Origin of the sequence: Paenibacillus sp. KS1, from assembly GCF_001680695.1 — a bacterium.
Taxonomy (GTDB): Bacteria; Bacillota; Bacilli; order Paenibacillales; family Paenibacillaceae; genus Paenibacillus_B; species Paenibacillus_B suaedae.
In genome coordinates, this window is record NZ_MAIS01000041.1 from 1 (window position 1) to 50,579 (window position 50,579).

A 50,579-nucleotide genomic window follows, 5' to 3' on the forward strand; every position below is an offset into this window, starting at 1 on the left:
CCCGTAGCCCCCGTAGCGCCAGTAGCGCCAGCGGCACCTCCTGTAGGCCCTGTAGGCCCGGTGGGGCCTAATAAAGACGGAGCTGCCAATACACTTTCTAATTTGGATTGCAGCAAAAATTCTTTTTTCGTTAAATCATTGATTGTCCCTCGGACGCTCTCGTTGATAAGAAGCAGGTCACTTATACTAGCTGGTGGTGAGGTTACGCCCGGTAATGTGCCGAGAGCAAATTGGATTTTTTCCCCTTCCGCATTAATAATATGGCTTAAGCCTAATTCCTCCAATGCGATTGAGGATAGAAGCAAGTTTAGAGCGTCATCTCTTGTTACGGATATAAGCGGTGTAATATTAGGAATGTTGGATTGTGACATGATGTTCCTCCTTTATTTGTAATTTTGTGATACCACTATATGTATATGGAGTATGTCGGTAATTGCAACAGCTTGAACCTAGTAGGGTAACTCAAGATCTTCTACGACAAAGCTGAAGCTCTGCAAGTATGCTAGACGTCGCTCGATCTATGATCTGTTCTCGCTTTCCTCTAAAAATCTATTACTAGCGATCGTATCATCGCCGCGAGGCATACGTTTCTTGAAGGCAGCAATGATTCCCGATCCACCAGCCAACATAAATATAATAGCGCAGACTACTCTGTATTCAGAGCGGTCTGCGCATGTGTGCTGATAGAGATTCGATTGCGGAATACCTACTTCAATAGGCTTCAATATTTAGATGATTCATGGGTTAGGCTTCGCGATACAATGGAATGTCCGTGGTCAGTCTGCGAACACCAATTTCGACGAGCTTATAAGCATCTTCCAGTCTGCGAACGGTCCAGACACCAAGGCCTACACCGGCTGCTTGCGTCTCGGCGACGAGCTGCGGATGCTCCAAGACTGTTGACAACTGGATCAGAAGTGTAGCATTTCCCAGCTCAGCTACTGCCTTCAGATCAACAAGCTCGCTTGACAAGAGCGCAAGCTCAATGTCGCTGTTTAGGCTGCGTAATATACGTAAATTGTCTGGGTAGAAAGAAATAAACATCGTGCGTTCTGTCATATCATATTGATTCAATAGATGAAGGATGGCGCGAAGTTCCTCTTCTGTATTATGTTCTTTCAATTCCAGCTGAAGGCCAACTTTTCCCCCGCATAATTCAAGCACTTCTTCCAGCAGTGGAACACCGCATCCAGCTAACTCTGGGTTGAACTTCTTGCCTGCATCCACCTGCTGAAGCTCAGCTACCGTCTTCTCCCGGATGCGTCCTGTGCCCGTTGTTGTTCGATCGAGTGTATCGTCGTGGATGACGACGGGAATGCCGTCTTTCGAATGATGTACGTCGATTTCTAACGTATCGGCGCCCATTTGAATGGAACGGCGGAATGCCGCCATCGTATTCTCGGGATGCACCGCTGCATAGCCACGGTGAGCGACAATTTCAACATCATTGAACAGTGCGTTGGAACTCATGATAATCCTCCTCATTATAGCGAACATGATAGCGAATGTGATGATAACTGCGTTATCATGTATCATAGGATCCGTATGTAAGTATGTGTGCATGCGGAATTGACTCCGATTATACTTGATACATGATGGAAGAACAATGGAGATTTTATAACGGTTACGTGTTGTTCTTGTAAATATATACGCAGCTGAAGGAGAAAAATGGACATGAATTATGAGGAAAAGAGTTGGTCAATTTCTTTTTGGGGGACAGGAGACTCCATGGGGGTTCCACGAGTATATTGCGACTGTGAGGTGTGCAGAGAGGCGCGTGAGGAAGGACAGAACCGCCGTTATCGTTCCTCTGTTGTGATTGAACGAGCTGACGAACGGCTTCTCATCGACTGCGGGCCGGATTGGACAGGCCAGATGGAACGTGCAGGCTTGTTCTGGATAGATGATATCCTCATCACCCATGCGCATCAGGATCATATCGCAGGGCTCCCCGCATATGCGGATGCATGCCGCTGGCTGGATCGACAAGGGCATGTCATTGCTCCCGCAGAGGTGAATCAATTGATTCGAACGATGTATCCATGGCTTGAGCGGTTCATCCAATTCGAAGATATCGAGCAGACATGGCAGTGGCGGGACTGGTTCATTCAACCGATCCGGGTCAATCATGGCAAGAATGGCTATTCCTACGCCTATCGCTTTGATCGGCTTCAAGCCGTCTCGAAAATGGAGGAACCGCCGTATTCGGCAGCGGAGAGTCAGAAATTAGAAGGGAATGAAGACTCCGCGAATGCGGAATCAGCTGCGTTGAATAGTTGGTTATATGCTTCGGATGCAATTGGACTAGGCGCTCAGGAACGTCAATTTTTCCGCGATCTCGATCTTCTTATATTGGGAACGAATTTTTATCACGAACAGGCAGCCTATGAGACCCGTTCTGTATACGACATGGTCGAGGCTGTGGAATTGCTTCAGGATATCTGCCCGAAGCGGACCATATTTACGCATATGTCCCACGACATTGATTTCCGTACAAGCTATGAGCTGCCTGCGAATGTGGCGTTGGCTCGGACAGGAATGCGAGTGGAAGGGTAACCGAGGTTACCCTTTTTTGCTAGAGAGGTACGACGCTCATCTGCTGATCTTCAAATATCCGCTTGGCTGTAAATATGGCATTGAGGACGCGGGGGAATCCGGTATATGGAACACAATGAATCATCGCTTCAATGATTTCGTTAGGGGTTAGACCGACATGAAGTGCTGCTCGAATATGGACATGTAACTGCGGCTCGCATCCGCCTTGAGTAGTAAGGGATGCAAGTGTGATGAGCTGACGCTGCTTCAAATCTAGCCCCTCACGAGAATAAATGTCTCCAAATGCAAATTCAATAATATATTGACCAAGCTCAGGGGCAATCCCGCTCAAGGATTCAATCACATGCTCGCCTGCCTCGCCATCTACTTCCTTCAACCTGTCCCAGCCTCGTTGATAACGCTCAGTTGCCACTTTTTCTTCATTATCCACATTCATCATCGGGAAGTCCTCCTTTAAGATAGATAATCCAATCGTATTGGAATGCACTGCATGAATGACATGCTACACATTAGAGTGCGCTCTATAGCAAGCCTTTTTTTCGGTGTTGGGTGGCGTGATATAATGTTCCATTATGAAAACCTATTTTACGATCCAACAAATTGCGGATAAGATAGGACTGTCCGTACATACGTTGCGCTACTACGAAAAGATTGAGTTGCTGACAGAAGTGCAGCGCGATGCAAATGGCTACCGGCAGTATACGGAATCGGACATAGCGTGGATTCATTTCCTGCTCCGATTGCGTGCGACAGGCATGCCAATCAGGGAGATGCAGCAGTTTTCTCATTTGCGAAGCAGAGGGGATTCCACGATACGTGCACGACGTGCGTTATTGGAGGAACATCAAGAGCAGGTTATGGCACAAGTTAAGGAGTTGCATGAGCATCTACTGAAGATTGAATCCAAAATTGAGCACTATAAACGACTAGAGGAGAACCCAGTGGAGTAATACCTGTGCGGTTGATTAAAAAAGAACCGCTTTCCCAGACGGTTTTGTCTGGTCGAAAGCGGTGCTTCGTTTAGGTGTGATTAGTTCGCGCTGTCACGATTCAGGATGAACTTCTCTATGACATGACGTACTCCTTCATCATTGTTGCTCTCTGTTACATAATCGGCAATCGTCTTAAGTGAATCAACGGCATTGCCCATCGCAACACCGAGTCCAGCCGTCTCGATCAGATCATGGTCATTCCATGAATCTCCGATACCGATCGTCTCTTCCAAGCTGCAGCCGAAGTGTTCCGCCAAATGGCGCAATGCGCTTCCCTTCGTGCCCTCATAATGGGTAACCTCTAAGAAATGAGGCTTCGACTTTGTAATATGAACCTCTGATCCCAGCAATTCCTTCAGTTCTTCTGCGACACGATCCAGTCGATCCGGTTCGTCGATCATGAGCATCTTCGTGGAAGGGGAAGCGAGCAGACGATCAAAGTCAGGTTCTATGAAATAAGGAATGCGGCTCAAGTTCGCGTAGTCAATCAGCTTTTGATTTTCTTCGCGAGCGTACAGCTTGTCATCAATGTACAACTGCAGATGGATATTGTGCTCGTCACAGTAGCGAAGCAGCTTAAGCGCAGCATCGCGCGGCACTGCACGCTCGTAGAGTACTTCACCGTCCATTACGTTCTTCACCAGAGAGCCTTGATACGTAATGAGAGGCACATTTAGACCTGTCTGCAGGGCAATGTTATGAGCAGAAGCATACATGCGTCCTGTTGCAAGTGTAACGGTAACGCCTTGTTGAACGGCGAGCTCCAATGCACGCTTTGTGCCGGGAGTTACCTGCTTGTCATCATTAATCAACGTGTCGTCTACATCAATTGCGATAAGTTTATACATGGGTTATGAGTTTCTCTCCTATCTATGCAGCACATATTCATGTACTGGTAATAGGGGCTCGTCACATTTTTATCCACGAACACCCGTATTTCTCTCTACTTCTATTGTACAGCATGTCCGCTCCATTTCAATTCGGCAACGATCATTCCAATAAAAATAAGCCCACATCCCGCAAGCGCCCATCCTCCCAGCGCTTCTCCGGCAAAGGTTACGACCGTAATGGCGGCAAATACCGGTTCCATCGCAAATAAAATCGCAACGCGTGTCGCGGAGGTATATTTCTGACACCAAGTCTGCGCCCAGAAGGAAAACGCGGTCGAGAGCCCAATGGATATAGCAAGTGCGAACAGCACCTTCGGTTCCGATAAGGCTTGCCCGAGCAATCTCATTGTTAGCTGCGGTTCGAAGATGGCCGAACTAATACCAGATAGAATGCCGACAGTCATAAGCTGTACCGTAACAAGCGGCAGTGTATCATGCTGCGATGCGAAACGGCCTGTCAGGGCGATATGCATGGCGAAGCCGACAGCGCAGAGCAGCACGAGTCCGTCTCCCTTATTCCACTCAGCCGTTCCACCGTTGAAGGCGAGCAAATACAGCCCGCAAAGAGCAAGCAGTGCGGAGATCCAAGTTGGGAGCGTCAGCCGCTGCTTCGACAGCCATAAGGTAATGAAAGGAACCAGCACAACCGATAGACCCGTTAGAAATCCGGTGTTGGTTGTCGTTGTGTATAACAGTCCAATGGTCTGAAACGCATATGCGGAAAATAACCATAAGCCAAGTATCCCGCCGTGAAGAAGCAGTCGCTTGTTCAGGAAGATAGTCAAGGTGCGTCTTGTAAAAAGCAGAACGACTGCAAACAGCAGTCCAGCGCATGCAAAGCGAATTGCATTAAAGGCAAGAGGGGGCAACGTATGGACAGCATGCTGAACAACAAGAAACGTACTGCCCCAAATCAATGCAACAAGCAAGAGACATACATCGGCCAACCATGTGCGTTTCATGATGAGTAAAATAGACTCCCTTCCCACTTTCAAATATTTTACTCTTATCATGTAAGAAAGAGCGCATGCTGTAAAGCACAGTTTTCAATGATCTATCCTTTACATCCTTCATTTTCCATGCTAAATTGGAGTAAGAATCCGAAATGCGGTAGAAATATTGGATGATTATTTCTAACCTATGGGAGTTGGAAACGATGAAGGTAGAGGAAACGAACAAAAGAGTAGAGAAGCTTGCTGAACAACTGCAAGGAAATTTGATTGTATCGTGTCAGGCGTATCCAGGGGAAGCGTTGTATGGAAGCGATATGATGGTGCGCATGGCCTTAGCAGCCGTGAATGGCGGTGCTGCCGGAATTCGCAGCAATTCGCCGCAAGATGTTGCAGCGATTAAGGAAGCGATTCGCATTCCGGTTATCGGAATATGGAAGAAGGAATATCCGGGTTCTAACGTATATATAACTCCGACTCTTGCGGATGTTGAAGTGATGATTGCTGCCGGCGCTGACATGGTCGCGCTTGATGCCACGATGCAGCCGCGTCCATCGGGTGAAACGCTTGAATACATTGTAAACGTTATCAAAACAAAATATGACATCCCCTTGATGGCGGATATTTCAACTTATGAGGAAGGGATTCGCGCGGCGGAGTTGGGTTTTGATTTTATTTCTACGACATTATCAGGTTATACGCCCTATAGCGTGCAGCAGAAGGAGCCGGATATGGAGCTGATCAAGCGGCTGGCCGCAGCAGTGTCAACGCCGATCATCGCGGAAGGACGCATCCATACACCAGAGCAGGCGGAGGAAGCCTTGAGAAATGGCGCATTCTCCGTTGTAGTGGGCACGGCCATTACACGTCCGCATACGCTTACCAGTTCATTTGTTTCCAAGATAAAAGGGGGGCAAGTCCCCGTCCAAGCAGCGATGTCGGGCTCGGTCATCCCTGTGATTGCTCAGAATCAGGATGGGAATGAACCTGCCAGCAAGGGAGAGGCGTTATCATGACAGACGCAGTGAACAGTCATGAATCTGTCGTCATCGCTATTGATATTGGTGGAACGAATATAAAGAGCGGCATTGTAGATAAACAGGGAAATGTACTTCATTCCCGTACCATTCCTACAGAGGCTATGCTTGGACGAGACGAACTGCTGAACAAGCTGAAGCAGCTTATTCATTATTATCGGAGTGAGGCGGCACAGAATCAGTGGGCAGTAGAAGGCATTGGTATAGGTTCCGCAGGCTATATTCACCGCGATGGGCATGTGGCTCATGCGACGGATAATTTGCCGGGTTGGAGCGGGACTCCTGTTCAAGAATTGCTTCATGAAGCGACGGGTGTGCCGGTTCGCGTCATTAACGATGTGCATGCAATCGCCCTCGGGGAGAGCTGGAAGGGCGCAGGCAGAGGCATGGATCAATTCGTCTGCGTCGCGCTCGGTACAGGAATTGGAGGTGCGATTATTGAAGAGGGTGCACTCTATGGCGGGGCTGATGGCCATGCGGGTGGATTCGGGCACTTCATCGTGCAGATGGATGGCGAGCCTTGTACTTGTGGATTGATCGGTTGTTGGGAGCAGTATGCTTCTGTAAATGCCTTGAAGCGGATGATTAGAGAGAAGATTACTTCTCTTGAAGGCAGTTCTTCTGCGGCATCAATATTGCCTCAATGTGAGGAGAAGCCAGAGGCTTGGTTCGCAGCGGCACGTAGTGGCAATCTGGCAGCAAATGAGGTCATTACCCAATATATTCGAAACATCGCAGTTGGGCTTGTGACGCTGCAGCATGTGCTCAATAGTCGTCGATTTGTATTAGGTGGAGCTGTTATCGGACAAGGGGCATGGCTGCTTGAAGCAATTAAGGAAGAGATGCGCAAGATGTGCATGCCTGCATATTGGGGAGATGGTGTGGAACTCCATGCTGCTGAAATGGGTGAGCATGCTGGGGTAGTCGGAGCTGCCAACTGTATTTGGACGGAGCTTCATTCGACCCAACCTTCCGACCATTTTTCTGTAATCTAGTCTACTTCTAACTTGCATAATAAATCGATCGTAATAAGCGGCAATAGCAGGACGTGAACTGTCTGTTTGCCGCTATTTTATCGTGTTCTTACCAATGAATCGAAGCAGTTCACGTCGGGGACTGTATGGTATAGTGACCCTGTTTGAGCTATCACTAAGTAAGAGCGCTTTCATTATTTTGTTATCAACATGTTGATTTTTTAATCGTTCCATTAGATGATAAGGCTAGTTCGAATTTCCCTGTGAATGGGTTGTGCATGATGACTTTGGTGTAAGCACCGACCACTGACGTCGTGGATGGCTGTTAATCGGATGGTGAATGAGGCATGTGGAATCTTGCCTAGTACGATCAATACATCGATTGAACCGATGAACTATGAGTGAGGGAAGTCCGAACAATAGGATTGTGTCAGTAGTTGTGAGCTGGCATGGAAATAAACAAATCCGGCACAAGATACGCTATAGAGTGCCGCATCATACGGATTGAAATACATAAAGAAGTTAGGGGGAATCATGAGATGGTCGCAGGTGAACATACCAATACACTGCTGCTGATTAGAAGTCTCTATCCGTCACTGACGAAGACGGAGAAGAAAATAGCAGACTATGTATTGAAAAATGCCGAATCGGTGCTATATGCGACAGTTACGGATTTAGCGGAGCGAGCAAGTGCGGGCGAGACTTCTGTTCTGCGTTTTTGTCGTAATCTGGGTTTTAAGAGCTACCAAGATTTCAAGCTATCCTTGGCTAAAGATCTGGTATCGCCACTGAAACATGAAGATAGTGAGATTGTTGAGAGTGATGACTTGGCTGTTGTAGCGAAGAAAATGACACTGGAGAATGTTGCCTCGCTTGAACATACGCTATCCTTGCTGAATATGGAGGAACTGAATAAGGCGGTCGATGCCATCGTGAAGGCGAAGCGCCTGTTCTTCATGGGGGTAGGCTCGTCCGCTATGACAGCGATGGATGCACAGTATCGCTTTATGCGGCTTGGCTACACTGGGGAAGCGATAACAGATCCGCACGTGATGGCGATGAATGCGGTACTTATGACCGAAGAAGATGTCGTATTCGGCATATCAACATCAGGCAGTACGAAGGATTTGGTGGACACGATTCGATTGGCGAAGGAGAATGGCGTATTTTTCATTTGCTTGACGAGCCATGCGAAGTCCCCTATTACGAAATATGCAGACTCCATTCTGCTGATCAAATCCAAGGAGACACCTCTTGAGGGTGGGGCCTTTTCATCGAAAATTGCACAAATCCATGTCCTCGATATTCTGTCGACGGCTGTTGCCTTACAAGATAAGGAGAAGGCATACAAGGCAATTCAACAAACGGCCAAGTCCGTATTGGACAAGCTATACTAAGCTTATGAGCTTCAGTGCTTTATGACTTTGATAAGACATACCAGTAGTCTGAATGGGATCGGGCGACGCCCGGTATATTTCGCGTTACATAACGAAGAGGCGTTCTCATCAAGAGAGGACGCCTCTATCTGCTTCACGGACTATTCCTGCAGCATAAGCAGCCCGACAAAGTCATCTTTGCTAATGTTGCCGAGGTAATGATTAATGTCCATATCTCCAATTGCCTCGGAGACGGCTTGTTCCTCATAGCGAACTCCTTGGAGCCGTTCCTCAATATCACTTACCTCGCCGATTCCGAAGAAGTCCCCGTATATCTTCATTGATTGAATCACACCATCCGCTACATCCAATCGTACATCGACGATTCCGGCAGGGAATTTCTTCGTATGCTCCACATTGAACTTCGGAGAGTGGCCATAGTTCCAATCCCAGTTCTGGTAGCGTTCCTCGGAGATTCGATGAATAATCTCCCAATCCTGCTCAGTCAACACATACTGCGGAACTTGATCCGCTTCGATACCGAAGATGTGGTGCAGAATCGAAGCCTTGAATTCTTCAATGGTCATTGGCTCCTTCAAGTACTCCGCTATATTGGCAACACGGGAGCGCACAGACTTCGTGCCCTTGGATTCGATTTTGATTTGGCGCACCTTCAGTGCAGATGCGACATGTTCCATTTCCGAATTGAACAGCAGCGTTCCATGGCTGAACATGCGGCCACGGGTAGCGAACTGGGCGTTTCCTGAAATTTTGCGCTCCCCAACTTGGATATCATTGCGTCCAGTCAGATCGGCATTCACGCCGAGAGCGTGCAAGGTGTCGATAACAGGCTGGGTGAATTTGCGGAAGTTATGGAAGGACTCACCGTCATCCTTAGTAATGAAGCTGAAGTTCAGGTTGCCTGTATCATGATATACAGCTCCACCGCCAGAAAGGCGACGCACAACATGAATGTTGTTATCTTTCACGTACTCGGCATTGATTTCTTCGATTGTATTTTGGTTTCTACCTATAATGATCGATGGCTCATTGATATAGAATAGAAGATAGCTGTCTTCCTCAAGCGGCAAATGCTTCAATACGAATTCCTCGATTGCAAGATTGATCCGCGGGTCTGTTATGCCTTGATTATCAATAAACTTCATAGCTTGTCCGTCTCCTTCATGTAGAAGCTGTTGGTGCATATAGTTCTATTGTATACGATTTGCAAGAGAATACAAAATAGATTTGATATTGATAATCGTTATCATAGATGATATGATGTGAAGTAACAAAGACGGTTACAATGCAACCTATTGAGGGGGACTTCAGAATGTCAATTGCTTCAATTATTCGAGAACGTAGAAGTATACATGAATTCAACGACAAGCCTGTTGATCGCAGCCTGGTGCTGCAGCTGTTGAATGACGCAGTATGGGCACCGAACCACGGACTGCGTGAGCCTTGGCGCTTCATATATGCGGAAGGAGAAGGAAAGGCGCGTATTATGAACGGACTTCTTACCATTCTAGATAAGACTAAGCTAAGAGATGCAACGCCAGAGCAACGCCAGAAGTTCGAGGAGCATTTGATGCATGTCCCTGCTTATTTGCATGTGGTTATGCCTGAAGACCCTCGTCCGAATATTTGGCAAGAGGATTTGGAAGCGGTGAGCGCTCTGATTCAGAACTTCCAGCTGCTTGGATGGGAACATGGTCTTGGCATGCTGTGGCATACAGGCGACTATATCTACAACAAGCAATATCGTGAGATGGTTGGCGTACAACCAGGCGAGAAGCTTGTCGGGGTAATCCGCATCGGCTACTTTGACGATGCGCCGAAGGCTCGCCCGCGTACGAGTGCGGAGCAACTCTTCACTGTAATCGATCAATAAAGGAGGATGGCCAGTGCAACTGGCTCTGTCCTAACAATAAGGAGTGCCTCGCAGCGTATGCTGATCGGGCACTCCTTATCTTTTGTATCACGGATAGTAATATTCACGAAGTAAACGGTTACATGATCAAGGATGATCTAATGGATCCGCCTTGATAAAACGATGGTACAGCATTAATTCCAAGGAGTGCTTGATCACCCACGCAGCCAGCAGCACACAGACAAGCAAATGAGCGCATACGAGCGGAGACAGCAATAGGGTGCGTGTATCCGATACATATATTAAATAGGCCGCACAGCAAGCTACAGCAAGGACGAGAAAGAGTAGGCTGAACTGATTGGCCTGCATGGATACAGAACGAGCAAGCTCCTTGTCCTCGGCCTCATCCTTGGACATAAAATTGATAAAGTGCATAACGACTTGAACGACGACGGCAATTCCGAACACGTTCCGGGCAAGGGCCATCATTTCCGTGCTGTATAATCCAATGTCTCCCTTGAGTCGAAATAGAATTGCAGCGTAATAGATGGTGACAATGATGGCGGCGCCGAGAGTAGCCCATGATGTCTTGTGATGCACCGACATAATCATCCCTCCTCATCCATGACATATCACACCTGTTAAGATGTGTGGTGCAACAAGATTATACAGCAATTAACAGAAGTGTTACAGTGTGCGATTGACCAATGTTTTTTGGCATTTCGTAATAAAACCTTTGCAATTCCAATATAATTGCTTGCGAATCGCACCGCAACGCCCGTAGTGAACGGAAGAACTGCACATATTTACAGGAAAATTCGTTTGACGAACATTGCTCTGTTACGCATAATGGACGAGTAGAAACGATTCCATATTGGAAAGCTCCGGTTCGTGGAGCTAGCAGTACATAGATATTTTCAACCTTTGGACAAATCCAATTGACATCATTGGGAGGCAGACAGCAATGGGCACAATTGAACGATTCGGGCATGGTGGGGATGTGTGGACGGCTGCGGACGCGTTCGGCGTCGATCGTAAGGCACTGCTGGACTTCAGTGCGAATATTAATCCGCTTGGACCGCCTTCGGCTGTTATAGATCGTCTGGGGCGCGAGATGATGCCGTCAATCGTTCATTATCCGGATCCTGGACATCGACAGATGAAGAAGCTCTTAGCTGCGAGGTTAGGGGTCGACGAGGCACTGATTAGCATCGGCAACGGGGCTGCAGAGTGCATGGCGCTGCTGTTGCTGGCGATTCGGCCTAAACGGGTTGGCGTAATTGCCCCTTGTTTCTCTGAATATGAGACACTGTCGCGCAAGTTCGGAGCAGAAGTGATGCATAGGGTTGGCAGTGAGGATAACGACTTCCGTGCTACCGAGTCTCAACTGACAGAGCTTATCGAGCAGGCGGATGTCGTATTTATCGGCCACCCGAACAACCCGAATGGTGCATTATATGATCGCACGCTGCTGGGAAGACTTGCAGCCTTAGCAGAAGTTGCTTCTACGATTCTCGTAATCGATGAAGCATTTATTGACTTTGCGAATGAAGAGGAGCATTCCTTGATTCCATTCGTTCATCGATGCTCGAATCTTATTGTACTTCGTTCACTTACGAAGTTCTATGCGATTCCTGGATTACGTCTCGGGTACGCAATCGCCCAGCCGCAGCATATTGCGGCGATGTCGGCTATGCAGGTGGCATGGAGTGTCAATGGCTTGGCACTAGCGGCAGGGGAGGCCCTACTGACGGACGAGCAAGCGGATCAATACGCGGCTTCAACACGAGCTCTCATCGATGAAGAACGGGCTGTTCTGCGTCAGCAGCTGCACATGTTAGGCATTCGAACATGGCCAAGCGTAGCGAATTTCCTATTATGCAGATCTCCAGAAGGGTGGACGGCGAAGTCGCTTCAGGCCGAATTATGCCGCTCTGGCATTCTCATTCGCAATTGCGACATGTATGTTGGACTGACGGAGAGAGACTTCCGATTGGCAGTCAAGGATCGCGCTGCGAATGCAATTGTGGCATCAGCCCTTGCAGCTGTGTTACAGTAGACAAACACAGAATGAAGGAGAAGTGGGATGCAGCCATATCGAGAGAGCAACTGTACCTATACATCTAGACATATTGCAGGAGTACATATTCGCTGGGAGGATGCTCTCATCGCTGTTGAACTTCCACAGATAGCGCCGATATGGAGCAGTGCTGTATTTCATGGAGGGCAATGGGCGGGCAATCGGATCTTGAATCAGATGGTTCATTATCAGTTCAATTGTGCAGATCCGATAGAGTATCTTCGTCTGACGTGTGTAGAGAAGGGGTACGCTCCGGAGCAGACCGTTGGGCTTATGACCGCTGCTAAGGTGAGCCATGCATCTGTTGCTGAGCAGGATGCGGATGAATGTTCGCTTCTGTGCGTAACGACTGCCGGAACGTCTAATGCGGCTCGTGCTGGGATGCCGCGGCGAGTATTCTCATCTTATGAACCATTGAAGCCAGGGACGATTAATTCCATTCTTATTATGGATGGCAAATTGTCTGATGCCGCGGTATGGAATGTGTTCATGACGGCAACGGAGGCCAAATGTGCGGCTCTGTCTGATCTGGGCATCTTAGATTCAGAGACGGGGCGCATTGCCACGGGGACGACGACAGATGCAATTGTATTTGCCGTGATAGACAGTGGACGATATGAACCTGTGCATTGCTATGCAGGTACAGCGACCACATTGGGTCATGCGGTCGGACAACTCGTTTATACTACCGTATATGAGTCTGTCAAGACCCAGCATGAAGCGTGACCGCTAACAGATTGGAACAACCTACTAGGGTGGGAGACATATGACAGCAGCGTTCATCATAATAGCAGCATACATATGGGATCGGATTGTAGGCGATCCTCGGGCTATCCCGCATCCAGTCGTTGGGATAGGCAAAGGAATAAGCAGAGTAGAACGTGTTATACGCAGGATAAGTCCTTCCGAGCAGGCACTCAAGCCGCTAGGCATCCTGCTGCCGATTATCGTGGTAGGAGGGGCGTATGCGTCGACTTGGCTTATACTAACAGGACTATATCATGTTCATGAATATGTAGGATGGGTTGCCGAGGCATTGCTCATTGGAACGACAATTGCGGTAAAGGGACTGAAGGATGCAGGGATGGCTGTGTATCGGAGGCTGAAGGAGCAGGACTTAGAGGGTGCAAGGCGAGAAGTCGGCATGATTGTCGGCCGCGATACAGAGCAATTGGATGAACCGGAAGTCGTGCGAGCTACCGTCGAGACGGTAGCGGAGAACATTGTTGATGCGGTCATTTCGCCGCTATTCTTCGCACTTATCGGAGGCGCTCCGCTGGCTATGGCATATCGTGCGGTGAATACGCTCGATTCTATGGTCGGCTATAAAAATGAGAAATATCAGAATTTGGGCTGGGCATCTGCCCGCCTCGATGATATCGCCAACTGGATACCAGCACGGATCACTGCTGTGCTCATCACGCTGAGCGCTTGGATTCATCGGTATGATGCACGCAGGGCTTGGTCAATGGCGCTTCGAGATGCAAGCAAGCATCCAAGCCCGAATAGCGGGTGGGCAGAGGCAGCAGCAGCAGGTGCGCTTGGCATCAGGCTTGGCGGTTATAATGTGTATAAAGGAATACGTTCGTTCCGCGCTTATATGGGGGATATGAAGCAGCCTCTGCAAGCAGAGCATGTGCCTGCGGTATGCAGGCTGCTCGTAAGCAGCTCGACAGTCTTTGTTATTCTGGCAGGCCTGCTCCTATATGTGCGCGGAGGATGGCTTCTGTAGATGAATGGCGGATGAAGGAGTACAAATGGGATGACACGGACAACTAAATGGAATGCTCCCGCTATTCATCGGAACCGGCGTCGTTCAGGAGCATCGAAAAACAACAGGAAACGATTATTAATGACAAGACATATGTTACGAAAAAAGAGTCAAGCAAGCGGCAAAATTGTGCGCTTCGCACTTGTTCGTCATGGCTTGACGCAAGAGAATACGGAGCGGCGATATATTAGCTATTCGGATGTACCGCTATTGCCGGATTCACCAGAAGAGCTCCGAGCTCTTCGCCGAACATTGGCGCATCCATCACCGCTGCTATACACGAGCGATATGCGCCGCTGTCGCGACACGCTCGCCTATTTGCGTCCGCGTGACAGCATCCAAGCTGTGGAGGACACAAGGCTGCGAGAATATGACTTCGGTATGTGGGAAGGGTTAACCTACAATGACTTGAAGGAAGATCCACAGTATCGAAGATGGCTTGACGATTCATCAGCCATCCAGCCGCCGCGCGGGGAACCGTGGCAGTCCTTCTGTACGCGAACGGCGCATGTATGGTGGGAAGTGCTGCGCAATGCGCGTGATTCCTTCATCAGCAGCGGAAATCATATGGAACGGCAAGAGGGCGCTATCCGTCGTCGGCCGTACCATTCTTCGCCGCTGCCACGTGGACGTGTGCTGCGCAGCAAGACAAGCCGGATGCAGAGACAGTCATATGGAAGCGGGCCTAGTCCGCGGCCGGATGTTGTCATCGTCACACACGGGGGCGTCGTTCGTCGCTTATATACGCTGGCTTTCCCGCGGAAGTCATTCTGGGAAGCCGCTGCGCCAATCGGTGGCGGTGTTATGATTACGGCGAAGCGATGTGCCCGCAAATGGAAGTTCTTGCGAGCAGAACGGCTTCCAAGCAGATGATGACGTTTGTGTGTCAAAGCAGGTTCATTAGATGCACGCAATGATGTAATCTATTGCAACGCAGAGGCTTTTCCCCTATAATCAATTATCGAGTTTAGCACTTGGATGACGAAATGTATTCCATATTGAATAATCGTGATACTTCAGGTCCTTGGGTATGTATGCGGTACGGATCCATACGCGTTGCTCGGTAAGAGATACCGATGTATTGTATGGTCGATGCATATTCGAGGTTAATAGGGAAGCCGGTGTGAACCCGGCGCGGTCCCGCCACTGTGAATGGAGTGTTGCGCTCATGATGCCACTGTCGAATTCGTTAGTGTGTGCTGTATGAACCGCTATGGATGGGAAGGCGAGCTGCAACGTATTCTCCTAAGTCAGGAAACCTGCCTGAAGATGGACGAGCTGTATCCTTCGCGGAGAGGATCACGTCATTGGCGTAATGCATCAGGCAACATGGCAGCGCAGCTGCTTGCTTCCTGCTTCTAGGTGTCTGTTGAATATTGCGATAGATGACTTTGTGTTCCCCCGGATCGAAGGATCGGGGGTTTTTGCTGTATTTGGAAATGATTTCACATCCCATCAAGCACTTCGTTTGTACAAGGTAAACTGCAGTTCAATGCAATTGCACAGCACGAATGTATATCACAAATTCAGTCACAGTAGGATTTACAGCTCAGGTATATGCAAGTGCTCATTGACAACTGATACCGAATGGGGATGTACATACATTCTTACGGCAAGTGCAGCTTGCAGTGCATTATCGTTCGCATGGCGAAGGATGGAACCGCTTTACACCTGCACGGGTAGTACATGGTTAGAGACTAGGAAGAATGACGCGAGGGAGAGATTCTGACATGAACAAATGGCTGAACAAATGGCTGAACAAATCGGTAGCGGCGCTATTGGCGCTTATGCTTACAGTAGGACTGGCGGCTTGCGGCAATCAAGATGCGGCTAAGCCTGCTGAGAATAATACTGCACAGCAAGAGTCCAATGGCAATGGGGCTACAGAACAACCGAAGCAGGATGATCTAAAAACGACGTATCCGCTGACTGTTAAGGATGCAACGGGTGAAGAATTCACATTCGACAAAGCGCCAGAACGTATTGTGTCCGTGTCTCCAGCTGAGACAGAGTCCTTGTTCGCACTTGGATTGGATGCACAAATCGTTGGGGTGTCTGATTTTGATGATTATCCGGAAGCAGCGAAGTCCAAAGAGAAAATGGGCGGCATTACGAAGCCGAATGAAGAGGCAATTATTAAAGCTAAGCCGGACATCGTGTTCACAGGCATCTCGATGAAGGAGCCAGTTGTGAAGAAGTTCCGTGAGCTGGGCATTAAAATATTCAAGGTAGAACCAAAAACGTACGACGATGTGATTAAGAACATCGAATTGTATGGTCAAATTACGGATCAGCAAGCTAAAGCGAAGACGATTGTTGACAACATGAAGCAAGTGCGTGAAGATGTGAAGTCGGCCGTTCAAAGTGCGGAGAAGAAAAAGGTGTATATTGAATTCTCCCCAGGCTGGACAGTAGGCAGCGGCGAGTTCATGAACGAGCTGATTGAAATGGCAGGCGGCACGAACGTTGCGGCTGATTCAGCCGGCTGGATTCAAATTAACGAAGAGAACATTATTAAATCCAATCCGGATGTAATCATGTTCACGCAAGGTGTAGTGGACTCCGAGACGAACAAATCCTTGGAAGAAATTATTCGTGGACGCAGCGGTTGGAATAACATCAATGCAATTAAGAACAATCAAGTAATCGGTGTGGATCAGAACCTGATCAGCCGTCCGGGACCTCGTGTAGCTGACGGATTGAAGGCAGTTGCGAAGGCGGTTCATCCGGACTTGGTGAAATAATCATCGTGGAGAAATCGATGAATAAAATGGGTTGGTATGGAGGAGCGGGTATTGCGCTTCTCCTTTTGTCCGTTGTAGGATGTCTTGCTGTAGGCTCTGTACAAATGCCAATGGGGGAAATTGCTCAAATTCTTCTTCATCATATTCCAGGGCTGGATCAGTTCATACCGGTCACATGGGATGACGCTTCCGCGCAAATTATGATGAAGGTACGCTTCCCACGAGTTCTATTGGCAATGCTCGTAGGGGCGGCGCTTGGGGTCGCAGGTACTGCATTTCAAGGAGTGCTGCGCAACCCGTTGGCAGATCCGTATACATTAGGGGTATCTTCAGGGGCTTCTGTTGGAGCCGCATTCCTTATTTACTTCGGTTTGCAGTATTCGCTGTTCGGCGAATGGACGATTCCTGTCGTTGCATTCGCTACAGGGGTAGCGACCCTAATGTTCGTCATTAAGCTGGCCAGTGAGCAGGGGAAGATTCCAATCGAGACACTGATCTTATCTGGAGTCGTGATGCAAGCCTTTCTCGGCTCCATCGTCTCCTTTCTTGTAGCCATGACAAATCAGACGATCAATGAGATTTTGTTTTGGGTGATGGGCAGTTTGGCGATGCGAGGCTGGTCTTATACAGTGGTGCTCGCTCCTTATTTGGCAATTGGCATTGTTATTCTTATTGCATATGCAAGACCGCTTAATTTGCTTGCATTAGGTGAGCGGCAGGCCTCGCATCTCGGACTTCATGTAGAGCGGACGAAATGGGTAGTGCTGCTGACGGCAACGATGATTACGGCAGCTGCCGTATCTGTCTCCGGCGTCATCGGCTTTGTCGGATTAGTCGTTCCGCATCTGCTGCGCTTAATTGTAGGCCCTGATTATCGATATTTGATACCGCTCTCAGCAATTGGGGGAGCGATATATGTGATGTGGGCAGATACGATTGCCCGTACGGCATTCGCACCGACAGAAATCCCACTTGGGGTTGTAACCGCGTTTCTAGGTGCGCCATTCTTCGCCTACTTGCTTATGCGCAATAAGCGAGCGAAACGGGGGAAATGGTCATGACACAGCGAATAGAACATCTTCCGAAAGCAAATCTAGATCATGCAGAGAGCAGCAATCATGCTATTCAAATGGAGAAGGGCAACATCATTGAGGTTCAAGGACTGAGCAAGCATTACGGTGAGAAGCATGTGCTGCAAGATGTGGATTTCGCTGTGGAGTCTGGGGAGTGGGTTGGCATCATTGGTCCGAACGGTAGTGGCAAGTCCACGCTTCTGTCTTTGTTGTCAGGAGTGGATCGACCTACTTCTGGCTCTATACAGCTTGCTGGTCAAATGCTGGGTACCTATAAGCGTAGAGCACTATCTCAGATGATGGCAGTGCTGCAGCAGGAAGCGCTTCCGCCACTTGGATTTACGGTGCGCGAAGTGGTTGAGATGGGACGTTTCCCATTTCAATCATGGCTTGGATCAGAATCCGAGGATAGTGGAGAGATTGTAGACCGGATTATGGAGAAGCTGCAACTGACGGAGCTGGCTGACTATCCGCTTGATCGGATTAGCGGCGGGCAGCGCCAACGAACGGCATTGGCCAAATTAATGGTGCAATCCCCTTCTGTAGTCCTGCTGGATGAGCCGACGACGTATTTGGACATTCATTATCAGGTGCAATTTATGGATATTGTTCGGGAGTGGCAGCAGGATTGCGGGTTGACGGTCGTATCCGTGCTCCATGATTTGAATTTGGCTTCTTTATATTGCGATAGGCTTGTTGTCATTCATGGAGGCGGCATTGCTGCTGAAGGCACACCTGAGCAGATCATGACTACGGAGCTGCTGTCACGTATTTTTGCCACAGAGACGACGGTTGTGCCGCATCCCGATACGGGCCGCCCTCAGATTCTTATTCGACCGAAGCTAGGGTTATAGACGGCCCTGGAAAGCATAAGTTGCTGTAGTTTTGCAATAACGAAATTTATAGCATTCCGCTTGAAAATCGATAACGATGAATATAGTGGATGTTGCATGGAACAAGAGTGGATAGGAGTCATAGTCAGAAAGAACCACAATCTGTGCACGGATCTAAGATCACAACTAAGAACTGAAAACAATCATTTGCACATTTAAGAACAGAACTAAGAAATGAATACAACTATATGCACATCTATGAACACAAGCTTGAACACATGAAAATCAATTTGACAACGGAGATGAGCAGCATGAATGAACGATTGAATCAACTGATCGCACAAATTAAGCCCTTGGATGAGCAGGCAATCCAATCTGCCATTGAACATCAAAATCAATTGACGAAGCCGCCGGGAAGCTTGGGAGTACTCGAGCAGGTTGCGATTCAAGTTGCAGGTATTACAGGAGAGGTTAAACCACAATTCGAGAAGAAGGCCGTTATTGTCATGGCTGGCGATCATGGAGTATGTGAGGAAGGCGTTAGCGCATTCCCATCCGAAGTGACACCGCAGATGGTGTATAATTTCCTCCGTGGCGGAGCTGCGGTCAATGTTCTGTCGCGCGAAGCTGGTGCAGACGTGGTATGTGTCGACATCGGTGTCAATGCGGACTTGGACGATCCGAAGCTTGTATCGCGCAAGGTGCGTAAAGGAACGGCGAATATGGCGAAGGGGCCTGCTATGTCGCGAGAGGAAGCAATCTCTGCGATTCTAGTAGGCGTTGATATTGTGGAGCAGTACGTTCGCGAAGGATACCGCCTGTTCTCGACAGGGGAGATGGGCATTGGAAATACAACGGCGAGCGCGGCGATGCTGTGTGCATTTACTGGAATGGAGCCTGAAGAGGCAGTAGGCCATGGGACAGGCATCGGCGACGCGCAGTGGAAGCATAAATGCAATGTGGTACGGCAAGCGCTTGAAATCAATGCACCGAATCATGAGGATGCATTGGATGTATTGGCGAAGGTAGGCGGGCTGGAAATTGCCGGTCTTACGGGTGTTATTCTAGCTGCGGCGGCGAATCAGGTTCCGGTTGTGATAGACGGGTTTATCTCCAGTGCGGCTGCTCTGGCTGCTGTACGATTAGCTCCGGCGGTACAGCCTTATCTTATTGGCTCGCACTTGTCAGAGGAGCGGGGGCATACAGCGCTGCTGTCTGAGCTGAAGCTGAATCCTTGCTTGCATGTGCAGATGCGTCTTGGCGAAGGGACTGGCGGTGTGCTGATGTTCCAGCTAATTGATGCTGCAGTGCGGATTATGCGGGAGATGGCAACATTCGCAGAGGCGGGTGTAACCAATAAGGAGTAATCGCGGGCTGGCATGCCGGGATTATGGCTCCAAGTGAACAAGAATACTATCGTAGTCAAACAAGCATGATGAATGCATGTATGATGTCAAACTAGGATATTCAATCTAGTATTTTGAAGCAAGGATGAGTGAGCATGGGGAAAATTGTACTCGTAACAGGCGGAGCACGCAGCGGGAAGAGTACGTTCGCTGAGCGATTATTTATGAAGTTGTCCCCGCAGGGCGGTACCTATGTTGCGACCGCTGAAGCTCATGACGAGGAAATGAAGGAGCGCATCAGGCTGCATCAGGCGAGTCGTGAGGCATCTGGATACGCGTGGAGCACAGTGAACCAGTCGTTAGATCTCCCGGATTGGTTGAGTGAAGAAGGACAGCCGACAGTGCTCGTTGATTGCTTAACGATCTGGCTGTCCAATGAGCTTCTGCGTGCAGAGCAGGAGGATGAGGAACGGATGGAGGCACAGTTGGAGTGCCGTATTCGCGACATTCTGCATGCGCTTCAAGGTATTCAGCAGCGTGATGGTGTCATCGTCATGGTAACGAACGAGGTTGGCAGCGGCGTTGTGCCTGCCTACAAGCTTGGACGAGTGTTCCGCGATGCAGCGGGCCGGCTAAATCAGCGAATAGCAGCACTTGCAGACGAAGTGTATTTGGTTACGGCTGGGATTCCGATAGAGCTCAAGAGCAGGATGGTTGTGCTATGAAGCAATATGTACATGCGTGTATTGCTGCCATGCAGTTCCTGACCCGCATTCCAATCCCGAAGGAAGTACCATTCACGAATGAGGTGCTGAAGCGCAGCACCTTGTTCTTTCCCGTCGCGGGCGGGGTAATTGGATTGATTGTGTGGGGAGCAGGAGCTGGGTTGGCATTGCTGCTTCCGACAGGGCCAGCAGCGGCAGTAACGCTGGCGCTTATGCTTCTGCTTACAGGCGGACTGCACATGGACGGACTGATGGATACAGCGGACGGCATATTCAGCAGCCGATCCCGTGAGCGTATGCTGGAGATTATGAAGGACAGCCGCGTTGGGGCGATGGGGGTTATTGCATGCGTCTTGATGCTGCTGCTGAAGTGGTCGTTGCTTACCGCCTTATTTGACGAGAATGCCTGGAATGTCTGGATCGTCATTCCGTTCATCTGGTCGCGTGCCGCTATGGTATGGGCGATGACCAATGAACCGTATGCACGGGCTGAGTCTGGGCTGGGCAGTTATTTTCAAGGGCTCAACCGGAATCATGTGGCTGCAGCATATGGCTGTGCTTGGCTGCTGACTGCAGTGGCTGTTGGAGCTATGATGCTTCCGATTCGAATCAGTTATCTGATGACGATGCCAGCGGGGATTATCTCGGGTTGGCCTTGGTGGCTGCTCATTGCTTCGCTGCTGTTAGGAGTTGCAGCGGCATGGGCGGTATCTCGATACTTGTCTAAGAAGCTCGGTGGCCTGACAGGTGATACTTACGGCGCGTTGAATGAATGTACAGAAATGGTGTTCATGCTGCTGCTGGTGCTCTTGTGTGGAATGAAAGGGTGAACGTGAGATGGATGAACAGTTGAAGAACAACGTTCCTGCTCAAGGAGATAAGGTGCCCTTGACAGCGCTGGCCTCTGTTTCGGATCAAGAAGAAGCTGGTCAGAAGAGAATCTTTAAGGCAGAGAACGAACGAAGTAAGCCCGGACGCGGACGGACGATCATGCTGCAGGGCACGGCTTCTGATGTGGGCAAAAGTGTTGTGACCACGGCGCTGTGCCGCATTTTGAAGCAGGATGGATATAAGGTGGCGCCGTTCAAGTCGCAAAATATGGCGTTGAACTCTTACGTAACGCCTGACGGCAAGGAGATAGGGCGTGCACAAGGCGTGCAAGCCGAAGCATGCGGGGTTATGGCGACGACGGATATGAATCCAGTGCTGCTGAAGCCCATGCAGGAAATGAGCTCCCAAGTCGTCGTACACGGCAAGCCCTATCAAAATTTGAGCGCTCGCGATTATCGCTCCAGCTTCCTGCCTGAGGCGAAGCGCATCGTCGTTGACGCGGTCAATAGGCTCCGCGATGAGTATGATATTGTCGTCATGGAGGGGGCAGGAAGCCCAGCGGAAATTAATCTCAAGCATAATGATATTGTGAACATGAACATGGCTGCCTGGGCAGATGCTCCAGTTATCCTCGTCGCGGATATTGACCGCGGCGGCGTATTCGCGTTCATCGTCGGGACATTGGAGCTGCTGGAGCCGCATGAGCGACAACGAGTTCGCGGCATCATCATTAACAAATTCCGCGGCGATGTGTCGCTGTTGCAGCCGGGAATCGAATGGCTGGAGGAACGGACAGGCATCCCGGTACTTGGTGTGCTTCCTTACGCCAATGATCTCGATATTGAGGCAGAGGACTCTGTTGCTCTCGAACAGTGGAAAGGCAAGGCAGAACCGGAAAATGATCTGGATATTGCCATAATGGCTTTGCCTCATATCTCAAACTTTACCGATATTGATCCATTAATAGCTGAGCCTGATGTTCGCGTTCGATATGTGAGAAAGCCGGAGGAGCTGGGCAATCCCGATGCAATCGTCATTCCGGGAACCAAAAGTACAATGGCTGATCTTGAGTGGCTGCGCAGCACGGGATTGGCGGAAGCTGTTCAGCACTACGCAGCACAACATCTAGGGTCAGTTGCAGGTATCTGCGGCGGTTATCAGATGCTTGGCCAGCATTTATCTGATCCAGCAGGAGCTGAGGCAGAGGCAGGAGCGACCATGGAGGGATTAGGCTTACTCCCACTGGCTACGGAATTTGCCGCCGAGAAGCGAACTGAGCGGGTATCGGGTGTCGTGAGCGCATCGCAGCTCGTTGGAACACCCACGCACCAAGTTCCCGTTGAAGGGTATGAGATTCATATGGGGCGTTCTACGATCACGACACATACCGGCACCGGCATTGAAGCTGAGCCCCTATTCAGGCTTGATGGCGATGGGGGAGCAGATGGCTGTGTAACGGAATCAGGACGTCTATTTGGAACGTATATGCACGGTGTTTTTCATAATGATGCCTTTCGCAGGGGCTGGTTGAACGGGCTGCGTCTCAAGCAAGGGCTCACCCCTCTCCCGACGATACTGAATTATAATGCGAAGCGTGAGGATGCATTTGATCGGCTGGCTGACTTGGTGCGGAGCAACTTGCAGATGGATGTGCTGTATCGCATTCTTCAAGTAGATAATCCAGAGGATTGAGTATAGCTGAGGGGATTCGAAGGAGCAATCGGACACAGCAGCAGGAGAAGGATGGGAATGCACGAATTTGAAATGATTTCCCTATCGCCTTCTGCTCTTGCCTCGACGTACTAAAGACATTACAATCAAGGGAGTTCGGGACATGGTTGCCGAGGTCCTTCTTTTTTTGCATAAGGCTACGATGGCTGTTGATTTGTTCATGCAATGATTCTAGACATTGTACTGAGCAATTCATGGGAAGGGCGTTTCGAAGCTTCCTTGATAGGGTACTGAATTTATTACGATGCGCTTTATAAGTACTGTACAGGTGCTGCATTGCTTGATGCACTGCTGATGGACATCGGAAGCATGGTCCATTGCTGCTGTACAACTGCTTAGCAGGCGAGAGAGGATTTGCGTGTATGCTTACGATACTGATTGCCATTTTCACGATCCAAATCGTATATGTCTCCTTTTTTACGCTGCGGATGATTCTGACGTTGAAGGGGCAGCGCTACTTGGCTGCAACGATCAGTACGGTAGAAATTATTATTTACGTGCTCGGCTTAAATATGGTGCTGAAGTACTTGAACGAGCCAATTAGTTTGATTGTGTATGCGGCTGGTTACGGTATTGGTGTCCTCGTCGGGTCATGGATCGAGGATAAAATTGCACTTGGATATGTCGTGCTGAAAGTAATTGTCAACAACCCGCACAGTGAGCTTCCGAATCATTTGCGCGATCACGGCTATGGAGTAACGACATGGATCGGCAGCGGCCGAGACGGCGAACGCTTAATGCTCGAAGTGCTGTCACGGCGCAAAAATCGGAATAAGCTCCAGGCTTCAATCCTCGATATGGAGCCAAAGGCTTTTATTATTACATCTGAACCATCACAGCTGCATGGCGGCTTCTGGACAAAGGTGACACGGCGTTAAGTCGCAGTGAGCCTTTGTCTTTTTTTTGGGTACGTATTAACAGTGCTGTTTATTGGCTATATTGGGTATATCGCTTAACACAAATGAAAATAATAAAACCGTCCTTTTTGTAAGGGCGGTTTTTTGTTGTTTTTACTTATGTGGCAGTGGTTAATATATATTTATAAGTCTAACTTATATATAGATTTTTCATAGGTCTAGATAACAGGAAAATGCATGAAAGTTTACATGAAAAAATATATATGTAATAATAAACATAATTGTTTTCATCGTTTTCATAGCTATGAAATATATTATCTAATCTTATAAAAGAGGTGAGCGATGCATGATTCAATTCCAGCATGTGAATAAGGTGTATGAGGATGGCTTTCAGGCGTTGAAAGACATCAATCTTGAGTTCAAGAAGGGAGAGCTAACCGTTCTTATTGGACCGAGTGGCTGCGGGAAGTCGACCACAATGAAGATGATTAATCGTCTCATGACTCCTTCCAGCGGCACCATTCTCATTGACGGCAAAGACGTGTCGTCGCAGAACCCCGTAGAACTCCGCCGCAACATTGGTTATGTCATTCAAAATATAGGTTTATTCCCCCATATGACGATTGGGAATAACATTGCAGTCGTCCCACGGTTGAATAAGTGGGAGAAAGAGAAGATCGACCCTAGAGTCGACGAACTGATGCGTCTTGTTAATCTAGATCCGGAAATTTACCGCAACCGGTATCCTTCTGAGTTGAGCGGCGGCCAGCAGCAGCGTATAGGTGTGGCGCGCGCTTTTGCAGCAGATCCGGATGTTATCCTGATGGATGAACCATTCAGTGCGCTTGACCCGATCAGTCGTGAGCAATTGCAGGATGAATTGATTCGGTTGCAGCAGGATTTCAACAAGACCATTATTTTCGTTACACATGATATGGATGAAGCGATCAAAATCGCGGATACCATCGTACTCATGAAAGATGGAGTGGTCGTGCAAACAGGCTCACCGGAAGCGATTCTCCGGCATCCGGCGAATGATTTCGTTCGTACCTTTATTGGACAGAAGCGTCTCGAGAGCGAGTCCCCAATAGAGATTCCTACTGTAGATGAGGTAATGGTGACAACACCAGCGACGGCATTCCCGAACCGCGGTCTTGCTGAAGCGATTAAAATGATGGAGCATCGCAAGGTAGACTCCTTGTTCATCGTAGATCGTGCCAAAAAGCTTCAAGGCATCGTGTCGATCTACAACGTACTCGATCAATACGGCGAGGAAGGCAAGACGGTCAAGGATGTCATGAAACCAATTGGCTATTCGGTACCAGCGGGAACGCCGCTGCCAGATGCCTTGAACATCATGAATGATCATCGCTTGACGAATTTAGCGGTGATCGACAATGCGGGAACCCTTGTAGGACTCATTACGCGGGGGAGCGTCGTCAAGCACTTGTCCGAGGTATATCCAGCTGTCGTCGATAAGCTGGCCAAAGCATATGCGGAGGAGGCGTAACGGATGATGAATGAATGGTGGGCATTCTTTCAGGAGCGCGGTGCCGACATCGTTACGGCACTCCGTGAACATTTGACGATTACAGCAGCTTCCGTGCTGCTTGGCTGCTTGGTTGCAATTCCATTAGGAATCCTGCTCGTCTACAATCGCGTGAAGTGGGTGAACAGCATCGTGTTCTTCGGCGCGAACTTGTTGCAGACGATTCCGAGCTTGGCATTGCTTGCTATTCTGATCCCTCTGATGGGGATTGGGATGAAGCCTGCGATTATTGCTTTGTTCTTGTACTCCATTATGCCGATTCTGCGCAATACGTACGATGGCTTCGAGTCGGTCGACCGCGGTGTGCTGGAATCTGCTCGAGGTATGGGGTACGACACGATGCAGCGCATTCTTCGCATACAGCTCCCTCTGGCACTTCCTTATATCATGTCGGGGATACGAATTACGACGGTATATATTATCAGTTGGGCCACGCTTGCAGCACTGATCGGTGCAGGTGGTCTTGGACAGCTTATCGTATCCGGTCTTGGCGTAAATAAGCCGGAATTGATCGTTGCGGGAGCTGTTGGGGCCATCGTACTTGCATTCGTCATTGACGCATTGCTGGGCTGGCTTGAACGAGCACTGACACGCCGTTTCGGACGGACGAGCAGCATGGCCGCATAAATTTGCCGTACGTGAACGGGGTGGACAGTTCGGAGAAATGTACTAGGGCAATTGGTTTATTTGTTTGTCTGTTGCTAATTTTGCGGTCAGACAGGTGAGAATTGCCGAGAGTTCGGAGTTAGCTGTAAATGGTAGACTGACACCTTCCAGGAGATGATTGTCAGTTGTCATGGATAGCTGTGCTAAACGTCTGAATGAAGGAGGACACGCAGATGAAGATGCGACACAAATGGGCTGCTGGCGGTACTGCACTTATGCTGGTGATGACATTATTGTTGTCCGCGTGCGGAACCGATAATCGGATAGTCATCGGCACCCAGACATTTTCAGAAACAAAGATTATTGCAGAGATGTATAAGGCGCTTATTGAGGATCGTACAAATATCAAAGTTAAAGTGCTGCCGGATCTGGCGGCGAGTCCCGTTGTTATCAATGCGATGAAGAAGAACGAGGTGCAGATGGCGACCTTGTATTCGGGTGAGATTTTCAACAACCACTTCCCTGTCAAGGAAACGAAAGATCGCGGGGAAGTGTTGAAGCAGGCTCAAGAGGGCTTCGATAAATATTTTGATTTTAAGTGGTATGAACCGCTTGGTTTCGAAAATACGTATGCCTTCACGATCCAGAAGAAGCTGGCGGATGAGAAGGGGTATAAGGCGATTTCGGATGTAGCGAAGGATGCTGACAAGCTGCGGCTTGGTGTCGATACGACATGGCTGGAGCGCGATGCGGATGGATACAAAGGATTTCAACGAACCTACGGCTTCGCCTTCGGAAAAGAGTTCCCGATGGAGATGAGCCTTGTCTATGAGGCGGTGGCGAACAATCAGGTGGATATCGTGCTTGCGTATTCGACAGATTCGCGGTTGAAAGCATACAATCTAACCACGATTCAGGATGACAAACAGTTCTTCCCGCCTTATGATGCATCGCCAGTGATTCGCAAGGATGTGCTGGAGAAGCATCCGGAGCTGAATGACGTGATCGGACTGCTTCTGGGAACGCTCGATGAGAAGACGATGATTGATCTCAATTATCAGGTGGATATTGAGAAGAAGAGTGAACGGGAAGTAGCGGTAGCTTATTTGAAACAAGTCGGCCTATTGCAGGGCGAATGAGAGGAGGATATGGATGAGTAACTACGAATGGTCAATTGCAGATTTACTGGCTTACATGGGAAGGAACAGCGGCATGCTGTGGGAGTATTTTGTGACGCACGTGATGATGGTATTAGGCGGCATTGTTCTGGCGCTCGCAATTGGTATCCCTCTCGGTGTGCTCTGCTCCAAGAATGAGAAGCTGGCCAAGTTCATTCTGGCCGTGACAAGCATGCTGCAGGTCGTGCCGAGTCTGGCGCTGCTTGTGCTGTTAATGCTCGTATTCGGACTTGGAACGACGACCGTGGTCGTTGGCTTGTTATTGTATTCCTTGAACCCGATTGTACGCAATACGTATGTTGGCTTGAAGCAGGTGAACGGCAGTTACGTGGAAGCGGGACGAGGGCTTGGGATGAGCTCCTTGCAGCTGCTGTTTCAGGTGCGATTTCCACTTGCACTGCCCTATGTTATTTCTGGACTTCGCATCGCGGCTGTCATTGCAATCGGGGTTGCAACCATTGCTCCACTCGTTGGTGGCGACGGACTAGGAAGAGAGATTTATTCCGGCTTGAACGGGCAGAACCCGCTCCGACTGTACGCAGGAGCGATCCCGGCGGCGTTGCTCGCTATTGTTGCTGATATCATATTCGGTGTGCTGCAGCGCAAGCTTAATTTCGCTCATCGTACTTCTAATTCAGGATCCAAGCAAGGTGCCGCGTCTTCGAAGTAAGGCAAGCGCATGATGAATGAAAGTAAATTTGAACGATACATGCTGCGAGGCATGATCGAGAAGGAAGCACCGGGAATCGGTGCTTCTTTTTATGGACTGATCCAACTGACAGGACGAATGTGGTACGAAGAGTTAGGATGTGAACAAAACATGAATATCTTTATATTATTGTTACATTTTGGAATAATTGCGTTATACTCAAAACGAACTGGGTTGCTTTTACGGGCGAGCTTGTAAGCAGCGAGTCAGATCAACCGGAAGCAAGAACGCCCCATATCAATGACTTGATCGGGGGACAGCAAAAATGGGACAAGCATTGCTTCAATTGTACTCTAATGTACAGAATGCGAATTTAGAGATGCAGGAAGACGTTTATTATCAATTTCGCAAGCTTGTATATGCGGACATTTATGCCATCGTTCAAGATCGCTCTTTAACGGAGGATGTCATTCAAGAAGCCTCGATGAAGGTGCTGGCTAATGTCCATCGTGTGCAGCATCCTGCCGCTATACGATCATGGGTCAAAAAGGTCGCGCGCCATGCTGCGTTAGATGTTCTTCGCAAAAACAAAAGCCACTATGTCCAACCAACTGGGTTCATGATGCACATGGCGAACCCAACCTCGCTTTCTACAGAACCTGATATATCGATTAAAGTAGAGAATAAAATGAGAGATTCCTTGCTGCATCAAGCAATATGGGAATTGAAGTCCCACTATCGGGGACTGCTTCAAATGCATTATTTTGAGAATAAATCGTATAAGGAGATGTCCAAGGAGTTGCACTTATCCGAGCAAGTGATCAGCCAACGTCTGGCCAGAGCGCGGAATAAGCTGCGACATCAATTTTTAAAGAAATGGTCGTAAGGCTGAATATCAGATTTTATATTGTTTTCGTTAGAAAAGTCATCGTGGATGCGTCTTTAGTAATAAGACCTTCCGTTCCTCCCAATTACAAGGTCTCATACAATGACGAGAAAGGGGTAAGTCCACGATGAAGAAAAAGTTTTCAATCGTAACGGTGCTAAGCCTCGTCCTGCTGCTTGTCTTTCAAATGAGCGTGGTGTCTGCAGCCGAAGGCAAATTCTCAGAAACACTGCCGGCAACCATGCAAGAGAATGAATTATCACTTCAAGCCACAATGGATCATGCGGAGCCTGTTACACAACTGGTGAAAGCCGCGCCTGCCGAAGGCTTGGACGGCACTTTGGAGCATACGATCACAGCTCCCATAAATTTGAATGATGCCGAGGCAATATTGCCTCAATCAAGCGCCCTGCGCACATTGGCAGAGCCATCCAACACGGTAACGACCGCCACATATAGCGGGGTTATCCCGAAGGAAGGAGAGGCGGTTCATTTATATCCGATATACGTGAAGCCTGGCGACGTACTTCAGGTACAGTTGGATCCACCATTGTCTCCTCAGTTGAACTACGATTTGTATTTGTACGAATTCGATATGGCGACAGGCAATCTCAATACGACACCAATCGATTACTCGATTTACGGAACATATATGAATAATTACGCCAACGGAACGCGCACGTTATCAGAAAACGTCGGCACCAAAAACACGACGTCAAGAGATAAAGCATATCTCGTCGAGGTTCATGCCAAGCAGGGCGGAAGCATTAATGATCCGTTTAACGTCACACTTGCCATCAGCTCAGAATACGACGCCTATGAGACGGATGAAAATGCATTTCACGCTTACGGATTTACGGTAAACACATCTGGGTCATCATTGAACACACGCTCTATCAGCTCCCCCATTGATAATGATTGGTTCACTATCACTGTACCAGAAAATCGCAATTATGACGCTTTGAATCTCACGCTGGATGCCGCCTCAACAAGCAAAGGATATAAGGTTGAGGTGTACGGTGCTTATGAAGGCAATCAGATGAAGCTATTGTCGTCTCCGACAGATCGAAATGTACGAATCGGAACCGGATCGTTCTATGTTCGCGTCTACACGACAGGCCAATATGACAATAGCAATTATATGTTGACGGTGAGACCGGTGCTGCGCGCAGATAAAATTGTCATTACCGGCTTTAATTCGAAGGAAGGCCCGAACGATTATCCTACTTACCGCTACGGCAGGCATTTCCGAGCTAAGGATTCGCTCACGGTATACGGCAGGGTGAGCACCTCAGATAATTATGCAGTAGCTAATGCGAAGGTGGATGTTCTGTGGTTGAATGAGAATTGGACAGAGGGAAGCGGCAATCGTACTCGTACTGCTTCCGTCTATACAGATGTGAATGGGAACTTTACGGCTACATTCGGACTACCGGCTTCAACAGGAAGTATTGCTGAATTCTTATCAGGGCCGATTAATTTTACGCATTACTATGATTTAAGTGGTGTGAACGTCCAAGTCTCCGAACGTCCGAACGTATATGCAACAGACATCATTTATCACTTCGCATACAGCCTATACGGAGGAAGAAGTTAGTTTCGCGACGATTTACGGCGAGTGTGCTCGTGATGAATGATTCTTGCTCTTCAAATTCATAAGTAAGCTGCACAAAGCCTCCAATACCGCCTTACTCGCGGGTTGGAGGCTTTATTGTATGCATGCAGGCGTCAATTGCTCTTATGCAGCAGCGTGAATCTCAACAAATCAAACCAATGAAGCTCCTCCGTCCACGACAAGGATTTGTCCTGTTGTGTATTGCTCTTTCATGAGGTATATAAATGCTTCAGCTGCGTCTTCCGGCTCGCCAAGCTTGCCGACTAGAAGTGTCTTGGCGGCCGAGTCATCCATGGCGGCTAGCTGTTCGTTCGTGAGGTGGTTCCATAGCTCTGTGCGAATCATTCCGAAGGCAATGGCGTTAACCCGAAGCGGGCGCAGTTCGACAGCTAGTGCTCGTGTCATTGCTTCAATTGCCCCGCATACACTGGCTGCAACCGATAACCCAGGATTTGGTCTTGCCGCCGCTACACCGGAAGTGAAGGAGATGGAGCCTCCTGGCCGTATGTTTGGACTTCCATACTTAGCGGCCGTGAATGCTCCCCAGTAACGCAGGTTAAAAAAACGACGTGCCGATTCTGAATCCATCGCATGAATCGAATCAATAAGTAAAGCCTCACCCGCCGTAAAGATCAAGTGATCAAATTTCCCGACCCGATTGAAGAAATCTTGCTGTTCTGTTTCATTCGTTACATCCACGACATGCCCTTCCGAGTTGTCAGGCAGTCGCGACAAGGCATGCTCAACCTTATCGGGCTGACTAGATACGACAACTACGGTCGCCCCTTCCAATGCTGCGGCTCTGGCCGTAGCGAAGCCGATTCCAGAAGTTCCTCCCAGAAGGAGGACTTTCTTATCCGACAGACTTCGGTTCATTTCCATATTCCTCAGTGCCACCTTTCTGTTTCCTCAGTTTATTATCATCTACAGGTTTCTGCGTCCCTTCACGAACGGACTCAAGGAGATTATAATGAGTCTAACCGAATCCAAATAGAACAGCATTTATGGTAGTATTGCAAATACTACTTATGTAAAAGTAGAGATGCATTTCATCCTGATATGGAGTTGTATGTCATGGATCACATCAGAAGGCGAAAAGAACTAGCTAATTTTCTGCGAACCCGACGAGCTCGCTTATCTCCGCTTCAGGCCGGTCTGCCGGCAAGTAATTCGCGTCGTCGCATTACCGGACTTCGAAGAGAGGAAGTAGCGAGTTTATCAGGGATTTCATTGCCGTGGTACATGGCATTGGAACAAGCACGTGATATTCGCGTATCGGAGCAAGTGCTCGAAAGCTTGGCACGCACCTTGCAGCTGACCAAGGCAGAACACGATCATCTCTTTATATTGGCTAACAATACTCAACTCCCTCAAGCTCACGTCTCGACAGATCCCATTTCCCCTGCACATCATCTCATTCTTGACAGACTAGGGACGTATCCCGCTTATATCATCGATGGTCATTGGAATGTTCGAGCTTGGAACGACATGACGGCTTCATTATGCGGAGATTTTAATCAGATGAGAGGAATCGAGAGAAATGTACTATGGCGCGTTTTTATAGTGGAGGGGTGCAAATCCCGCATCGTGAATTGGGAGCAGGTCGCCAGAAATTTATTGGCCTATTTCAGAGGACAGTATGCTGTTCGCCTAAACGATTCATGGTATGAGGAATTAGTTCTGCAATTGAAGGAAAGAAGCAATAAATTCCGTTTGTGGTGGGAGGAGCATGAGGTTGCTGGTCATCTAGAAGGAGAACAGGTGGTGCAGCATCCGACGGCAGGTGTTTTGCCGTTTCGCTACAGTTCATTTCCCATTTCGGATAATGAAGATTTGTTGATGCGCATCTATACACCGCTTGATCCTTTAGGTTCAGAGCCGAAGTTGGCATGTTTATTGCGGAATTCGCAATGAGGTAATTTTGATATCCAGTTTCTTACTGATAACATGTTTGGATCACTAACGTAGATTCAGCGCAGTGGAGGGGGAGATTTCAGGAGTTTGGTTGAAGCATTGGGATGTCCAGATCGAATATGAAAATGTATGAATAAATGACGACAGAGACGCTTCCATCCCCACAACTATGTGGTTTCGGTGGCGTCTTTTGCGTATCTTATGGGAAGAAAAGAATTGACCGAGTCTCATAAGATCTTAGGGAGTATTCGTAAATCCATCGATAGGAATGACTTATAGTTTCTTACTGACTTGAGTGCTAAGTGTACATCATTGTATATTATTGGACGATATAATAACTAGGTATATTCCGAAATTATCCATATTTATTTTGCGGTTGGCCAAAGCAAGTATGTCAGTGTGCAGGAGGCAGTTATGAAAATAAACAGTGTACTAATTTCGCCGAAGCTGTATGACAGCAACGGACAAATGAGCAAGCAGATGAGAACAGTAACCGGAATAATGAATGACGTCCAGCACGACTCCGTTGAAATCAGCCCGACCGGACGGCAGCTATCTGTCGGAGCTATTGAACATCACGTTGGTTCTTACTATGGCAATGCGAATATCCATGAATCCTTGCAGCGCATATTGGAAGGGAAATCCCCTGAAATTAGGAAAGCTGTCTATACGATTATAGAATCCAATCTTGCTCCTGGCGGATCTGTTCCTGATGAAGTCGATCGTTACGCCTTGCAGGAACTTGGGCTAACCCAAGCCAAGTATGTTGCACGGCATTATTTTGACAAAGAAGAGGGTTCCGAATTGCTAAGCACGCTCAATAACATAGCTGTGTTATCCCGAAATCCGGCAGGTGGAGCGGCAACTGGGGCAAATCCATACAGGGAACCCACGCCAAAACCGGTCGGAGCCCCTGACGACTATGTCAATATTACAGATTTAATGAGACGGTTTGCGCCTGACAGCCACCAACAGATGGAGGAAGCTATCATCAATGGTGGTGACTGGTTTGGTGTTCTGATGAAGTTTGCACAGCAAATCCCGCAAAATAAGGACTGGATGAAGAAGTATCGAGAGGAAATGGATGCTGCTAAGAAAGAGGCCTTGCCTGTGAAACTAGATAGCCGTTTTGATAAAGCGAACCTGATGGATATGCAAACATTTAGCAAGGATGTTCAACAGATGCTTCAGCAATTGCCGAGAATCGATCGTGAAACAATGGATCGGAACAACGCCTATTTTGCACATGTAATTGGACACACGGTGGCATCAAAAAATTGAATTGTTGATACAGAGTCGCGCTTTTAGGGGAATATAAGCTGCGGCTCTTTTTTTATATACGCCGAAAAAATACACATTTTTTTCAATTCCATATGTCAATATTGACACAATAGAGGGTGAAGGATTACACTAGAAAGAGAGCCATGTCGTCTAAAAGCTGTGACATGGATGTACGGGCGCATTAGAAATCGATTATAGAAAGCTGTGATGTATGTCTATGGAAGAACAAGGTCAACCTATGATGACCAACCGTATGTTCTGGAGTATTATTTTCGCTATATTTTTCGGCAACTTCTTGGCCGTATTAAGTACGAATACAGTCAATATTGCGCTGCCTGTCATGATGAATCATTTCAATACCGATCTGACAACTATCCAATGGGTATTGACGGGATTTATGCTGGCAACAGGGATTATTGCTCCTGCTGTTGGATATTTGGGCAACCGATTCAGTACGAAGCGGTTGTATGTATTTGCCCTTAGTGGGTTTGCGATTTGCTCGATATTGTGTGCAATTTCGTGGAGCGAGTGGAGCTTAATCGTCTTCCGAGTCCTGCAAGGGATGTTCAGCGGCATTATTATGCCAACGACGATGTCGGTCGTCTATCAAGTGATTCCCCGTGAACGGCAAGCGATGGCGATAAGCCTGTGGGGCTTGTCTGCTATGCTCGCACCCGCAGTGGGGCCGACACTCGCCGGATTGATTGTCCATGTTGGGGATTGGCATTGGCTGTTCTGGATGAATGTGCCGATTGGATTGATTGCGATTGTGTCGGTGCTGCGCTACATTCCGATGTATCGTATTTCGAGTGGAGAAACGTTTGATAAGCTTGGTTTCTTCTCCGTCGCGATGGGCAGTCTGTTACTGCTGCTTGCCTTTGGCAATTTGTCCAATTGGGGATGGGGCTCCTGGAAGACAATTGGCTGCATCATTGTCGGCACAATTATCTTAATTGCATTCGTTCGACGCTCACTCCGCATTGAGCATCCGTTGCTGAATTTCCGAGTGTTCCGGTATAAACGATTTGCCTTCAGCATGATCCTCGTTACGATCATTACCATTAGCTTGTATGCGGGCGCGTTATTAACGCCGTTATTTCTGCAGCGGGTACAGGGCTCCTCGACGCTTGTATCAGGTTTAGTCCTCCTTCCTGCATCAGCGCTAATGGCTTTCGTGATGCCGTTCACAGGACGCTGGTATGAACGGTTCGGCCCAGTGAAACTGATCACTACCGGTCTGCTGCTGATGGTGATTGGTACGTACGAGCTGGGACGATTGCAGGTAGATACGCCTCACAGCTACATTACGCTGTGGATGGCAGTTCGCAACGTAGGGATTGCTCTTGCCAATACGCCGATTTTGAATGCAGGCATGTCGGCAATTCCGCGGGAGCTGTCTGGGTACGGATCTTCGATCAACAGCTGGCTGCGTCAAGGGATGGCAAGTTTGTCTATCGGCCTGTTTACGTCCTTGCTGGCTGTACGCGCGCTTCATCATGCAGGGGATCTGCATGGCGTGATCGCCGACGCGACATTGCTGAAAAATACTGCATTCACGATGAGTATCAATGAGGTGAACATGATCAGCATGGTCATGACCTTAATCGGCTTGCCATTCGTCTATTGGCTTGGGAAGACGCCGAGTCATGCAGCAACGGCGAAAACAGCAGCCGATTAACAAAGAATATCATGCCCAATAGTAGGGCTGTGTAACATCGACCCGTTCTATGTAGTCATACATGGAGCGGGTTGTTTTTATGGGCAAATTTACAAGTTCAGTGTACAATGGAAAAAGAAACGTTGCATTTTCTTATTTTGATATCAACTTGTTGAAATCAAAATAGAAGTCGCAAAGTGTTGTATGCTGTATTGGTGCATGTCAGTACATTTTATGATGTGATAGGTGATGCACATGGTGGATAAGAACAAGAAGCTGGTGGGTGTCGGCGCTGACTTGCCAAGTGATGTCATTGTCTTTCATTCCGAACAGCAGATGAAAGCTCATTTGCCTTGCAAAATGTATAAGCTGGATCATACGTCAGGGAGTATCTGGGACCATACCCATGACTATATACAGATTTGGTATGTTGTTCGAGGGGAGTTCAAGCATTCCATTAATCATCGGACTTATAACATGGTGAAGGGGAATATATTCGTCATTCCGCCCTATGCCGTACATCGGGTCGATATGATTCCTGATCAAGGAATGGAAGTGATCGGATGTGAGTTCCTGCCTCATTTTATCAACGAACGATTTGAGCAGTTGGAATGGAGCGGAGAGTGCTTCGATTTTTCCTATTTGGAGCAGTTTCTGATCGATGAGAAGCACGTGACGCCAAAGGTAGCCTTGACCGGAGAGACCGATATGGAAGTCGGTCGATTGCTTACGGAAATGTTGGAAGAGTACCGGGGGGCAAAGCGATTTTACGAGTTGGTGCTCAAAGCAAATTTATTGAAGCTTCTCTCTGTCATCATTCGTGAATATTCCAAGCTGGCAGATAAGCCGAGTGAAGAGGACGAGCGTGTTGAGAAGTACCGAGAGATGATGAAGGCTGTAATGGACTATATTCATGAGCATTTTGCCGAGGAGCTTAGGCTTGAGCGTCTGTGCAGGCAATTCAACATTTCCAAAACATATTTCTGTTACTTGTTCAAACGATTTACAGGCAAAACATTCAACGACTATCTGATCGACTTGCGTGTGAGCAAGGCAGCGCACTGGCTCATCGCGACGGATAAGTCTGTCACTGAAATCTGCTTCGGCACTGGATTTAATGATTTGGCCTATTTCTCACGCATGTTCAAGCGCCATACAGGCATGTCGCCCTCGAAATATAAGAAGCAGGCGCTTGCGAGTCCATTGTCATAAGCCTGCTGCTTGACGATGCATTTGAAGATTTTGTATACTAAGAGATATTACGAAGCAAGGGGAGATTTTGATGTTGGTGAGCGTTCTTAACTAGTCAATTCCATAGTGAGGCAACGGTTTTGCTGCAGGTGTATGTTCGAATTTTGTCATAGGAACATCCCTGAGAACAAACGTCCAGCGTGACGTTTATTTGAGCATGCTGTTATTAGTCCTCCGGAAACGAGTTAAGAACAGCGGATAAGCAAATCTACGCCAGCATTCCATTCTCTTGGTGCCCGGATCCGTGCTGTATGCAGCACGTTTTTTTTGTAATTATCGTGAATTGTGTGCACTCCACCATAGGGGCACTCAAACATGGCCTGGGACAGTTACTGATGAGAACAAGGAATATATAGGCAGAGTATGCACTTACGCATGCTCTGCCTTTTTTGCGTTATACAGACGATACCCGGCATGAACGATACATGCTGCTGTTTTCCGTGAACAGAATCCTTCTTTCCGTGAGGTCATAATATGCGGCTGCTCTCCTACAACAATCAAAGGAGAATCAAGAGGCATGAACGAAACAATGCTGCAAAGACTGGATTATCATAAGGTTAAAGAAAAAGTATCGGAATATGCGGTTTCTTATGCGGGAAAAAGCCACGTCGAGAAGATGTGTCCGCTCACGAATATCGATGAGGTACGAAGAGCGTTGGCAGAAGTGACGGAGGCAAGTGATATGCTGAAGCAGGGGGCGAGTGTACCGCTGCCGACCTTACAAGGGATTGAGCATATTATCTCGCTCGTGAATACAGGTTACGTATTCTCGGAAGATGATTTCACGAATGTGGCTGTCTTTCTGCGCAGCTGCGCCCAATTGAAGAAGTATATGCGCGCGAAGTATTCGATTGCGCCTACAGTAAGTCAATATGCTGCGTCGATGTATGAACTGGAGAGCATAAGGGATGAGATTGAGCGCTGCATTCGACATGGTCGAATTACAGATGATGCGAGCAGGGAGCTAAGCAGAGTCCGGCGGAAGGTTATGCAGGTGGAGAGTCGCATCAAGCAAAGACTTGACGGTCTGATGAATAAGCATAGAACACTAATGCAGGAGCATCTGGTAGGGATGCGCGGGGGCAGATATGTGCTGCCCATTAAGAAGGAGCTGCGCAAGCAGTTCCATGGCACCGTGTTGGATGAATCAGCAAGTGGTCAAACCGTGTATATGGAGCCGACAGAAATTGCCCATCTTCAGCATGATCTCGCCCAGTGGCGGATTGCAGAGTCGCAAGAGGAAATGAAGGTGTTGAGCCATTTAACCGAATTGCTGGAAAGATCGACGCCTGAGATTAAGATAAATGTGGATACCGTTGGGGTATATGACTACCTATTCGCGCGAGCGAAATACAGCCGTGCGATAGAGGGTCGACCGGTACAGTTGAATGATTGCGGCATCATTGACATTCGTAATGCGAAGCATCCACTGCTAGGCGCGCATACGGTGCCTCTTACATTTCGAATCGGGCGTGGCTACTCCTGCCTGATTATTACGGGACCGAATACGGGAGGCAAGACGGTTGCCTTGAAAACAGTGGGACTGCTTACGCTTATGGCGCAATCTGGGTTGCTGGTGCCGGCCCAAGAGAACAGTCTGTTCTCCGTATTTCGCAACGTATGTGTGGATATCGGAGACGGCCAGAGCATGGAACAGTCGCTAAGTACATTTTCGGCCCATGTTACGAATGTGATTCATATTCTTGAGGAAGCCGATGCGTCCACGCTTGTATTATTTGACGAAATGGCGTCCGGTACCGATCCTGGTGAAGGGGTTGGTCTGTCAATCGCCATATTGGAGGAGCTGCGGAGAAGAGGATCAATTGTACTTGCCACAACGCACTTCAATGAAATCAAGCATTTCGCAACTGCTACGGCGGGCTTTGAAAATGCAAGGATGGAATTCGATGCAGACACTCTGCAGCCGCGATATCAGCTGCGCATTGGGGAAGCTGGAAGCAGCTATGCCTTCCTCATTGCTTCAAAGCTGGGTCTGTCAGCCGATATTATTAGCCGTTCACAGCATGTTACACAATCGCTTAGTGCAGGAACCTTCCGAGCTGAGAATGCTGCTGCTGCATCAGATGGGAAGTCTGCAATTTCTGAGGCTGATGCACCCAACGGAGAGATCTCCATTTCCAGAGGAGAACAGGGTTCAGACCGAGATGAGGCAGAGGATAAAGCAACGGCTGTTGAGACAGTAACCCTCGTCGAAAGTGATGGCAGCGCAAATCTTCCTGTGAGCAGAGAAAAGGAAAGACATGCAACACCTACAGAGGGTACTAAGGAGTCTAAGATTTCTAGGGAGACTAAGATTTCTAAGGATTCCGATAACAGCAAGAACCCTCCTGCTAAGCTGCAAAAAGGGGACTGCGTCTATATTGCTTATTTGAAGCGTACGGGCATCGTGTATGAGGAAGAGGACTTACGCGGCAATGTAGGGGTACTCATTCAGCACCAGAAGGTGAAAATTAACAAGAAACGCCTCACGCTGTACATTGAGAAGCAGGATTTGTACCCGGAGGACTATGACATGGACATTGTGTTCGAGTCGAAGGAGAATCGCAAGAAAAAGAAGATCATGTCCCGCAAGCATGTCGAGGGCATCACGATTGAGTATACATCTGAATAATGAGATAACGCCATGTGAAGAGGCCTTCTATTTTATTAGAGGGTCTCTGTTCGTGGTGGATCCGACATAAACAAAAATATTCTGTAAAAATGAGACAAACGTCCTGGGCAGAAGCAATTTGCTAGCCAAAGCGGATACCGCATCTTTGTCTCCTTCTCCCTGTATATTCCTGTATTAGAGAAACAAATGGGAGTATCTCACATCCTCAACTGCATCTGTGAAAGAAAGTCCAATATTTGTGGACTATAGTGCAATGTGCGGCGTACAAACTTTTTTATAATGTAGTGGAGACAGTTAGTATTCGTTGTAACCGCTTGCAAATAAGCAGAGAATTGAAAACTTATCTGAAGACAACGATGAAATGGAGTGGGCTGCTGTGAAATTAGGAGTTAGCATTTATAGTTTGTATGCTGCATTGCAGGACAAACGTCTAAGTATATCCGGAGCATTGGAATGGATGAAGGAGAATGGCGCAGATCACGCAGAAATCGTGGACTTGGATTTGGATCTGCTCAACCATCCAGAGCGTGTAGAAGAGATTCGTACAACAGCAGAACGGATTGGGCTTGAATTGTCCAATTATTGCATTGGCGCGAACTTTGCAGGTCATGACGAAGAGGGATTGAAGCGTGAAATCGAGCGTGTGAAGTCGCATGTTGATGTGGCGAATCGCCTTGGTGTGAAGTTCATGCGTCATGATGTGGCATCGCGTCCGCTTGAACAGACAGGTGCTGCTTATTTCGAGCAGGATTTCCCTCAGCTTGTCGAAGCATGCCGGGAAATTGCAGATTATGCTGCCCAGTATGACATTGTCACAAGCGTGGAGAATCACGGATTCTATACGCAAGCTAGCGAGCGTGTGAAGCGTCTCGTGCTTGCCGTAGATCGCGACAACTACAGAACGACCATTGATGTAGGCAACTTCGTATGTGTAGACGAGAATCCACTCATTGCCGTGAAGAACAACCTTGAATTGGCGTCGATGGTGCACTTCAAGGACTTCTATATACGTCCAGCGGATCGCAATCCTGGTCAAGGCTGGTTCCGCTCTCTGCATGGCAATTATTTGCGCGGTGCAATCGTGGGTCAAGGAGACTTGCCAATCTACGATATCGTTCGCGCGGTGAAGGCATCTGGATTTGACGGCTATGTCAGCATTGAATTCGAAGGGATGGAAGACTGCCTCAAAGGCACGAAAATTGCGATGGACAATGCCCGCCGCATTTGGGAAGAAGTATAAATTCGACAGATCATTCTGGATGAAACATACAGATCAAAATTAGGAGGACTAACATATGAGCAAAGTAAAAGTTGCAGTTATTGGTACAGGTTCGATCTCGGAAATGCACTTTAATGGCTATAAGAACAATAGCGAAGCAGAAATTATTGCTGTGTGCGATTTGAATGCGGAACGTGCGAAGGAGAAGGCAGTCAAGTACGAAGCTCCAGATGCGATCGTATATACGGATTATCATGAATTGCTTCAAAATCCAGATATTGATGCAGTAAGCATCTGTACATGGAATAATTCCCACGCACCAATTGCGATTGCAGCGCTCGAAGCAGGCAAGCATGTACTTGTAGAGAAGCCGCTTTGCATGACAGTTGAGGAAGCGCTTGCGGTACAAGAAGCACAGAAGAAGAGCGGCAAGACGCTGCAAATCGGTTATGTGCGCCGTTATGGCACGAATACACGTGTATTGAAAAAATTCATTGACGAAGGCGAGCTTGGCGAGATTTATTATGCGAAGGCATCCTGCATTCGCCGTCTTGGCAACCCAGGCGGCTGGTTCAGCGATAAGGAACGTTCCGGCGGCGGCCCATTGATCGATATCGGCGTTCACGTAATCGACCTGTGCTGGTACTTGATGGGCAAGCCGAAGGTGAAATCGGTAAGCGGCAATGCGTATTATAAGCTTGGAAATCGCAACCATATCGAGCACTTGGACTTCTATAAGGCAGCGGATTATGACGGTGGTAAGGTGAACACGGTTGAGGATATGGCAAATGCGCTTATCCGCTTTGAAAATGGTGCATCCCTTGCGGTGGACTGCAGCTTCTCGCTTCATGTGCAGAAGGATGATATGTATGTGAAATTGTTCGGCGACAAGGGTGGCGCTGAAGTAGAGCCTGAATTGAAGATCATTGGCGAGAAGCATAACACGATCTTGAACATGACGCCGCAAATTGATCATCTGACATTTGATTTCAACAATGGCTTCCAAGGCGAAGTCGATCATTTCATCGATTGCGTGCAAGGTCGCACAGAGACGATCTGCCCTGCAGAAGATGGCGTAGAAATGATGAAGATTTTGTGCGGCATTTACGAGTCTAGCACAAAAGGGACAGAAGTTGTTTATTCCTAATTGAAGCTTCTATCGATGCATGAATGGATCCAGAGCTTGGTGTTGCGTTAGTTCTCAGTTGAGGCTATCCGTGTTAGGCAATGCATGATTTATGTCTGAACCAAGTTCAAGTATGAACCTGAATCATAGATGTCACGGAAAGACAATATCACTACCACTATAATTGAAGGAGTGAAATTTCATGACGATAATTACGAACCCTATCGGAGTCATTACAGACAGCTTCCGCATTCCTGTGCGGGAAGCGTTGGTGAAAGCTAAGGAAGTGGGCGCAGACGGTGTCCAAATCTATGCGGTTAGCGGAGAAATGGATCCGGCAAACCTATCGCCTCAAGCGCGCAAAGAAATGCGCAGTTATATCGAATCACTCGGTCTGCACGTATCTGCACTGTGCGGTGACTTGGGCGGACACGGCTTCCAAGATAAAGAGGCGAATCCGGCTAAGGTGGAGAAGTCCAAGCGCATTTTGGACTTGGCACTTGATCTGGGGACGAATGTGGTAACGACGCATATCGGTATCGTGCCGCATGAGCAGAATTATATTTTCGAAGCGATGCAGCAGTCTTGCGAGGAGTTGAGCCAATACGCGAACAGCCTTGGCGCGCACTTCGCTATTGAGACGGGGCCAGAGCCTGCGGCACATTTGAAGTCTTTCCTCGATACGTTGTCCGGCATAGGAGTAGCTGTCAACTTCGACCCTGCGAATATGGTCATGGTTACAGGGGATGATCCGGTTCAAGGCGTACATACGCTGAAGGATTACATCGTCCACACACATGTGAAGGATGGCGTGAGATTGCGTGAGGTTGACCCGCGTACCGTATACGGCATGCTGGGCTTCGAGCCAATGTCGCATGAGAAGATTGCGGAAATGGCAACGAGCGGTCCATTTGAAGAGCTGCCGCTTGGCGAAGGCAAAGTTGACTTCGATGCTTACTTCCAAGCTCTTGTTGATATCGGCTACAAAGGCTATTTGACGATTGAGCGTGAAGCAGGCGAAACACCTGAAGTAGACATCCGCAAGGCTGTGGAATTCATTAAGCGTTATAGATAATAGTTCGAGTTTCAGAAGGGACAGATGTCGCAAGTTATGCGGCTTCTGTCTCTTTTTCTTTTGTCTATCATGGGTCGATCTTTCGTTTATAGGGAAGGTAGTCTGTAAAAATATGAGATGAAAGCGATGTCATAAAAATAGACTGACATATTTCTTGTGTGCTTTTACATAAGGTAAGAAGGGTAGTTCGATATTTTGTACAGAGAATAGGAGTGGTAATGTGCACGCGATCGACAAGTTGGCACGCATGGTAGGCGAAGTGAAGGAAGATGCTGCTTGGGAGATAAAGCTTACTCCTGAGACGAACCTGGTCGATGAGGTTGGCCTCGATTCACTGCAACTGATTCAGCTTATGTTGAAGGTGGAGGAGCAGTTCAACGTGCAAATGGATTTTGAGCGGTTCGATTACGAGCATTTGCAGACGGCTCGGGCCTTCATAGGATTTCTGGAATCACTTGGTGCTGAGGTGCAGCTGCATGCGTAGTCCTCTGCCGGAGGAACTGCTGCTAAGATCTATGCCGCTCTATGATGGGCCGCGCCTTGTCATGGGCATGTTCGATGCGGAAGCCTATTGGCGTCCTTCCGAGCTGGCGAAGCTGCCATCGCTTCGGCCAGTGCAAGAGCACGCTGCTGCCGATTATATGGACGAGCTGCTGTTCCCATTGTGCGGAGAAGATGGCCTCGCCGTGACCCGTCATCCACGGAATGCGGCGCAAGCTGCCTATTTGCATGATGCAGGATTTTACTTCCGCTCGTTGGCATGCAACAACGCTCAGACTAACGGGAACGAGCAGAGGAATAAGGATGTATTCCAACTCGTATCGGAGCAATGCACAGAGCCGAAATGGAAGAGATTGATGCGGGAACTCCCGCTTGCTGCTTACGCGGTTATTCCCTCTGCGGAGGCGTTTGTTCAAAAGTATGGCCTGGACGGCGCAATTCCTGATGCGGAAGTCGTTAAACAGGTGAATTCGAAGGCGTATTCGCTTCGTCTTGCACAGCAGTTAGATTTGAACCCTCCAGGCAGACTTGCAGAGGGAGTGGATGCCGTGCAGCAAATTGGCGCTGAATTGCTTAACCGTCACGGCAAGCTCATCTTGAAGGATCCCTACGGAGTATCAGGCAGCGGAAATCTAGTCGTCGAAGTTTCGGCACTTCTTACTCGCCTAACTGATTATCTACGTGCTCAGGAGAGGGCAGGCAAGCAGGTACAGTTGATCGTTGAGCCTTGGCTGAATAAGCAGGCGGACTTCTCCTGCCAATTGTATATCGCATCGAACGGATGGACGGAACTGCTCGGCGTACAGCGAATGGTGAATAGACAGCTGAATTATGGCGGTTCATATGCAGCGGATGCACATCTAGTGAACCGATTGGCAGAAGCGGGTTACTTCGAACATATGGAACGTTTGGCCGCTCAGATGTATATTGACGGCTATTTCGGGCCCGTATGCATTGACTCTATGCTGCTGGAAAACGGTGAAGTGTTTCCAGTAGTGGAGATTAACGCTCGACATTCCATGGGAATGCTGAACCATTGCTTAGACGCCCATTTGGAACGCTGGGGGAAGCGCAGCTTCTTGACATGTCTTCAGCTTGGGCTCCCTGAACGGGAACAGCAATCGAGTATGCAACCTAGGAGCATGGTAGAAGAAGACGCAAGAACCGCAGGAACCGCCGATCAAGATTTGTCTAGCTCCAGCACTCAATTCGAGCAGTTGTTGATGCAATTGGATGAAATAGAACTGTTATGCACACCGGAACGTCGCACGGGCGTGATGCCGTTGTCTGCGAATACTCTCTTCTCACCAACCGTTCAGAACCGCTCAGGACGCTGGTATGTGTCACTTGTTGCGGATAATGCTGCCGAGAGTGAGGCGTTAGGCAGTCAGCTTCATCAAGCGCTTTTGGCATTCGGCTACCGGATTTATTCATAGATAAGATGGAACAGCATCGATCGCAAAGTAGGTGTTCACACTGCTAAATACTTCACCCATTACCATTCTGACCTCGGGAAATTCACTCGGTGCTTATGTACCGGGGATTCGACTTGTAGAGCAACTTAGACGGCGCGGGATTCCAGCAGAAGCTGAAGTGCTGGAGCGCCTCTTCCCGGAGGAGACACGCCGCAACATGATTCGCACGAAGCCGCTATTTCACAATAGCTTCGAGGCAGCTAAGATGGGAACCCGAATGGCGCGAGATATTGGTCTGACACTGGATGAAGGGGCCGTAGCCAATCTACTTCAGCGATGGAGAGATGAGGGAAGGTCGGCCTTCCTTGCTGTGACAGGGTTCTGGATACCTGTTCTGCAGCGATATGAGAAGATGATGCATCCTGAGCCAATACGCGCAGAGTTCTTACGACTGGATGCAGTCGATACGCCGTCCTATCGTCCATATGAAAATGTATATTCCCGCTATCGCCATCATTGGCTGTACAGACTGGGGAGAGAGGGTACAAGCGAACTTCATGCCAAGTTGACCATGTCGGATGCAGAATTCGTTCCCTATACAGAGCGCGAGAGACGGATTGTCGTGCACGGAGGTGGCTGGGGGATCGGTACTTATCGGAGCAAGATTGCGAATATCCAGCGCCATTACTCACTTGCCATCGTGGCATACCATTCAGAGGAAGTGCTAGATGCGCTGCCGTGCGACCGAATCTATATGACCGATCCGAATTGGCACCCGTGGCTGGAGGAATCACTGTCGTATGATCGGACTATGCAGGCTGCTCAAGCCACTCAAACTGCTCAAACCACTCTAACCAATCTATCCAATCAAATTGATACAGCTTATCCGCCAATGGCTGAATGGAAACGGAATGAACCGCTCACCTACGAACGGGGCACGAACGGGCCGCTGCTGTATGAGGTGATTCGAAACAGCTTGGCCATCGTCAGCAAGCCTGGTGGCGGAACACTCATCGATTCGTTGTCATCCGCCACCCCGTTAATTTACCTTGAGCCATTCGGCGAACACGAACGGGCAAATGCAGAGCTATGGGGACAGCTCGGCTTCGGCATTTCCTATGACCGCTGGCTAGAGGCGGATTGTTCTTGGGAAATGCTGTATGAGCTGCACTGTAATTTAAAAAGCCAAACGCTTTCACTATCTGATTTCGGAGGGATGTATACATGACGCAACCGAAGACAAGTGCGACGTTAACGCGGACAGAGTTCCGTTCCTTGAAGCAGACGCTTCATAATATGAGCACGGGAAGCCGAGGTCTGAAGGAGGATCCATCCTTTGCCTTCGATCTGCCAAGGGATATCGGCATTAAATTGAACAATGGCTGCAACTTGCGCTGCAAGCACTGCTTCGAGTGGAATCCCGACGGTTACCATCATGAATTCGAGCGTCAGGAAGCACGGAGAGAAATCGAATTCTCGTTAGTCGAGAAAATATTTGAAGAAACGAGACCTTACCGCTCGCGCATGTTCCTGTGGGGCGGCGAGCCGCTCATGTACTCGAAGCTGGATGAACTGTGCGAGCTGCTGGCGGCAGATCCTCGAATTGCGACGATCTGCACAAATGCGGTGCTGGTCGAGCAGAAGCTGGATTCGCTGCTCAAGCTGCCGGAGGGTGTCACACTGCTGGCTAGTCTGGAAGGATTCGAGGAGGAGAATGATGCGATTCGCGGACGAGGGATCTTCCAGAAGGTAACGGCGGCTATACAGCTGTTGCTGGATAAGAAGCGCTCGGGTGAGTTCAAGGGGGATGTATCGATCAGCCTGACGATCAATGACGCGATGGTAACTCGACTATATGAGTTCATGGAATATTTCGAAGAAGTGGGGGTCAATTCTGTCTATTTTGTTTTCCCATGGTATATTCCGGAGGCTGTTGCAGAGCGAATGGATTCGTACTTTGCCGAGCATTTCGGGTGGCTGGAAGCGGCCCACGATCCGATGAAGAAGAGCTGGCATTCGTTCACGTATCATTTGTCGCCGGAGAACTTAGAGCCGCTGCTTGCGGAGATGGAGAAATTGCGTTCACGCGTCTGGAATAATCGCATTCGTTTTCAACCTGCATTAGAAGCGGACGAGGTGCGAGAGTTCATTCTCGGCACCGAGCGTCCGGGCATGCGCCGGAAGGAATGTCTGGCCTTATCTACGCGCATGGATGTGCTGCCTAACGGCAAGGTGAATCCATGCAAGTTCTTCCCGGAATTCACAATTGCGGACTTGCGGGAATCCAGTTTGAAAGAAGTCTTCCACGGAGAGAGCTACAACAAGCAGCGCGAAGTATTGTCCTGTGGATTAACGCCGGTATGCTCGAAGTGCGTGCTCCTGTATAATAATGGCGCTTAAACGCTGACGGGAAGGGGAAGGACTTCCATGAGTGCGATTACGGTCAGAGGATTAAGCAAGACATTCACCTATTACCGCAAGCAGAACGGTCTTAAACATTCCATTCGGAATCTATTTCATCGGGAACAGTTGTACCGTCATGCTGTTTCTTCAATTTCATTTGAGATTGAGCAGGGAGAAGCGGTCGGATTCATTGGTCCGAATGGGGCGGGAAAGACCACTACGTTGAAGATGTTGACTGGTATCTTGCACCCAACGGATGGGGAAGCACGTGTACTCGGCTACGTGCCGTGGGAGCGCCAGCAAGCGTTCAAGCGCCGCTTCGCGATTGTCATGGGGCAGAAGAGTCAGCTATGGTGGGATTTGCCGGCGAATGAATCGATTTATTTGAACAAATGTATCTATGGCGTGGACGATCTGGAGTACCGCAAAACGTTGGATGAGCTTGCTGAAATGCTGGACGTTACGCATTTGCTGGGTGTGCAGGTGCGGCGATTATCGCTAGGTGAACGGATGAAAATGGAGATGATTGCAGCGCTAATTCATCGCCCCCAATTGCTGTTTCTTGACGAACCTACGCTCGGCCTCGATTTTGCCGCACAACAAAATGTTCGCCAGTTCCTAAAGGCCTACAAGGAGGAGAAGAAAGCGACAATCCTCTTAACAAGTCATTACATGCGTGACATCGAGCATGTATGCAGCAGGGCGCTCGTGATTCATAGCGGAGAAATTGCCTATGACGGGGCGCTTGCGCGGATGAGCGGATCATTCGGACGGCGCAAGCGAATGAAAGTACGATTTACTGCATTCGTTCCGCCTGAGCAGCTGCAAGAACTTGTTCGTCTTCTTGCCGAGGTGCGGGAGCATCAAGGAATGTCGGCTGAATTGGAAGTGGCAGCGGATGAGGTGAAGCCGCTGGCACGATTGCTGCTGGATCATGATCTCGTTGAGGATTGGACGGTCGAGGATGTTCCAATCGAGGAAGTCATCGAACAACTATATGAAGCAAAATGTGCAGAACGAGAAGGGGAAGAAACGGATGGGGAAGCTTCCGGAGCAGAACGACATGCAGCAGAAGGATAACCGTAATCAGGATGAGTGCAGACAGGAAGAACATAGTCAGAATGAGCATAGCCAGGATGAGCATAGCCAGGATAAACCTAATGAGGGCGATCCTAATCAACGGAGCGAGGATAGGGCGGAATCTACATCCAATCGGAGGAAATACGGCAAGTATGCTGCCGCCTTCGGGATCGGATTTCAATCTTCGCTCGAATATAGGTTCCAATTCGTCATTGGACTTATCAGTCTCTTCTTTCCGATCGGCATTCAGTCCCTGATATGGAGCGCGGTGTACCGCAATTCGGAGCAGCACACACTTTACGGATATGACTACGGACAAATGATCATGTACACGATTCTATCCGGTCTTATTGCGAAGTTCGTTATGACACAGCTGGAACACACAATCGCCGAAGACATTAAGAGCGGCGGGCTGAACGCTTATTTAATTCGCCCCATTAGTTACTTCTGGTATCGGGTATCAGCTTATGCAGGGAGCCGCGTCGTGACGGACAGTATCCTGCTCGGCTTAGTTGCAGCCGTGCTGTTCGCCGCTTCCCGTTATGGTCATGCTGTGCTGTCTTCAAGCCGCATCGCCTTATTTGCTGCTGCGCTTTTGCTTGCGGCAGCTGTACAGTTTCTACTCTCCTACGCCATATGCGCCTTAGCGTTTCGTCTTGCAGAGATCTCGTACTTCTTCGTGATCACAGGTCTACTTGTGCAAATTCTAAGCGGCGGCATCGTACCGCTTGAGGTATTCGGCAATACGCTCAATGGATGGTTCAATTTGCTCCCGTTCAAGTACACCATTTACTTCCCGGTCAATGTGCTGAACGGTCGATTGAGCGAGGGAGAAGCGTTAACGGGACTGCTTATCCAGTGCGGCTGGATTGCTCTGCTTGCAGGAGCAGCACATCTCGCTTGGCGAGCCGGGCTTAAGCGGTACATCGGGCTGGGAGGTTGAAGATGGGATGAGAACAAGCTGGTACTCGTTATCTTGGTGTCGTTCTTGGACTGACAGTGCGAGAAGTTACTTGCGTTTATACGGCGTGTTCGTGAAAAATTGCCTCGCTGCAAGCATGGAATATCGGTTCAACTTCTGGATGGGCATCGCTGTGGAGATTGCCTTCCTCTGTGCCAAGGCGTTATATATTCTAATTGTGTATCAGACCGATCTGCATATCGGAAGCTTGACACCAGATCATATTCTGCTGTTCATTGGCACTTATACGATGATGACAGGGCTCTACATGGGACTTTTCTATGTGAATTTCATTCGGCTGCAGCAATATGTGCGCGACGGGACGCTTGATCTGATGTTGACGAAGCCGATATCGCTGCAATTTTTTGTGTCGCTGCGTTATGTCGATATTGGTCTGCCTATCCCGAATGTCATCGCCGGTGCGGTTATGATCGGCATCGGCTGGCATCGCGCGAATCTGCCGCTGGATGGCAATATCTTCGGCTTCTTCGCCTTGTTGTTATCTGCGCTGCTTGTCACGTATGGCATCATGCTGCTGCCTGCGCTGCTTGCGTTCCGTTTCGTTCAGACTGGCGCAGTGACCGAGATTGCTCATTCGATTTGGGACGCGAACAATATGCCTTTAGATATTTTCCCACGTTGGCTGCAGCGTATCGGCGTGTACGTGATTCCGATTTTTCTAATTAGCAACTATGCTCCGAAGTTTGTGCTTCATGAGCTGGCCGCATGGGATATTGTGTGGGCTATTGCAGCACCGCTCCTGCTGCTTCTCATAACGAGATGGTGCTGGAAGCGGGCTGTAGTTGGATATAGCAGCGCTGGAAGCTAGATAAGGAACGGAGTTATATGGAAGGTAGGAAGAACACGAACATTAGGGACGGAAGTACTGAAGGACGGTGAATTCAAATGGCTGAACAAGAACAAGAACAAGAACAAGAACAA

Annotated in this window: 47 protein-coding genes and 1 riboswitch; of the genes, 39 read left to right on the plus strand and 8 right to left on the minus strand. The window is 48.7% G+C overall.

From position 1 onward, the window contains the following. Both BBG47_RS30730 and BBG47_RS15000 read right to left on the minus strand, forming a co-directional pair. Positions 1 to 371: alpha-helical endospore appendage domain-containing protein (locus BBG47_RS30730; RefSeq protein WP_483310725.1), on the minus strand; the 371-nt coding region annotated here is incomplete at its 3' end. Between the two features lie 373 nt (positions 372 to 744). Then, on the minus strand, positions 745 to 1,470 hold the full coding sequence (locus BBG47_RS15000; RefSeq protein ID WP_065292358.1) for a glycerophosphodiester phosphodiesterase: 726 nt from the start codon (positions 1,468 to 1,470) through the stop codon (positions 745 to 747). Between the two features lie 204 nt (positions 1,471 to 1,674). Between BBG47_RS15000 and BBG47_RS15005 the strand changes: the two genes are divergently transcribed. Further along, a complete protein-coding gene (locus BBG47_RS15005; protein ID WP_065292359.1) occupies positions 1,675 to 2,556 on the plus strand; it encodes an MBL fold metallo-hydrolase in 882 nt (293 codons plus the stop codon). A gap of 19 nt (positions 2,557 to 2,575) precedes the next feature. On the opposite strand, the gene BBG47_RS15010 is transcribed toward BBG47_RS15005, so the two are convergent. Further along, positions 2,576 to 2,995 carry a carboxymuconolactone decarboxylase family protein gene (locus BBG47_RS15010; RefSeq protein WP_251488222.1) on the minus strand — a complete coding sequence of 140 codons (420 nt, stop codon included), beginning with the start codon at positions 2,993 to 2,995 and terminating at the stop codon, positions 2,576 to 2,578. A gap of 133 nt (positions 2,996 to 3,128) precedes the next feature. Here BBG47_RS15010 and BBG47_RS15015 point away from each other — a divergent pair, with 133 nt between their 5' ends. Further along, the gene (locus BBG47_RS15015) at positions 3,129 to 3,506 is read left to right on the plus strand and encodes a MerR family transcriptional regulator (protein WP_065292360.1); all 378 of its coding nucleotides are present in this window, start codon (positions 3,129 to 3,131) and stop codon (positions 3,504 to 3,506) included. Between the two features lie 80 nt (positions 3,507 to 3,586). On the opposite strand, the gene BBG47_RS15020 is transcribed toward BBG47_RS15015, so the two are convergent. Further along, the gene (locus tag BBG47_RS15020; protein ID WP_028531705.1) at positions 3,587 to 4,396 is read right to left on the minus strand and encodes a Cof-type HAD-IIB family hydrolase; all 810 of its coding nucleotides are present in this window, start codon (positions 4,394 to 4,396) and stop codon (positions 3,587 to 3,589) included. A gap of 101 nt (positions 4,397 to 4,497) precedes the next feature. After that, on the minus strand, positions 4,498 to 5,400 hold the full coding sequence (locus BBG47_RS15025; protein ID WP_065292361.1) for a DMT family transporter: 903 nt from the start codon (positions 5,398 to 5,400) through the stop codon (positions 4,498 to 4,500). A 194-nt stretch (positions 5,401 to 5,594) separates the two neighbouring features. On the opposite strand from BBG47_RS15025, the gene BBG47_RS15030 reads away from it, so the two are divergent. From BBG47_RS15030 to BBG47_RS15040, 3 genes are all read left to right on the plus strand, one after another. Continuing rightward, positions 5,595 to 6,404, plus strand: a complete 810-nt coding sequence (locus tag BBG47_RS15030) for an N-acetylmannosamine-6-phosphate 2-epimerase (RefSeq protein ID WP_065292362.1) — start codon at positions 5,595 to 5,597, stop codon at positions 6,402 to 6,404. Then, complete coding sequence (locus BBG47_RS15035; RefSeq protein WP_065292363.1) at positions 6,401 to 7,420, plus strand: ROK family protein; 1,020 nt, start codon at positions 6,401 to 6,403, stop codon at positions 7,418 to 7,420. The genes BBG47_RS15030 and BBG47_RS15035 overlap by 4 nt, the downstream gene beginning before the upstream one ends. Positions 7,421 to 7,938: 518 nt before the next feature. Beyond that, positions 7,939 to 8,796 (plus strand): MurR/RpiR family transcriptional regulator, encoded by an 858-nt coding sequence (locus BBG47_RS15040; RefSeq protein ID WP_065292364.1) that lies wholly within the window; start codon positions 7,939 to 7,941, stop codon positions 8,794 to 8,796. Positions 8,797 to 8,936: 140 nt separating this feature from the next. Here BBG47_RS15040 and lplA read toward each other — a convergent pair whose 3' ends face one another. Further along, positions 8,937 to 9,941: a lipoate--protein ligase gene (lplA, locus tag BBG47_RS15045; RefSeq protein WP_065292365.1), complete on the minus strand. Its 1,005-nt coding sequence runs from the start codon at positions 9,939 to 9,941 to the stop codon at positions 8,937 to 8,939. A 167-nt stretch (positions 9,942 to 10,108) separates the two neighbouring features. Between lplA and BBG47_RS15050 the strand changes: the two genes are divergently transcribed. Further along, positions 10,109 to 10,669, plus strand: coding sequence for a nitroreductase family protein (locus tag BBG47_RS15050; RefSeq protein ID WP_065292366.1), 561 nt, complete (start codon positions 10,109 to 10,111; stop codon positions 10,667 to 10,669). A gap of 126 nt (positions 10,670 to 10,795) precedes the next feature. Here BBG47_RS15050 and BBG47_RS15055 read toward each other — a convergent pair whose 3' ends face one another. Continuing rightward, positions 10,796 to 11,254 carry a phosphatase gene (locus BBG47_RS15055; RefSeq protein ID WP_065292367.1) on the minus strand — a complete coding sequence of 153 codons (459 nt, stop codon included), beginning with the start codon at positions 11,252 to 11,254 and terminating at the stop codon, positions 10,796 to 10,798. A 358-nt stretch (positions 11,255 to 11,612) separates the two neighbouring features. On the opposite strand from BBG47_RS15055, the gene cobD reads away from it, so the two are divergent. The 18 genes from cobD to BBG47_RS15150 all read left to right on the plus strand — a co-directional run bounded on the left by cobD (position 11,613) and on the right by BBG47_RS15150 (position 31,104). Next, positions 11,613 to 12,707: a threonine-phosphate decarboxylase CobD gene (gene cobD, locus BBG47_RS15060; protein WP_065292368.1), complete on the plus strand. Its 1,095-nt coding sequence runs from the start codon at positions 11,613 to 11,615 to the stop codon at positions 12,705 to 12,707. Positions 12,708 to 12,734: 27 nt separating this feature from the next. Then, positions 12,735 to 13,454: an adenosylcobinamide amidohydrolase gene (locus BBG47_RS15065; RefSeq protein ID WP_065292369.1), complete on the plus strand. Its 720-nt coding sequence runs from the start codon at positions 12,735 to 12,737 to the stop codon at positions 13,452 to 13,454. A gap of 40 nt (positions 13,455 to 13,494) precedes the next feature. Further along, entirely contained in the window at positions 13,495 to 14,460 is a 966-nt protein-coding gene (gene cbiB / locus BBG47_RS15070; protein ID WP_065292370.1) for an adenosylcobinamide-phosphate synthase CbiB, read from the plus strand. A gap of 30 nt (positions 14,461 to 14,490) precedes the next feature. Beyond that, complete coding sequence (locus tag BBG47_RS15075; protein WP_065292371.1) at positions 14,491 to 15,372, plus strand: histidine phosphatase family protein; 882 nt, start codon at positions 14,491 to 14,493, stop codon at positions 15,370 to 15,372. Between the two features lie 196 nt (positions 15,373 to 15,568). Continuing rightward, positions 15,569 to 15,780, plus strand: a riboswitch (cobalamin riboswitch). Between the two features lie 461 nt (positions 15,781 to 16,241). Continuing rightward, entirely contained in the window at positions 16,242 to 17,243 is a 1,002-nt protein-coding gene (locus BBG47_RS15080) for an ABC transporter substrate-binding protein (protein WP_175400547.1), read from the plus strand. A 17-nt stretch (positions 17,244 to 17,260) separates the two neighbouring features. Then, positions 17,261 to 18,304 (plus strand): FecCD family ABC transporter permease, encoded by a 1,044-nt coding sequence (locus BBG47_RS15085; protein WP_028531710.1) that lies wholly within the window; start codon positions 17,261 to 17,263, stop codon positions 18,302 to 18,304. Continuing rightward, positions 18,301 to 19,170 (plus strand): ABC transporter ATP-binding protein, encoded by an 870-nt coding sequence (locus BBG47_RS15090; RefSeq protein WP_175400545.1) that lies wholly within the window; start codon positions 18,301 to 18,303, stop codon positions 19,168 to 19,170. Before BBG47_RS15085 ends, BBG47_RS15090 begins: the two co-directional genes overlap by 4 nt. A 290-nt stretch (positions 19,171 to 19,460) precedes the next feature. Next, positions 19,461 to 20,516: a nicotinate-nucleotide--dimethylbenzimidazole phosphoribosyltransferase gene (cobT, locus tag BBG47_RS15095; RefSeq protein WP_065292391.1), complete on the plus strand. Its 1,056-nt coding sequence runs from the start codon at positions 19,461 to 19,463 to the stop codon at positions 20,514 to 20,516. A gap of 134 nt (positions 20,517 to 20,650) precedes the next feature. After that, entirely contained in the window at positions 20,651 to 21,220 is a 570-nt protein-coding gene (gene cobU, locus BBG47_RS15100) for a bifunctional adenosylcobinamide kinase/adenosylcobinamide-phosphate guanylyltransferase (protein ID WP_065292373.1), read from the plus strand. Continuing rightward, positions 21,217 to 22,050, plus strand: a complete 834-nt coding sequence (gene cobS, locus BBG47_RS15105) for an adenosylcobinamide-GDP ribazoletransferase (RefSeq protein WP_065292374.1) — start codon at positions 21,217 to 21,219, stop codon at positions 22,048 to 22,050. Before cobU ends, cobS begins: the two co-directional genes overlap by 4 nt. A 7-nt stretch (positions 22,051 to 22,057) precedes the next feature. Further along, a complete protein-coding gene (locus tag BBG47_RS15110; RefSeq protein ID WP_083189321.1) occupies positions 22,058 to 23,743 on the plus strand; it encodes a cobyric acid synthase in 1,686 nt (561 codons plus the stop codon). A 401-nt stretch (positions 23,744 to 24,144) separates the two neighbouring features. Then, complete coding sequence (locus BBG47_RS15115) at positions 24,145 to 24,660, plus strand: DUF2179 domain-containing protein (RefSeq protein ID WP_021256341.1); 516 nt, start codon at positions 24,145 to 24,147, stop codon at positions 24,658 to 24,660. A 325-nt stretch (positions 24,661 to 24,985) separates the two neighbouring features. Beyond that, the gene (locus BBG47_RS15120; protein ID WP_021256340.1) at positions 24,986 to 26,149 is read left to right on the plus strand and encodes an ABC transporter ATP-binding protein; all 1,164 of its coding nucleotides are present in this window, start codon (positions 24,986 to 24,988) and stop codon (positions 26,147 to 26,149) included. Between the two features lie 6 nt (positions 26,150 to 26,155). Further along, the gene (locus tag BBG47_RS15125) at positions 26,156 to 26,815 is read left to right on the plus strand and encodes an ABC transporter permease (protein WP_028531715.1); all 660 of its coding nucleotides are present in this window, start codon (positions 26,156 to 26,158) and stop codon (positions 26,813 to 26,815) included. A 212-nt stretch (positions 26,816 to 27,027) separates the two neighbouring features. Next, positions 27,028 to 27,933: a glycine betaine ABC transporter substrate-binding protein gene (locus BBG47_RS15130; protein ID WP_065292375.1), complete on the plus strand. Its 906-nt coding sequence runs from the start codon at positions 27,028 to 27,030 to the stop codon at positions 27,931 to 27,933. A gap of 13 nt (positions 27,934 to 27,946) precedes the next feature. Continuing rightward, positions 27,947 to 28,642, plus strand: coding sequence for an ABC transporter permease (locus BBG47_RS15135; protein WP_065292376.1), 696 nt, complete (start codon positions 27,947 to 27,949; stop codon positions 28,640 to 28,642). Positions 28,643 to 28,946: 304 nt separating this feature from the next. Further along, the gene (locus BBG47_RS15145) at positions 28,947 to 29,507 is read left to right on the plus strand and encodes an RNA polymerase sigma factor (protein ID WP_065292378.1); all 561 of its coding nucleotides are present in this window, start codon (positions 28,947 to 28,949) and stop codon (positions 29,505 to 29,507) included. A 127-nt stretch (positions 29,508 to 29,634) separates the two neighbouring features. After that, the gene (locus BBG47_RS15150; RefSeq protein WP_065292379.1) at positions 29,635 to 31,104 is read left to right on the plus strand and encodes a hypothetical protein; all 1,470 of its coding nucleotides are present in this window, start codon (positions 29,635 to 29,637) and stop codon (positions 31,102 to 31,104) included. Between the two features lie 168 nt (positions 31,105 to 31,272). Here BBG47_RS15150 and BBG47_RS15155 read toward each other — a convergent pair whose 3' ends face one another. Next, positions 31,273 to 32,004, minus strand: a complete 732-nt coding sequence (locus BBG47_RS15155) for an SDR family oxidoreductase (protein ID WP_065292380.1) — start codon at positions 32,002 to 32,004, stop codon at positions 31,273 to 31,275. Positions 32,005 to 32,196: 192 nt separating this feature from the next. On the opposite strand from BBG47_RS15155, the gene BBG47_RS15160 reads away from it, so the two are divergent. The 15 genes from BBG47_RS15160 (at position 32,197) to BBG47_RS15230 (ending at position 50,466) form a co-directional block, all read left to right on the plus strand. Further along, positions 32,197 to 33,036 carry a helix-turn-helix transcriptional regulator gene (locus tag BBG47_RS15160; protein WP_065292381.1) on the plus strand — a complete coding sequence of 280 codons (840 nt, stop codon included), beginning with the start codon at positions 32,197 to 32,199 and terminating at the stop codon, positions 33,034 to 33,036. A gap of 414 nt (positions 33,037 to 33,450) precedes the next feature. Continuing rightward, positions 33,451 to 34,317, plus strand: a complete 867-nt coding sequence (locus BBG47_RS15165; RefSeq protein WP_065292382.1) for a hypothetical protein — start codon at positions 33,451 to 33,453, stop codon at positions 34,315 to 34,317. 211 nt (positions 34,318 to 34,528) lie between these two features. After that, positions 34,529 to 35,995 (plus strand): MDR family MFS transporter, encoded by a 1,467-nt coding sequence (locus BBG47_RS15170; protein ID WP_254659831.1) that lies wholly within the window; start codon positions 34,529 to 34,531, stop codon positions 35,993 to 35,995. A 234-nt stretch (positions 35,996 to 36,229) separates the two neighbouring features. Next, positions 36,230 to 37,186 carry a helix-turn-helix domain-containing protein gene (locus tag BBG47_RS15175; RefSeq protein ID WP_083189323.1) on the plus strand — a complete coding sequence of 319 codons (957 nt, stop codon included), beginning with the start codon at positions 36,230 to 36,232 and terminating at the stop codon, positions 37,184 to 37,186. 556 nt (positions 37,187 to 37,742) lie between these two features. After that, entirely contained in the window at positions 37,743 to 39,857 is a 2,115-nt protein-coding gene (locus BBG47_RS15180) for an endonuclease MutS2 (protein WP_065292383.1), read from the plus strand. 376 nt (positions 39,858 to 40,233) lie between these two features. Beyond that, entirely contained in the window at positions 40,234 to 41,097 is an 864-nt protein-coding gene (locus BBG47_RS15185; protein WP_065292395.1) for a sugar phosphate isomerase/epimerase family protein, read from the plus strand. A gap of 55 nt (positions 41,098 to 41,152) precedes the next feature. After that, positions 41,153 to 42,223, plus strand: a complete 1,071-nt coding sequence (locus BBG47_RS15190; RefSeq protein ID WP_021257596.1) for a Gfo/Idh/MocA family protein — start codon at positions 41,153 to 41,155, stop codon at positions 42,221 to 42,223. A gap of 181 nt (positions 42,224 to 42,404) precedes the next feature. After that, positions 42,405 to 43,277 carry a sugar phosphate isomerase/epimerase family protein gene (locus tag BBG47_RS15195; protein ID WP_065292384.1) on the plus strand — a complete coding sequence of 291 codons (873 nt, stop codon included), beginning with the start codon at positions 42,405 to 42,407 and terminating at the stop codon, positions 43,275 to 43,277. Positions 43,278 to 43,497: 220 nt separating this feature from the next. Beyond that, complete coding sequence (locus BBG47_RS15200) at positions 43,498 to 43,761, plus strand: acyl carrier protein (RefSeq protein ID WP_083189324.1); 264 nt, start codon at positions 43,498 to 43,500, stop codon at positions 43,759 to 43,761. Next, the gene (locus BBG47_RS15205; protein WP_065292385.1) at positions 43,754 to 45,214 is read left to right on the plus strand and encodes an ATP-grasp domain-containing protein; all 1,461 of its coding nucleotides are present in this window, start codon (positions 43,754 to 43,756) and stop codon (positions 45,212 to 45,214) included. The genes BBG47_RS15200 and BBG47_RS15205 overlap by 8 nt, the downstream gene beginning before the upstream one ends. A 31-nt stretch (positions 45,215 to 45,245) precedes the next feature. Then, on the plus strand, positions 45,246 to 46,421 hold the full coding sequence (locus BBG47_RS15210; protein WP_254659832.1) for a hypothetical protein: 1,176 nt from the start codon (positions 45,246 to 45,248) through the stop codon (positions 46,419 to 46,421). Next, on the plus strand, positions 46,418 to 47,593 hold the full coding sequence (locus BBG47_RS15215; protein WP_065292386.1) for a radical SAM protein: 1,176 nt from the start codon (positions 46,418 to 46,420) through the stop codon (positions 47,591 to 47,593). Before BBG47_RS15210 ends, BBG47_RS15215 begins: the two co-directional genes overlap by 4 nt. A 27-nt stretch (positions 47,594 to 47,620) precedes the next feature. Continuing rightward, the gene (locus BBG47_RS15220) at positions 47,621 to 48,676 is read left to right on the plus strand and encodes an ABC transporter ATP-binding protein (protein ID WP_065292387.1); all 1,056 of its coding nucleotides are present in this window, start codon (positions 47,621 to 47,623) and stop codon (positions 48,674 to 48,676) included. Then, positions 48,633 to 49,619 carry an ABC transporter permease gene (locus tag BBG47_RS15225; RefSeq protein WP_254659833.1) on the plus strand — a complete coding sequence of 329 codons (987 nt, stop codon included), beginning with the start codon at positions 48,633 to 48,635 and terminating at the stop codon, positions 49,617 to 49,619. The genes BBG47_RS15220 and BBG47_RS15225 overlap by 44 nt, the downstream gene beginning before the upstream one ends. A 7-nt stretch (positions 49,620 to 49,626) precedes the next feature. Then, positions 49,627 to 50,466, plus strand: coding sequence for an ABC transporter permease (locus tag BBG47_RS15230; protein WP_065292388.1), 840 nt, complete (start codon positions 49,627 to 49,629; stop codon positions 50,464 to 50,466). Positions 50,467 to 50,579: the final 113 nt, after the last annotated feature.

Bases quoted from the DNA above. Each gene is read 5' to 3' on its own strand.
- BBG47_RS15160 (WP_065292381.1), top strand. From the start codon at position 32,197: ATGGATCACATCAGAAGGCGAAAAGAACTAGCTAATTTTCTGCGAACC.
- cbiB (WP_065292370.1), top strand. From the start codon at position 13,495: ATGACAGCAGCGTTCATCATAATAGCAGCATACATATGGGATCGGATT.
- BBG47_RS15225 (WP_254659833.1), top strand. From the start codon at position 48,633: ATGGGGAAGCTTCCGGAGCAGAACGACATGCAGCAGAAGGATAACCGT.
- BBG47_RS15055 (WP_065292367.1), bottom strand. From the start codon at position 11,254: ATGTCGGTGCATCACAAGACATCATGGGCTACTCTCGGCGCCGCCATC.
- BBG47_RS15130 (WP_065292375.1), top strand. From the start codon at position 27,028: ATGAAGATGCGACACAAATGGGCTGCTGGCGGTACTGCACTTATGCTG.
- BBG47_RS15175 (WP_083189323.1), top strand. From the start codon at position 36,230: ATGGTGGATAAGAACAAGAAGCTGGTGGGTGTCGGCGCTGACTTGCCA.
- BBG47_RS15015 (WP_065292360.1), top strand. From the start codon at position 3,129: ATGAAAACCTATTTTACGATCCAACAAATTGCGGATAAGATAGGACTG.
- BBG47_RS15040 (WP_065292364.1), top strand. From the start codon at position 7,939: ATGGTCGCAGGTGAACATACCAATACACTGCTGCTGATTAGAAGTCTC.
- BBG47_RS15170 (WP_254659831.1), top strand. From the start codon at position 34,529: ATGTCTATGGAAGAACAAGGTCAACCTATGATGACCAACCGTATGTTC.
- BBG47_RS15025 (WP_065292361.1), bottom strand. From the start codon at position 5,400: ATGAAACGCACATGGTTGGCCGATGTATGTCTCTTGCTTGTTGCATTG.
- BBG47_RS15050 (WP_065292366.1), top strand. From the start codon at position 10,109: ATGTCAATTGCTTCAATTATTCGAGAACGTAGAAGTATACATGAATTC.
- BBG47_RS15035 (WP_065292363.1), top strand. From the start codon at position 6,401: ATGACAGACGCAGTGAACAGTCATGAATCTGTCGTCATCGCTATTGAT.
- lplA (WP_065292365.1), bottom strand. From the start codon at position 9,941: ATGAAGTTTATTGATAATCAAGGCATAACAGACCCGCGGATCAATCTT.
- BBG47_RS15150 (WP_065292379.1), top strand. From the start codon at position 29,635: ATGAAGAAAAAGTTTTCAATCGTAACGGTGCTAAGCCTCGTCCTGCTG.
- BBG47_RS15085 (WP_028531710.1), top strand. From the start codon at position 17,261: ATGAATAAAATGGGTTGGTATGGAGGAGCGGGTATTGCGCTTCTCCTT.
- BBG47_RS15215 (WP_065292386.1), top strand. From the start codon at position 46,418: ATGACGCAACCGAAGACAAGTGCGACGTTAACGCGGACAGAGTTCCGT.
- cobU (WP_065292373.1), top strand. From the start codon at position 20,651: ATGGGGAAAATTGTACTCGTAACAGGCGGAGCACGCAGCGGGAAGAGT.
- cobS (WP_065292374.1), top strand. From the start codon at position 21,217: ATGAAGCAATATGTACATGCGTGTATTGCTGCCATGCAGTTCCTGACC.
- cobD (WP_065292368.1), top strand. From the start codon at position 11,613: ATGGGCACAATTGAACGATTCGGGCATGGTGGGGATGTGTGGACGGCT.
- BBG47_RS15010 (WP_251488222.1), bottom strand. From the start codon at position 2,995: ATGATGAATGTGGATAATGAAGAAAAAGTGGCAACTGAGCGTTATCAA.
- BBG47_RS15115 (WP_021256341.1), top strand. From the start codon at position 24,145: ATGCTTACGATACTGATTGCCATTTTCACGATCCAAATCGTATATGTC.
- BBG47_RS15190 (WP_021257596.1), top strand. From the start codon at position 41,153: ATGAGCAAAGTAAAAGTTGCAGTTATTGGTACAGGTTCGATCTCGGAA.
- BBG47_RS15165 (WP_065292382.1), top strand. From the start codon at position 33,451: ATGAAAATAAACAGTGTACTAATTTCGCCGAAGCTGTATGACAGCAAC.
- BBG47_RS15000 (WP_065292358.1), bottom strand. From the start codon at position 1,470: ATGAGTTCCAACGCACTGTTCAATGATGTTGAAATTGTCGCTCACCGT.
- BBG47_RS15020 (WP_028531705.1), bottom strand. From the start codon at position 4,396: ATGTATAAACTTATCGCAATTGATGTAGACGACACGTTGATTAATGAT.
- BBG47_RS15205 (WP_065292385.1), top strand. From the start codon at position 43,754: ATGCGTAGTCCTCTGCCGGAGGAACTGCTGCTAAGATCTATGCCGCTC.
- BBG47_RS15120 (WP_021256340.1), top strand. From the start codon at position 24,986: ATGATTCAATTCCAGCATGTGAATAAGGTGTATGAGGATGGCTTTCAG.
- BBG47_RS15220 (WP_065292387.1), top strand. From the start codon at position 47,621: ATGAGTGCGATTACGGTCAGAGGATTAAGCAAGACATTCACCTATTAC.
- BBG47_RS15125 (WP_028531715.1), top strand. From the start codon at position 26,156: ATGAATGAATGGTGGGCATTCTTTCAGGAGCGCGGTGCCGACATCGTT.
- BBG47_RS15180 (WP_065292383.1), top strand. From the start codon at position 37,743: ATGAACGAAACAATGCTGCAAAGACTGGATTATCATAAGGTTAAAGAA.
- BBG47_RS15065 (WP_065292369.1), top strand. From the start codon at position 12,735: ATGCAGCCATATCGAGAGAGCAACTGTACCTATACATCTAGACATATT.
- BBG47_RS15230 (WP_065292388.1), top strand. From the start codon at position 49,627: ATGAGAACAAGCTGGTACTCGTTATCTTGGTGTCGTTCTTGGACTGAC.
- BBG47_RS15155 (WP_065292380.1), bottom strand. From the start codon at position 32,004: ATGGAAATGAACCGAAGTCTGTCGGATAAGAAAGTCCTCCTTCTGGGA.
- BBG47_RS15005 (WP_065292359.1), top strand. From the start codon at position 1,675: ATGAATTATGAGGAAAAGAGTTGGTCAATTTCTTTTTGGGGGACAGGA.
- BBG47_RS15090 (WP_175400545.1), top strand. From the start codon at position 18,301: ATGACACAGCGAATAGAACATCTTCCGAAAGCAAATCTAGATCATGCA.
- BBG47_RS15110 (WP_083189321.1), top strand. From the start codon at position 22,058: ATGGATGAACAGTTGAAGAACAACGTTCCTGCTCAAGGAGATAAGGTG.
- BBG47_RS15075 (WP_065292371.1), top strand. From the start codon at position 14,491: ATGACACGGACAACTAAATGGAATGCTCCCGCTATTCATCGGAACCGG.
- BBG47_RS15030 (WP_065292362.1), top strand. From the start codon at position 5,595: ATGAAGGTAGAGGAAACGAACAAAAGAGTAGAGAAGCTTGCTGAACAA.
- cobT (WP_065292391.1), top strand. From the start codon at position 19,461: ATGAATGAACGATTGAATCAACTGATCGCACAAATTAAGCCCTTGGAT.
- BBG47_RS15195 (WP_065292384.1), top strand. From the start codon at position 42,405: ATGACGATAATTACGAACCCTATCGGAGTCATTACAGACAGCTTCCGC.
- BBG47_RS15135 (WP_065292376.1), top strand. From the start codon at position 27,947: ATGAGTAACTACGAATGGTCAATTGCAGATTTACTGGCTTACATGGGA.
- BBG47_RS15145 (WP_065292378.1), top strand. From the start codon at position 28,947: ATGGGACAAGCATTGCTTCAATTGTACTCTAATGTACAGAATGCGAAT.